Origin of the sequence: Caballeronia sp. LZ024 (genome assembly GCF_031451455.1) — a bacterium.
Taxonomy (GTDB): Bacteria; Pseudomonadota; Gammaproteobacteria; order Burkholderiales; family Burkholderiaceae; genus Caballeronia; species Caballeronia telluris.
On the sequence record NZ_JARUXL010000001.1, the window covers coordinates 2,258,802 to 2,314,240 of the forward strand.

The 55,439-nt window shown below is 64.9% G+C and carries 55 protein-coding genes and 4 tRNA genes (2 of these 59 cut by a window edge); 17 read left to right on the forward strand and 42 right to left on the reverse strand.

What is annotated here, in order from left to right:
• Positions 1–972, forward strand: partial view of an ABC transporter ATP-binding protein gene (locus tag QCE48_RS10175; protein WP_309787952.1) — the 3' portion only. It extends 849 nt beyond the left edge of the window; 972 of the gene's 1,821 nt are visible here — the last part of the coding sequence; its start codon lies off the left edge, out of view; it ends in the stop codon at positions 970–972.
• Positions 973–1,009: 37 nt separating this feature from the next.
• Here the strand turns inward: QCE48_RS10175 and otsA are convergent, their stop codons facing one another.
• Both otsA and otsB read right to left on the reverse strand, forming a co-directional pair.
• Positions 1,010–2,389, reverse strand: coding sequence for an alpha,alpha-trehalose-phosphate synthase (UDP-forming) (gene otsA / locus QCE48_RS10180; RefSeq protein WP_309787951.1), 1,380 nt, complete (start codon positions 2,387–2,389; stop codon positions 1,010–1,012).
• A complete protein-coding gene (otsB, locus tag QCE48_RS10185) occupies positions 2,386–3,150 on the reverse strand; it encodes a trehalose-phosphatase (RefSeq protein WP_309787950.1) in 765 nt (254 codons plus the stop codon). The genes otsA and otsB overlap by 4 nt, the downstream gene beginning before the upstream one ends.
• Before the next feature lie 298 nt (positions 3,151–3,448).
• On the opposite strand from otsB, the gene QCE48_RS10190 reads away from it, so the two are divergent.
• Both QCE48_RS10190 and QCE48_RS10195 read left to right on the forward strand, forming a co-directional pair.
• A complete protein-coding gene (locus QCE48_RS10190) occupies positions 3,449–4,078 on the forward strand; it encodes an SCO family protein (RefSeq protein ID WP_309787949.1) in 630 nt (209 codons plus the stop codon).
• The gene (locus QCE48_RS10195) at positions 4,075–4,932 is read left to right on the forward strand and encodes a cytochrome c oxidase assembly protein (protein WP_309787948.1); all 858 of its coding nucleotides are present in this window, start codon (positions 4,075–4,077) and stop codon (positions 4,930–4,932) included. Before QCE48_RS10190 ends, QCE48_RS10195 begins: the two co-directional genes overlap by 4 nt.
• 48 nt (positions 4,933–4,980) lie before the next feature.
• Here QCE48_RS10195 and QCE48_RS10200 read toward each other — a convergent pair whose 3' ends face one another.
• From QCE48_RS10200 to uvrC, 6 genes are all read right to left on the reverse strand, one after another.
• Positions 4,981–5,463 (reverse strand): GNAT family N-acetyltransferase, encoded by a 483-nt coding sequence (locus QCE48_RS10200; protein ID WP_309787947.1) that lies wholly within the window; start codon positions 5,461–5,463, stop codon positions 4,981–4,983.
• Between the two features lie 147 nt (positions 5,464–5,610).
• Positions 5,611–5,684 (reverse strand) — tRNA-Cys (locus QCE48_RS10205).
• Between the two features lie 92 nt (positions 5,685–5,776).
• Positions 5,777–5,852, reverse strand: a tRNA-Gly gene (locus tag QCE48_RS10210).
• Positions 5,853–5,911: 59 nt separating this feature from the next.
• Positions 5,912–5,987 (reverse strand) — tRNA-Gly (locus QCE48_RS10215).
• A 124-nt stretch (positions 5,988–6,111) separates the two neighbouring features.
• The gene (pgsA, locus tag QCE48_RS10220) at positions 6,112–6,708 is read right to left on the reverse strand and encodes a CDP-diacylglycerol--glycerol-3-phosphate 3-phosphatidyltransferase (protein WP_116567926.1); all 597 of its coding nucleotides are present in this window, start codon (positions 6,706–6,708) and stop codon (positions 6,112–6,114) included.
• A gap of 104 nt (positions 6,709–6,812) precedes the next feature.
• Complete coding sequence (gene uvrC / locus QCE48_RS10225) at positions 6,813–8,924, reverse strand: excinuclease ABC subunit UvrC (RefSeq protein WP_309787946.1); 2,112 nt, start codon at positions 8,922–8,924, stop codon at positions 6,813–6,815.
• 144 nt (positions 8,925–9,068) lie between these two features.
• Here uvrC and earP point away from each other — a divergent pair, with 144 nt between their 5' ends.
• From earP to QCE48_RS10245, 4 genes are all read left to right on the forward strand, one after another.
• A complete protein-coding gene (gene earP / locus QCE48_RS10230) occupies positions 9,069–10,271 on the forward strand; it encodes an elongation factor P maturation arginine rhamnosyltransferase EarP (protein WP_309787945.1) in 1,203 nt (400 codons plus the stop codon).
• A gap of 182 nt (positions 10,272–10,453) precedes the next feature.
• Positions 10,454–11,011, forward strand: coding sequence for an elongation factor P (gene efp / locus QCE48_RS10235; protein WP_309787944.1), 558 nt, complete (start codon positions 10,454–10,456; stop codon positions 11,009–11,011).
• Between the two features lie 260 nt (positions 11,012–11,271).
• Positions 11,272–11,607, forward strand: coding sequence for a BON domain-containing protein (locus tag QCE48_RS10240; protein WP_309787943.1), 336 nt, complete (start codon positions 11,272–11,274; stop codon positions 11,605–11,607).
• 184 nt (positions 11,608–11,791) lie between these two features.
• Positions 11,792–13,177 (forward strand): sigma-54 dependent transcriptional regulator, encoded by a 1,386-nt coding sequence (locus QCE48_RS10245; protein WP_309787942.1) that lies wholly within the window; start codon positions 11,792–11,794, stop codon positions 13,175–13,177.
• A 62-nt stretch (positions 13,178–13,239) separates the two neighbouring features.
• Here the strand turns inward: QCE48_RS10245 and nagZ are convergent, their stop codons facing one another.
• From nagZ to QCE48_RS10355, 22 genes are all read right to left on the reverse strand, one after another.
• Positions 13,240–14,268 (reverse strand): beta-N-acetylhexosaminidase, encoded by a 1,029-nt coding sequence (gene nagZ / locus QCE48_RS10250; protein WP_309787941.1) that lies wholly within the window; start codon positions 14,266–14,268, stop codon positions 13,240–13,242.
• Between the two features lie 22 nt (positions 14,269–14,290).
• Positions 14,291–14,695: a holo-ACP synthase gene (gene acpS / locus QCE48_RS10255; protein WP_309787940.1), complete on the reverse strand. Its 405-nt coding sequence runs from the start codon at positions 14,693–14,695 to the stop codon at positions 14,291–14,293.
• Between the two features lie 13 nt (positions 14,696–14,708).
• Positions 14,709–15,476: a pyridoxine 5'-phosphate synthase gene (pdxJ, locus tag QCE48_RS10260; RefSeq protein WP_309787939.1), complete on the reverse strand. Its 768-nt coding sequence runs from the start codon at positions 15,474–15,476 to the stop codon at positions 14,709–14,711.
• Positions 15,473–16,357, reverse strand: a complete 885-nt coding sequence (recO, locus tag QCE48_RS10265) for a DNA repair protein RecO (protein ID WP_309787938.1) — start codon at positions 16,355–16,357, stop codon at positions 15,473–15,475. The genes pdxJ and recO overlap by 4 nt, the downstream gene beginning before the upstream one ends.
• The gene (gene era, locus QCE48_RS10270) at positions 16,344–17,243 is read right to left on the reverse strand and encodes a GTPase Era (RefSeq protein WP_309787937.1); all 900 of its coding nucleotides are present in this window, start codon (positions 17,241–17,243) and stop codon (positions 16,344–16,346) included. The genes recO and era overlap by 14 nt, the downstream gene beginning before the upstream one ends.
• Positions 17,244–17,298: 55 nt before the next feature.
• Positions 17,299–18,381: a ribonuclease III gene (gene rnc, locus QCE48_RS10275; protein ID WP_309787936.1), complete on the reverse strand. Its 1,083-nt coding sequence runs from the start codon at positions 18,379–18,381 to the stop codon at positions 17,299–17,301.
• A gap of 166 nt (positions 18,382–18,547) precedes the next feature.
• Positions 18,548–19,441, reverse strand: a complete 894-nt coding sequence (gene lepB, locus QCE48_RS10280) for a signal peptidase I (RefSeq protein WP_309787935.1) — start codon at positions 19,439–19,441, stop codon at positions 18,548–18,550.
• A 66-nt stretch (positions 19,442–19,507) separates the two neighbouring features.
• Entirely contained in the window at positions 19,508–21,298 is a 1,791-nt protein-coding gene (gene lepA, locus QCE48_RS10285; protein WP_309787934.1) for a translation elongation factor 4, read from the reverse strand.
• A 150-nt stretch (positions 21,299–21,448) separates the two neighbouring features.
• Positions 21,449–21,706: a glutaredoxin family protein gene (locus QCE48_RS10290; protein ID WP_309787933.1), complete on the reverse strand. Its 258-nt coding sequence runs from the start codon at positions 21,704–21,706 to the stop codon at positions 21,449–21,451.
• 9 nt (positions 21,707–21,715) lie between these two features.
• A complete protein-coding gene (locus QCE48_RS10295; RefSeq protein ID WP_309787932.1) occupies positions 21,716–23,278 on the reverse strand; it encodes a DegQ family serine endoprotease in 1,563 nt (520 codons plus the stop codon).
• 16 nt (positions 23,279–23,294) lie between these two features.
• Complete coding sequence (locus QCE48_RS10300) at positions 23,295–24,347, reverse strand: MucB/RseB C-terminal domain-containing protein (RefSeq protein WP_309787931.1); 1,053 nt, start codon at positions 24,345–24,347, stop codon at positions 23,295–23,297.
• A gap of 3 nt (positions 24,348–24,350) precedes the next feature.
• Positions 24,351–24,980, reverse strand: a complete 630-nt coding sequence (locus QCE48_RS10305) for a sigma-E factor negative regulatory protein (protein WP_309787930.1) — start codon at positions 24,978–24,980, stop codon at positions 24,351–24,353.
• 83 nt (positions 24,981–25,063) lie between these two features.
• Positions 25,064–25,663 (reverse strand): RNA polymerase sigma factor RpoE, encoded by a 600-nt coding sequence (gene rpoE, locus QCE48_RS10310; protein WP_035925408.1) that lies wholly within the window; start codon positions 25,661–25,663, stop codon positions 25,064–25,066.
• Positions 25,664–25,759: 96 nt separating this feature from the next.
• Entirely contained in the window at positions 25,760–26,149 is a 390-nt protein-coding gene (locus QCE48_RS10315; protein WP_309787929.1) for a hypothetical protein, read from the reverse strand.
• 101 nt (positions 26,150–26,250) lie between these two features.
• A complete protein-coding gene (gene fabF, locus QCE48_RS10320) occupies positions 26,251–27,489 on the reverse strand; it encodes a beta-ketoacyl-ACP synthase II (protein ID WP_309787928.1) in 1,239 nt (412 codons plus the stop codon).
• 146 nt (positions 27,490–27,635) lie between these two features.
• A complete protein-coding gene (gene acpP / locus QCE48_RS10325) occupies positions 27,636–27,875 on the reverse strand; it encodes an acyl carrier protein (RefSeq protein ID WP_004197638.1) in 240 nt (79 codons plus the stop codon).
• A gap of 232 nt (positions 27,876–28,107) precedes the next feature.
• Positions 28,108–28,848 carry a 3-oxoacyl-ACP reductase FabG gene (fabG, locus tag QCE48_RS10330; protein WP_309787927.1) on the reverse strand — a complete coding sequence of 247 codons (741 nt, stop codon included), beginning with the start codon at positions 28,846–28,848 and terminating at the stop codon, positions 28,108–28,110.
• A 37-nt stretch (positions 28,849–28,885) separates the two neighbouring features.
• The gene (gene fabD, locus QCE48_RS10335) at positions 28,886–29,818 is read right to left on the reverse strand and encodes an ACP S-malonyltransferase (RefSeq protein WP_309787926.1); all 933 of its coding nucleotides are present in this window, start codon (positions 29,816–29,818) and stop codon (positions 28,886–28,888) included.
• Positions 29,819–29,895: 77 nt separating this feature from the next.
• Entirely contained in the window at positions 29,896–30,885 is a 990-nt protein-coding gene (locus QCE48_RS10340; RefSeq protein WP_309787925.1) for a beta-ketoacyl-ACP synthase III, read from the reverse strand.
• On the reverse strand, positions 30,885–32,051 hold the full coding sequence (plsX, locus tag QCE48_RS10345; protein ID WP_309787924.1) for a phosphate acyltransferase PlsX: 1,167 nt from the start codon (positions 32,049–32,051) through the stop codon (positions 30,885–30,887). Before plsX ends, QCE48_RS10340 begins: the two co-directional genes overlap by 1 nt.
• Positions 32,052–32,180: 129 nt before the next feature.
• The gene (rpmF, locus tag QCE48_RS10350) at positions 32,181–32,360 is read right to left on the reverse strand and encodes a 50S ribosomal protein L32 (protein ID WP_062633572.1); all 180 of its coding nucleotides are present in this window, start codon (positions 32,358–32,360) and stop codon (positions 32,181–32,183) included.
• 123 nt (positions 32,361–32,483) lie between these two features.
• Positions 32,484–33,128, reverse strand: coding sequence for a DUF177 domain-containing protein (locus QCE48_RS10355; protein WP_309787923.1), 645 nt, complete (start codon positions 33,126–33,128; stop codon positions 32,484–32,486).
• A gap of 285 nt (positions 33,129–33,413) precedes the next feature.
• Between QCE48_RS10355 and QCE48_RS10360 the strand changes: the two genes are divergently transcribed.
• Positions 33,414–34,022 (forward strand): Maf-like protein, encoded by a 609-nt coding sequence (locus tag QCE48_RS10360; protein WP_309787922.1) that lies wholly within the window; start codon positions 33,414–33,416, stop codon positions 34,020–34,022.
• The gene (locus tag QCE48_RS10365; RefSeq protein ID WP_309787921.1) at positions 34,019–34,738 is read left to right on the forward strand and encodes an SAM-dependent methyltransferase; all 720 of its coding nucleotides are present in this window, start codon (positions 34,019–34,021) and stop codon (positions 34,736–34,738) included. The genes QCE48_RS10360 and QCE48_RS10365 overlap by 4 nt, the downstream gene beginning before the upstream one ends.
• A gap of 51 nt (positions 34,739–34,789) precedes the next feature.
• Here QCE48_RS10365 and QCE48_RS10370 read toward each other — a convergent pair whose 3' ends face one another.
• Genes QCE48_RS10370 through QCE48_RS10385 form a run of 4 tightly spaced genes read right to left on the reverse strand, consistent with a single transcriptional unit; the run spans position 34,790 to position 37,870 of the window.
• A complete protein-coding gene (locus tag QCE48_RS10370) occupies positions 34,790–35,800 on the reverse strand; it encodes a S49 family peptidase (RefSeq protein WP_404983248.1) in 1,011 nt (336 codons plus the stop codon).
• Between the two features lie 35 nt (positions 35,801–35,835).
• Positions 35,836–36,213: a Rieske 2Fe-2S domain-containing protein gene (locus tag QCE48_RS10375; RefSeq protein WP_309787920.1), complete on the reverse strand. Its 378-nt coding sequence runs from the start codon at positions 36,211–36,213 to the stop codon at positions 35,836–35,838.
• Positions 36,210–36,869, reverse strand: a complete 660-nt coding sequence (locus QCE48_RS10380) for an HAD-IIIA family hydrolase (protein WP_309787919.1) — start codon at positions 36,867–36,869, stop codon at positions 36,210–36,212. The genes QCE48_RS10375 and QCE48_RS10380 overlap by 4 nt, the downstream gene beginning before the upstream one ends.
• On the reverse strand, positions 36,869–37,870 hold the full coding sequence (locus tag QCE48_RS10385) for an RluA family pseudouridine synthase (protein WP_309787918.1): 1,002 nt from the start codon (positions 37,868–37,870) through the stop codon (positions 36,869–36,871). The genes QCE48_RS10380 and QCE48_RS10385 overlap by 1 nt, the downstream gene beginning before the upstream one ends.
• Before the next feature lie 934 nt (positions 37,871–38,804).
• On the opposite strand from QCE48_RS10385, the gene QCE48_RS10390 reads away from it, so the two are divergent.
• The 6 genes from QCE48_RS10390 (at position 38,805) to QCE48_RS10415 (ending at position 46,370) form a co-directional block, all read left to right on the forward strand.
• Positions 38,805–42,197 carry an Rne/Rng family ribonuclease gene (locus tag QCE48_RS10390; RefSeq protein ID WP_309787917.1) on the forward strand — a complete coding sequence of 1,131 codons (3,393 nt, stop codon included), beginning with the start codon at positions 38,805–38,807 and terminating at the stop codon, positions 42,195–42,197.
• A gap of 192 nt (positions 42,198–42,389) precedes the next feature.
• Positions 42,390–43,499, forward strand: a complete 1,110-nt coding sequence (gene moaA, locus QCE48_RS10395) for a GTP 3',8-cyclase MoaA (protein WP_309787916.1) — start codon at positions 42,390–42,392, stop codon at positions 43,497–43,499.
• 70 nt (positions 43,500–43,569) lie between these two features.
• Positions 43,570–44,124: a molybdenum cofactor guanylyltransferase MobA gene (gene mobA / locus QCE48_RS10400; RefSeq protein ID WP_309788357.1), complete on the forward strand. Its 555-nt coding sequence runs from the start codon at positions 43,570–43,572 to the stop codon at positions 44,122–44,124.
• A 141-nt stretch (positions 44,125–44,265) separates the two neighbouring features.
• A complete protein-coding gene (glp, locus tag QCE48_RS10405) occupies positions 44,266–45,567 on the forward strand; it encodes a gephyrin-like molybdotransferase Glp (protein WP_309787915.1) in 1,302 nt (433 codons plus the stop codon).
• Between the two features lie 48 nt (positions 45,568–45,615).
• Positions 45,616–45,891 (forward strand): hypothetical protein, encoded by a 276-nt coding sequence (locus QCE48_RS10410; RefSeq protein ID WP_087630671.1) that lies wholly within the window; start codon positions 45,616–45,618, stop codon positions 45,889–45,891.
• Positions 45,891–46,370 (forward strand): GNAT family N-acetyltransferase, encoded by a 480-nt coding sequence (locus QCE48_RS10415; RefSeq protein WP_309787914.1) that lies wholly within the window; start codon positions 45,891–45,893, stop codon positions 46,368–46,370. The genes QCE48_RS10410 and QCE48_RS10415 overlap by 1 nt, the downstream gene beginning before the upstream one ends.
• Before the next feature lie 5 nt (positions 46,371–46,375).
• Here the strand turns inward: QCE48_RS10415 and QCE48_RS10420 are convergent, their stop codons facing one another.
• The 5 genes from QCE48_RS10420 to pncB form a co-directional block, all read right to left on the reverse strand.
• Positions 46,376–47,845 carry a DNA recombination protein RmuC gene (locus QCE48_RS10420; RefSeq protein WP_309787913.1) on the reverse strand — a complete coding sequence of 490 codons (1,470 nt, stop codon included), beginning with the start codon at positions 47,843–47,845 and terminating at the stop codon, positions 46,376–46,378.
• On the reverse strand, positions 47,842–48,822 hold the full coding sequence (locus tag QCE48_RS10425; protein WP_309787912.1) for a D-glycerate dehydrogenase: 981 nt from the start codon (positions 48,820–48,822) through the stop codon (positions 47,842–47,844). Before QCE48_RS10425 ends, QCE48_RS10420 begins: the two co-directional genes overlap by 4 nt.
• Positions 48,823–48,831: 9 nt before the next feature.
• Entirely contained in the window at positions 48,832–50,238 is a 1,407-nt protein-coding gene (locus QCE48_RS10430) for a sodium:proton antiporter (RefSeq protein ID WP_309787911.1), read from the reverse strand.
• A 5-nt stretch (positions 50,239–50,243) separates the two neighbouring features.
• Complete coding sequence (locus QCE48_RS10435; RefSeq protein ID WP_309787910.1) at positions 50,244–50,915, reverse strand: lactate utilization protein C; 672 nt, start codon at positions 50,913–50,915, stop codon at positions 50,244–50,246.
• Positions 50,916–51,034: 119 nt separating this feature from the next.
• Positions 51,035–52,225: a nicotinate phosphoribosyltransferase gene (pncB, locus tag QCE48_RS10440; RefSeq protein ID WP_309787909.1), complete on the reverse strand. Its 1,191-nt coding sequence runs from the start codon at positions 52,223–52,225 to the stop codon at positions 51,035–51,037.
• A gap of 321 nt (positions 52,226–52,546) precedes the next feature.
• Here pncB and fdxA point away from each other — a divergent pair, with 321 nt between their 5' ends.
• Together fdxA and QCE48_RS10450 are read left to right on the forward strand one after the other, a co-directional pair.
• A complete protein-coding gene (gene fdxA, locus QCE48_RS10445) occupies positions 52,547–52,870 on the forward strand; it encodes a ferredoxin FdxA (protein ID WP_062633607.1) in 324 nt (107 codons plus the stop codon).
• Between the two features lie 114 nt (positions 52,871–52,984).
• Positions 52,985–53,060 (forward strand) — tRNA-Asn (locus QCE48_RS10450).
• Positions 53,061–53,144: 84 nt separating this feature from the next.
• Here the strand turns inward: QCE48_RS10450 and QCE48_RS10455 are convergent.
• The 3 genes in view from QCE48_RS10455 to QCE48_RS10465 are tightly spaced (each overlapping or abutting the next) and all read right to left on the reverse strand, a layout consistent with a single transcriptional unit that may run on beyond the window.
• Positions 53,145–53,729: an LUD domain-containing protein gene (locus QCE48_RS10455; RefSeq protein WP_309787908.1), complete on the reverse strand. Its 585-nt coding sequence runs from the start codon at positions 53,727–53,729 to the stop codon at positions 53,145–53,147.
• The gene (locus QCE48_RS10460) at positions 53,726–55,117 is read right to left on the reverse strand and encodes an LUD domain-containing protein (protein ID WP_309787907.1); all 1,392 of its coding nucleotides are present in this window, start codon (positions 55,115–55,117) and stop codon (positions 53,726–53,728) included. The genes QCE48_RS10455 and QCE48_RS10460 overlap by 4 nt, the downstream gene beginning before the upstream one ends.
• A protein-coding gene (locus QCE48_RS10465; RefSeq protein ID WP_309787906.1) for a (Fe-S)-binding protein crosses the window boundary here: on the reverse strand, positions 55,114–55,439 show its 3' end. Its footprint extends 418 nt past the window's final position; only the last 326 of its 744 coding nucleotides appear in the window; its start codon lies off the right edge, out of view; its stop codon occupies positions 55,114–55,116. The genes QCE48_RS10460 and QCE48_RS10465 overlap by 4 nt, the downstream gene beginning before the upstream one ends.

The window sequence follows — 55,439 nt, forward strand, 5'->3', positions numbered from 1 at the left end:
TGGCTGTGGTCGCAGGGCCGCGCCACTTCCGGCGACATCGTGCTCGTCAGCTCGCTCGGCTTCACGATCCTGCACGGCACGCGCGATCTGGCCGTCGCACTTGTCGACGTGACCCAGCACGTCGCGCGTCTCGCCGAAGCCGTGCAGACGCTGCTCGAACCGCACGGCATGCCGGACCGCTCGGACGCGACCGAACTCGTGCCGCAGGGCGGACGCGTCGATTTCGAGGGCGTGACGTTCGCGTATCCGCGCCGCCGCCCGATTCTCGACAATTTCCATCTGCACATCGAGCCGGGCCAGCGCGTCGGGCTGATCGGCAAGTCGGGCGCGGGCAAGTCGACCGTGCTCGCGCTCCTGCAGCGCTTCTACGAGCCGCAGGGCGGCACGATCCGGATCGACGGCCAGGACATCCAGTCGATCACGCAAGACAGCCTGCGACAGTCGATCGCGCTCGTCCCGCAGGACATTTCGCTGTTCCACCGCACGGTGTACGAGAACATCGCCTACGGCCGCCCGGACGCGAGCCGCGAGGAAGTGCTGGCGGCGGCCCGCGAGGCGCGCTGTACGGACTTCATCGAGGCGATGCCGGAAGGCTTCGACACGATCGTCGGCGACCGTGGCGTGAAGCTGTCCGGCGGACAGCGCCAGCGGATCGCGATCGCGCGCGCCATTCTGAAAAACGCGCCGATCCTGCTGCTCGACGAGGCGACCTCCGCGCTCGACAGTTCGTCGGAAGAAGCGATCCAGCAGGCGCTCGACCGGCTGATGGTCGGCCGCACGGTGATCGCGATTGCGCACCGTCTCTCGACGCTGCAGAACTTCGACCGGATCATCGTGATGAGTTCAGGCAAGGTGATCGACGACGGCTCGCCGGACGTATTGCGCGACCGGCCGGGGCTGTATCGCGAACTGCTCTCGAAGCAGCACGGCAAGATGCCGGCCGCGCCGGTGCCGTCGCAGCAACCGGCCTGAAGCAAAACGGGGCGCTTTTCGGCGCCCCGTTGCACGATTACTGCCGCAAATCCCGCAGGAAGTTATCCCGCCACACGGAGACGTTGTTCTTCCGCAGCGAAACGAACATATCCCGATACCGCGCCCGCCGCTCGTCGAGCGGCATCGAAAGCGCGGCCGCGAGCGCGTCGGCCATGCCGTCGATGTCGAGCGGATTCACGATCAGCGCGCCGGTCAGCTCCCGCGCCGCGCCCGCGAACTGCGACAGCACGAGCACGCCGGGATCGTCCGGGTCCTGCGCCGACACGTATTCCTTCGCGACCAGGTTCATTCCGTCGCGCAACGGCGTGACGAACCCGACGTGCGATTCGCGAAAGAGCGCCGCCAGCACGGGCCGCTCGTATTGACGGTGGATATAGCGGATCGGCGTCCAGTCGAGTTCGGCGTAGCGTCCGTTGATGCGTCCGGATTCCGCTTCGAGTTGCAGCCGGATATCGCGATAGGCGTCCATGTCGGCGCGTGTCGGCGGCGCGATCTGCAGGAACGACACGTTGTTGCGCTGCTGCGGCTGGTGCTCGATCAGCCGCTCGAACGCGCGAAAACGCTCGACGAGGCCCTTCGAGTAATCCAGCCGGTCCACGCTCATCACGAGCTTGCGCTCATGCAGCGTCGCCTTGACGATCTGCACGTCGCGGCCGCTTTCGCCGTCCTTCGCGAGCGCGGCGATCTCGTCCGGATAGACACCGATCGGATACGCCGCCGCCTTCAGCGTCTTGCCGAACGCGCTGATCCGGCACGGCGCGTCGGCGTGACGCTCGACCGTACCGTTCGCTTCTGTTTCGATGTAGTCGCAGAACGCGCGCAGGTCGGGTGCCGTCTGGAAGCCGAGCAGGTCGAAGGAACAGAGCGCGTCGGCGAGTTCGCGGTGGCGCGGCACGGACAGCAGGATCTGCGACGCGGGAAACGGAATGTGCAGGAAAAAGCCGATCCGGTTCGTCACGCCGATCTCGCGCAGCGCCTCGGCGAACGGAATCAGGTGATAGTCGTGGACCCAGATGACGTCGTCGGGCTTCAGGAGCGGCGCGAGCTGCTCCGCGAGCCAGCGGTTCACGCGGCAATAGCCATCGAACTCGTGACGCTCGAACTGGATCAGGTCCGGACGATAGTGGAAAGCGGGCCAGAGCGTCGCGTTCGAGAAGCCGCGGTAGTACTGGTCGTAGTCGCGCTGCACGAGGCCGATGGTTGCGAAGGTCACGGGTCCGCGCTCTTCCAGACTGATGCCCTCGGCCGGCGCCGAGAGCACATCGCCGCTCCAGCCGAACCACATGCCGCCGGTTTCCTTGAGCGCATCGTAGACGCCGACCGCGAGTCCGCCCGCCGCCGGGCCGCCTTCGGAGATCGGCGCGACGCGGTTCGACACGATGATCAGGCGGCTCATGGGTTCGCCCCGGCGCCCTTCCCCGCCGCGTCGGCCACGCCTTGCAGCCAGTCGAGGAACGCCGGCACCGACTCGACGCGCGCATGCGCGAGGGTGTCGCCGGCACCGACCTTGATCGACAGCCCGCCGAGTTCGTTGACGACGGCGAAACCTTTCTCATCGGTCAGGTCGTCGCCGACGAACACCGGCTTCCTGCCCGTGAACGGCGGCTCGTTCATGAACGCGCGCACGGCACGGCCCTTGTCGACGTCCTTCGGCTTGATTTCGTAGACCATCTTGCCGGGTTGCAGCACGTAGGCGTCGGCGTACTGCGCGACCAGGCGCTCGGTGGCCGTGCGCGCCGCCGCTTCGCGGTCCGGCGCGTTGCGATAGTGAAGCGCGAGCGCCGCGCCCTTGATTTCGAGCAGCATGCCGGGATTGCGGCCGACCACGTCTTCGAGCACGTGCTCCATGCGCAGGAGCCGCTCATCGTTGAACCCGATGCGCGCGACGTCGCCGTTCGAATCGCGCCGCTCGGCGCCGTGCAGGCCCGCGACCGGCAGGTCGGGCATCGAGACGAACGAATCGATGCTGTCGATGCCGCGGCCCGACACCACCGCGACCGCGCCGTTGGTTTCGCGCGTAAGCGTCGCGAGGAGTTCGGGCACGACGCGCGGCACGACGATACCGTCGGGCGTTGGCGCGAGTTCGACGAGCGTGCCGTCGAAGTCGAAGAAAAAAGCCGTGTCGGCGAGAGCCAGGGTGCGAGGAAGTGCTTGCATCGATGTGGACCTTCGAACCGGAGATGACCGGAAAAGTGTGCGCATATTACCGCGAGCCGCGCCGTTTTCGAGAGAGCAGGCTTTTCGCCGGACGCCAAGCACGCGAGCCGGGTCGATCGCGCGGCGCCGTCGCGAATCGGCTTACAAGCGCGCTTCATCGCCCTTACAGCCTTATACAGCGGGGCTGCGGCAAAACGCCCCATTTTCGAGATGATGCGCCGAGCCGCCGAAGCAGGCGTCTATTTTGCGATAGAGTCGCGAAAACCGGTCTGCCCGGCCGTATCTGATCGAGTCCGAAATGCCTTTTTTGTTCCAGCTTCGGCGTGACGGACGGCTCGTCGCCGCCACGCTCGCGCTTTGCGCGCTTTGTGCCCTCCTCGCCGGCTGTTCGCGGCCCGCCGAACCCTGGCGCCTCACCGATGTCAGCGGTCATCTGCCCGACCTGTCGTTCTCGCTCGTCGACGACAGCGGCCGCGCAGTGAATGGCGAGTCGTTCGCCGGCCGCGCGACGCTCGTCTACTTCGGCTACACGCACTGCCCCGACGTGTGCCCCGAAACGATGGCGCGGCTCATGCAAGTGCTCCAGCAGATCGGCGCCGACGCGAATCGCGCGAAGATCGTCTTCATCACCGTCGATCCCTCGCGCGACACGCCTGCCGCCTTGCACACCTACGTCCGCGCGTTCGACGCGCAACACGCGGTCGGCCTGACGGGTTCGGACCGGGCGATCGAGTCGCTCGCGAAACGCTACCGCGTGGCGTACCAGATGGAAAAGCGCGACGCGAACGGCACGTATGAGGTCACGCACAGTTCGGCGGTCTACATCTTCGATGCGCAAGGCCGCGCGCGCCTGCTCGCCACCGATAACGATTCCATCGACGCCATCGCGCACGACCTGCGACGCGTCATCGAGACGGCGAAGTCATGATCGCGACGCTCTTCTACTGGCTCGAACCGTGGGAATTCTCGCCGACGGTCGTCGTCGCCGTGCTAATCGCGGCGATTCTGTTCGCGCGCGGCGCGCGGCATGCGCGGGTGTCGTTCGCGCGGCGCCTCGCGTTCTGGCTGGGTCTGGCGGGCATCTACGTCGCGTTGCACACGCGGCTCGATTACTTCTTCGAGCACGAATTCTTCATGCATCGCTTGCAGCATCTCGTGCTGCATCACCTCGGGCCGTTCCTGATCGCGCTGTCGTATCCGGGCGCGGCGCTGCGGGCGGGCATCCCGTTTCGATGGCGGCAACGCTGGCTGATTCCCGCGATGAACACGCGCAGCGCGCGCGTCACCGCCGATGTGCTGTTCCATCCGGTGATCGCGGTGACGCTCTTCGTCGGCCTGATTTATTTCTGGCTGCTTTCGCCGATCCACTTCAAGGCGATGCTCGACTGGCGCCTCTATCGCGTGATGAACTGGAGCATGGTGCTCGACGGGCTCTTGTTCTGGTGGCTCGTGCTCGATCCGCGACCCGCGCCGCCCGCACGGCTCGCGCCGGGGCGGCGCATCCTGCTCGTGATCGCCGCGATTCCGCCGCAGATCCTGCTCGGCGCATACATCTTCTTCACGCCGCACGAGCTGTATCCGATCTATTCGATCTGCGGCCGCGCATTCACCTGGATCAGCCCGATGCGCGATCAGCAGGTCGGCGGGCTGTTGCTGTGGATTCCGGGATCGATGATGAGCGTGATCGGCGCGCTGATCGCGCTGCGTCACTGGCTGCGGCTGTCGGCGCGGGCGCGTCTGCGTGAGACGCGCGCGTCGCCTCTGACACCGCTCGAAGCTTAGTGACGTGAATGAGTGACGTGAATGAGCGACGTGAACGAGCGACGTGAATTACGGACGACGCATCCAGACATGCGGAATGTCGTCTTCGTCGTGGACATCGGAGATGGGCTCGAAGCCGAACGCCCCGTAAAACTTCTGCAGATGCGCCTGCGCGTGCAGCCGGATCGGCTGTTGCGGCCACTGCGTCAGGATATGGTCGAGCGCGCGTTCGAGCATGGCGTTGCCGAGTTTCATGCCGCGAAAGCCGGCGGTCGTCAGCACGCGGCCGATGCGGACGTCGGTCTCCGATGCGTCCGGATGCCCCGGCAGAAGCACGCGCAGATAGCCGGCGAGCGCCGCGCGCTTTTCTCCTTCGCCGTACGCGAAGAGATGCCACGCGTCGAGGTCGAGGCCATCGACATCGCCATAGACACAGTTCTGCTCGACGACGAACACGGCACTGCGCGCGCCGAGCATGTCGTAGACCTCGGTGGCCGAGAGTTCGCTGAATGGCTTCCAGCGCCAGTCGAATCGGGAAAGGGAGTCGGTCATGATCGGCTGAGGGACGGGCGTGCGGCACGTGGCCGTGGGTGGAAAATCCTGCGATTATGCCGCGCGATGCAGTCGCACGGGCACCCATGCAAAACGGGACACGCAAAACAAAAAGCCCCGACCGCGAGGTCAGGGCTTTTTCTTACTTGGAGGCGCGAACCGGAGTCGAACCGGTCTAAACGGCTTTGCAGGCCGCTGCATAACCGCTTTGCTATCGCGCCGTAAGCGGTGTTGGTGCCGGTTGCGCTTCGACGTGTTCTGAAGCATCAGGCCGGGCCACCAAACAAAAAGGGAAGCTCGGCTTCCCCTTGATTGGAGCGGGAGACGAGTCTCGAACTCGCGACCTCAACCTTGGCAAGGTTGCGCTCTACCAACTGAGCTACTCCCGCATTGTCCTGCACTTTGCTGCTGCATCGCCGCTGCGCCAGACAGCGACGACTTCAAAACCTGGAGCGGGAGACGAGTCTCGAACTCGCGACCTCAACCTTGGCAAGGTTGCGCTCTACCAACTGAGCTACTCCCGCATGCTGCTTCTTTGTCTTCGTTTTGCGCTTTGTTTCAGCGCTCACTCGACAGAAACGAGATTATGTAGAACCCTCGAAGCGGTGTCAATAGTTTTGTATGCACCCTTTTACGCTTCGACGCAATTTATAACGTGCCGCCACGCTCGCGGATCTGCGGCCACGCGAGTTTCATGTAGTAGAGCATGGACCAGACAGTGAGGAACGCCGCGACATAGATGAGCCACAAGCCCCAGACGCGCGTATCGACGACGAACTGCGTCCCGTAGATGCGCAGCGGCCCGTAGAAAAGCAGCATCGGAATCGCGACCATCTGGCACACGGTCTTGAACTTGCCGAGCTGGTTCACGGCGACGCTCTTCGATGCCCCGATCTGCGCCATCCATTCGCGCAGCGCCGAAATGGTGATCTCGCGCCCGACGATCACGAGCGCGATCACCGCGTTCAGGCGCATCAGCTGCACGAGCACGAGGAGCGCGGCGGTGACCATCAGCTTGTCGGCGACGGGATCGAGAAACGCCCCGAACGACGATGTCTGGTTGAGCTTGCGCGCGAGAAAGCCGTCGAACCAGTCGGTGAGCGCGGCGAGCACGAAGATGACCATCGCAAGCAGGTTGCGGTGCTCCGGGCTCATCATCACGTCCGGCAGGTAGAAGATGCCCACGACCAGCGGAATCAGCACGATTCGCAGCCACGTCAGAAAGATCGGTAGGTTGAACGGCATCGGCTCAGGCGCAGCAACGTGTAAGGGAGGTGCCATTGTGCCGCTTGACACCTCATGTCACAAGGCAAGCGCCACGGCCGCCCTTGGGGCGGCCTGGCGCGGCTTCAGTGCAACTGCTTGTAGATCTGCTCGGCGAGCGCGTGCGAAATGCCTTCGACGCTCGCCAGGTCCTCGACGCTCGCCGCCTGCACGCCGCGCAAACCGCCAAAGCGCGACAGAAGCCGCTGGCGCCGTTTCGCGCCGACGCCTTCCAATTCCTCCAGCCGCGACGTCTGACGCGCCTTCGCGCGCTTCGCGCGCATGCCGGTGATCGCGAAGCGGTGCGCTTCGTCGCGAATCTGCGCGACGAGCATCAGCGCCGCGCTTTCCTTGCCGAGTTCGAGCGGCGCGCGGTGATCGGCGAAAGCCAGCGTTTCCAACCCGACCTTGCGCCCTTCGCCCTTCGCGACGCCCACCAGCATCCCGCGATCGAGCCCGAGTTCCGCGAACACCTGCCGCGCGATTTCGACCTGACCCTTGCCGCCGTCGATCAGCACGATGTTCGGCAGAAGACCGCCCGCAGCTACCGGTTCGGCCGCATCGGGCGTGACGTTGGGATCGGCGGCGTCTTGGGGTTGCAGCGTCGTGGCTTCGTCGGCGGCGTTGGCCGCGGCCTGCGCGACCATCTTCTCGTAGCGGCGCGTGAGGACCTGGCGCATCGCGGCGTAATCGTCGCCGGGCGTGATGCCGGTGATGTTGTAGCGCCGGTATTCGCCCGACTGCATCTTGTGATGGTGATACACGACGCACGACGCCTGCGTCGCCTCGCCCATCGTATGGCTGATGTCGAAGCACTCGATGCGCAGGTGCGCGAGGTCGTCCATTTCGAGGCTGAGCGTGTCGGCGAGCGCGCGCGTGCGGGCCTGTTGCGAGCCTTGTTCGGAGAGCAGGCGCGCGAGCGCAAGCTTCGCGTTCTGTTCGGCCATCGAAAGCCAGACGCGCTTTTGTCCCTGCGGCTGGCGCAGAAGTGTGACCTTGTGCCCGGCCTGCTCGATCAGCAGATCGACCAGTTCGCGGCTCGCCGGCGCGTGGCTCACGACCAGCACGGGCGGCACGCGGTTGCCGATGTAATGCTGCGCGATGAACGCTTCGAGCACTTCCGATTCGAGCGCTCCTTCGCGGCTCGGTGCTGCTTCGGGCTCTGGCATCGCGTCCGGCTCGGGCTCGTCCGCCGCGACGCCAGGGAGCAACGCGGACTCCTCGACCCCAACTTCCTCGACGACGATCGGCGCTACGCCCTCGATCAGTTCGAGGTCGTCCGGGTTCGCGGCGTCCGCGGCGGCTTCGTCGCCGATATCGAGCGCCGCTTCGACGTGCGCCGGGAAATACGCCTTGTCGCCGAGATGGCGGCCGCCGCGCACCATCGCGAGATTCACGCACACCTTCCCGCCCAGCGCGACGACCGCGAGGATATCGACGTCGTTGTCGCCGCCGACTTCGATCGCCTGCTGATGCAGCACGGTCGACAGCGAACTCATCTGGTTGCGCACGGCCGCGGCCTGCTCGAATTTCAGCTCGGCGGCAAAACCGTGCATCTTCTGTTCGAGCTCCTTCATCACTTCGCCCTGGCGCCCGAGCAGAAAGCGCGATGCATTGGCGACGTCGCGCGCGTAGTCCTCCTCGCCGATCGCCCCGACGCATGGCGCGGTGCAGCGCGCGATCTGATGCAGGAGGCACGGCCGCGTGCGGTTGGTGAACACGGAATCCTCGCAGGTGCGCAACTGGAATACGCGCTGGAGAATCTGGATGCTCTCGCGCACCGCCCACGCGCTCGGGAACGGACCGAAATACTGGTTTTTTTTGTCGACGGCGCCGCGGTAGTACGCCATGCGCGGAAACTGATGGCCGGTCAGCTTCAGATACGGATAAGACTTGTCGTCACGAAAAAGGATGTTGTAGCGCGGCGTCAGCGCTTTGATGAGATTGTTCTCAAGCAACAGCGCCTCGGCTTCGGAACGCGTGACCGTCGTTTCGATCTTGCGGATGCGCGTGACCATCATCGCGATGCGCGGCGAATGCAGCGTCTTCGTGAAATAGCTCGACACGCGCTTTTTCAGGTTGCGCGCCTTGCCGACGTACAGCACGGCGCCGTCGGCGTCGTAGTAGCGGTACACGCCGGGCAGGTTCGGCAACTGGGCGAGAATCTTCTTGGGGTCGAATGCGTCGGTGTCTGTCATGCAGCTAAACGAAGCGGAAAGTGCGCGGCGAGCGGGCCATGCCTGCCTTGAAACGGCGGTGGATCGGCTGTCAAGCGATCGGCGCTGTCTTAGAATCGCCAGTTTAGATCATTACGCGGCTCGTTCGCCGCGCGAGGCGCGTCCATGGTCACAGCCGCTCACTCCCCGGAAATCGCCTGCGACATTTTCTGCGCGGTCATCGACAACTTCGGCGACATCGGCGTCTGCTGGCGCCTCGCGCGCCAGCTCGCCGACGAGCATGGCTGGCAGGTGCGCCTCTTCGTCGACGATCTGCGGGCCTTTCACGCGCTCTGCCACGCCGTCGATCCGGCCCTCGCGCGGCAGGAGGCGGCCGGCGTCGTGATCGAGCACTGGCACGAGCCGTCGCACGCGGGCGAAGTCCTGCAGATCGCCGATGTCGTGATCGAGGCGTTCGGCTGCGAACTGCCGCCCGTGTACGTCGCGGCCATGGCGCGGCGCGAACGCAAGCCGGTGTGGATCAACCTCGACTATCTGAGCGCGGAGGACTGGGTCGCGGATTTCCATCTGCGGCCGTCGCCACATCCGCGCTTCGCGCTCGTGAAGACATTCTTCTTTCCGGGCCTCGGTCACGGCACCGGCGGCGTGCTGAAGGAGCGCGCGCTCGACGCCGGGCGCGCCACGTTCGACCGCAATGCCTGGTGGCGCGAGCGCGCCGGCATCGCGCCGCCGGGCCCCGAACGCACGGTCGTATCGCTCTTCGCCTACGAGAATCCCGCGATCGACCCGCTGCTCGCCCAATGGCGCGACGGCCCGTCCCCGGTCGTGCTGCTGGTGCCGCAAGGGCGCATTTCGGGCGCGGTCGCGCGATTTTTCGGCCTGCCGCAGTTCGCGGCGGGCGACGCCGCCGCGCTCGGCTCGCTGACCGCGCATGCCATCGGTTTCGTCGAACAGCCGCACTTCGATGCGCTCCTGTGGGCCGCCGATGTCAATTTCGTGCGCGGCGAGGATTCGTTCGTGCGGGCGCAATGGGCGCAAAAGCCGTTCGTCTGGCACATCTATCCGCAATCCGACGACGCCCATCTGCCAAAGCTCGACGCCGCCCTCGCCCACTACGCGAGCGGCCTGCCCGACGCAGCCCGCGAATCGGTCGCGCGCTTCTGGCATGCTTGGAACGGGGCCGGAACGCCGGACTGGGCGGATTTCTGGGGACATCGTGCGCTGCTCGAAGCGCGCGCGGCGCAATGGGCGGCGGAACTCGCCGCCGTCGGCGATCTGGCCGGCAACCTTGTCGCGCACGTGGCCTCGCATCTCGATGCCAATCTGCCCGCCGAACTGGCCGAAACCGCAAAAACTCAGTTAAAATAAGCGGTTATCCAACGGCTCGTGTCTTGCGAACTCCGTTAGCGTCGCCGGGCGATGCACGGAAAGCGCAGTTCGGCATCGTATGAGCCGTCCAGATTTCCAGGCTCCCGCTAATTTGTCAGCGTCCGCAGCGAGGCTTCGCCAGGCGCTGAAGTATTGAAAGAAACCACAGGACAGTTTTACTTATGAAGACCGCACAAGAACTCCGCGTTGGCAACGTCGTCATGATCGGCAGCGATGCCATGGTCGTGCAGAAGGCCGAGTACAACAAGTCGGGCCGCAACTCGGCTGTCGTGAAGATGAAGTTCCGCAATCTGCTGTCGGCGGGCAACATGGAGTCGGTGTACAAGGCCGACGACAAGTTCGACGTCGTGATGCTCGACCGCAAGGAAGTGAGCTACTCGTACTTCGCGGACCCGATGTACGTGTTCATGGACGCCGACTACAACCAGTACGAAGTCGAAGCCGAAATGATGGGCGACGCGCTCAACTACCTCGAAGACGGCATGCCGTGCGAGGTCGTGTTCTACAACGAGAAGGCGATTTCGGTCGAACTGCCGACCACGGTCGTCCGCGAGATCATCTATACGGAACCGGCCGTCAAGGGCGACACGTCGTCGGGCAAGGTGCTCAAGGTCGCGAAGATCAACACCGGCATGGAACTGCAAGTGCCGCTCTTCTGCAGTATCGGCGACAAGATCGAAATCGACACGCGTACCAACGAGTACCGCAGCCGCGCCTAAAGACGCACGATCCGGCGGCGCTGACATCGTCCGCGCCGCGCGATGTCGCCGCAGTCCGCGAAGCAAAAGAAAAGCGCCCGCCCGGGCGCTTTTTCTTTTGCGTGAAGTTTTGGGCGTGTTCAGGCAAACTTTACCGGGATCATCTTGAAATTATGGCGCGGTCGTCCGTCTTAACCACGACCCGAGCGCTGTTTTTCCAGACGTTTCGGAATTGGCACGATTTCTGCTATATCCATGAATCTCCTACTCGACGACGAACCATGCGAAAACAAAACAACGTCGCCGCCCGGCTTTTGATCGCCGCCGCGCTGTCCGCGCCTGCGATTCTGCTCACCGCCGGGTGCTCATCGACATCGACGAGCGAATCCGCCGGCGAGTATTCCTCGGACGCCGCGATCACCGCGCGCGTCAAGGCGGCGCTGCTTGCCGACCCCGGCCTGAAATCACTAGCGGTCAGTGTCGAAACGTATCGCGGCGTCGTGCAGTTGTCGGGATTCGTGAACTCGGAGGTGCAGATCGAGAAGGCAGTCGCCGTTACCCGCAGCGTGTCGGGCGTTCAGTCCGTGAAGAACGACCTTCATGTGAAGCCGCAGTAGCGGGCCGCACTGAACGACGCGTAAAGATACGCGCAGGACGCAGGAGACCGAAGCGGCACTCGCGTGCTCGCAGCCGGATCGGACGTCGCGCCAATGGGCGAGGACGCCCCGGCTGTCAGCCCGAGCGTCGCGCTGAAGTCCGGTTTCGAGCGATTACAGACCATTTTGATACGTTGTGTCCGCCATGCCACACGCACTGATTGTCGAAGACGATCCCAATAGCCTGTCCGGCCTGTCCGCGATCCTGGCGGCCGACGGCTTTTCCGTCGATACCGCGACGACGCTCGCCGAAGCGCGGGCCGCGCTCACCCGTTTCATCCCCGATGTCGTGCTGATCGACCTGAACCTGCCTGACGGCAGCGGTCTCGATCTGCTGCCGAGCCTGCCCGCGCAGCCGCCGGACGGCGCGCTGCCCGTGATCGTGATGACGGGTAACGCGACCGTGGAAAGCGCGATCGAAGGGCTGCGGCACGGTATCTGGGATTATCTGCTGAAGCCCGTCAACATTCCGCGGCTGCGCAGCCTCCTTGCGCGCATCCCGCGGCCGTACGAGCTGACGGAGGAAGTCCAGGTGCTGCGCACCCGACTGCGCGAACTCGGCCATTTCGGCGCGATGCTCGGGCGCAGCAGCACGATCCAGCACGTCTACGACCTGATCGAGCAGACAGCGCCGACCGAAGCCGCCGTGCTGATCTGCGGCGAGCCGGGCACCGGCAAGAAGCTAGCCGCGCGCACGCTGCACGAGTTGAGCCGCCGACGCAAGGGTCCGTTCATCGCGTTCGATTGCGCCATGTCGCGCGATTCCACCCTGCGCTCGATGGACAGCCTGCTGTTCGGCCACGAACGCGGCGCGTTCGCCGGCGCGGAGAATCGCGAGCCGGGTTTGCTCGAACAGTCGGGCGGCGGGACGCTCTTTCTCGAACAGATCGACGCGCTGCCCCACGCGCAGCAGGAAGCGCTCTTACGCGCGCTCGACTCGCAGACGTTCATGCGCGTCGGCGGCAGCAACCGCATCATGACCGACTTCCGCCTGATCGCCGCGACGCGCACGCCGGTACGGCAAGCCATCGACGACGGCGCCTTGCGCGAAGACCTTTACCTGCGGCTGAACGCTTCGTCGATTGCGCTGCCGCCGCTGCGCGACCGCGACGACGACATCGCCCTCTTCGCGGAGCATTTCGTCGAAGAACTGAACCGCGAAAACCATATCGTCGGCGTGACGAGCGGCTCGCCGAAGCGCATCAGCCCGTCGTTCATCCGCGAATGTCTGGCGCAGGAATGGCCCGGCAACGTGCGCGAACTGCGCGAGCGGGTGCGGCGCGCGTATCACGCGTCGGGCGATGTGATCGAAACGCTTCACGCCGACGAGCACGGCGGTGCGGGCGGACGCGGCCTGAACGGCAGCAGCGTGCAGGTGACGGTCGGTACGGCGCTCGCGGATGTCGAGGACATGCTGATCCGCGCGACGCTCGACGCGGTCGGCGGCACGCGCCATCGCGCGGCGACGCTGCTCGGCATCAGCCCGAAGACGCTCTACAACAAGCTGCAGCGGATGAAGCTCGAACCCTGAGTGCCGCGTCAGCCAGGAAAAAGCCACGGCATCGCTGCCGTGGCTTTTTTATCGCGCTCGGTTCAGCCCAATGCGCTTTGCAACAGCGCCTTCGCCTGCTGATAGTCGACCTGCTTGTGCAGCTTGTCCCAGTGCGGCGCCTTGCCGCGCGCACGCATCTTCTTCAATCGCTGCACCGACGCCTTCGACGGCTCGAAGCGCAACTGGTCGAGCACCTTCTCCGCTTCCTCGGGCTGGTTGCAGACCAGAACCATGTCGCACCCCGCGGTGAGCGCGGCGTGCGCCGCTTCGGTCAGCGTGCCGCCCGCGCGCGCGGCTTCCATCGAGAGATCGTCGCTGAAGATCGCGCCGTTGAAGCCGAGCTTGCCGCGCAGAATGTCCTGCAGCCACACGCGCGAAAACCCGGCGGGCTTCTCGTCGACCTGCGTGTAGATCACATGCGCCGGAATCACCGAGGCGAGCGCCATCCCGAGCCAGTCGTAAGGCTTCACGTCGGCGGCGAGAATCTCGTCGAGCGGGCGGTCGTCGGTCGGCAGCGCGACGTGCGAATCCGCCGATGCAAAGCCGTGTCCCGGAAAATGCTTTCCGCAGTTCGCCATGCCCGCGAGCGCGAGCCCGTGATTCAGGCTTTTTGCGAGCATCGCGACGACGCGCGGATCGCTGTGCAACGCGCGGTCGCCGATCACCTTCGACTGGCCGTAGTTCAGGTCCAGCACCGGCGTAAAACTCATGTCGATACCGTATGCGCGCAACTCCGCCGCGAGCACGTAGCCGAACGCGGTCGCGGTCTTGGTCGCGAGCAGGACGTCGCGGTCCCACAGTTCGCCGAGCTTGCCCGGCGCGGGCAGCACGGTGAAGCCGTCGGTGCGGAAACGCTGCACGCGGCCGCCTTCGTGATCGACGGCGATCAGGATGTCCTCGCGAATGTGGCGGATCGCTTCAGTCAGCGCGACGAGCTGCGCGCGGTCCGTGAAGTGGCGCGCGAACAGGATGATGCCGCCTGTCATCGGATGGGCGATGCGGCGGATGTCCGCGTCGGTCAGCGTGGTGCCGACCACGTCGAGCATGACGGGTCCAGGAGTGCGTTTCATCGAGTCCAAAGGGATTATTTTTTCAGGAGGGATCGGAAGTTTCGGCGATCACGAACGACACCGCGTAGTCGCGCTCGTCGCTCACGGTGACTTGTGCCGTGATGCCGCGCGCATCGAGCCACGCGGCCAGTTCGCCCGAGGCGACGATCTTCGGCTTGCCGCTCGGCTCGTTAAGCGTCTGCAGCGCGCGCCAGGTCATCGGCCAGCGCATGCCGAGGCCGATCGCCTTCGAGAACGCTTCTTTCGCGGAAAAACGCGTCGCGAGGAACGCGAGGCCGCGCACTTCGGAGCGCGCCTTTCGCGCGTGATAGACGCGCAGTTCGTCGGCGCCGAGCACTTTTTCGGCGAAGCGCCCTTTCGTGCGCTCCATCACCGCCGCGACGCGGCTCACCTGCACGACGTCGGTGCCGATTCCGTAGATCGCCATCGCGCGGCTCCGTTCAGCGCGCGGCCGCGAGGCGCGACGCGACCATGATCGCCTTCATCTCGCGCACGGCGTTTTCCCAGCCGGCGAAAATCGCATGCGCGACGATCGCATGGCCGATGTTCAGCTCGACGATGCCTTCGAGCGCCGCGATCGGCTGCACGTTCGTGTAGTGCAGGCCGTGTCCTGCGTTCACCTTGAGCCCGAGCGAATTGCCGAAGTCGACGCCGCGCGCGACGCGCTCGAACTCGCGCTGCTGCTCGGCTTCTTCGTGCGCTTCGGCGTAGCGGCCCGTGTGCAGTTCGATGACCGGCGCGCCCGCTTCGTGCGCGGCGCGGATCTGCGTTTCGTTGGCGTCGATGAAGAGCGAGACGCGCGCGCCCGCATCCGCGAGTTGACGGCAGGCGGCCTTCACGGCTTCGAACTGGCCCGCGACGTCGAGACCGCCTTCGGTCGTCAGTTCCTGGCGCTTTTCCGGCACGAGGCAGACGTCGTGGGGCTTGATCGCGCACGCGATGTCGAGCATTTCCTTCGTCACCGCGCATTCGAGGTTCATGCGCGTCTTGAGGAGCGGGCGCAGCGTCTTCACGTCCGCGTCGACGATATGGCGGCGGTCTTCGCGCAGATGCAGCGTGATGGCGTCGGCGCCGGCTTCCTCGGCCTGCAGCGCGGCGCGGATCGGATCGGGATAGTTCGTGCCGCGCGCGTTGCGCAGCGTGGCGACGTGGTCGATGTTCACACCGAGATCGATCACGTTCGACGATGACGACAGAAAGAAGCTCATAGATTTTGCAGGTCGATCAGGATCTGACGGGTGGCGAGCGGCGTACCGCCCAGATAGACGTTGAGCAAAAAGCGCATCAGCGTCTTGCTTTGCGCCGCCGTTTGCGGGCGGCTGTAGTCGTCCTCTTCCATGTCGAGGAGCGTCTGGCCGGCGATCACCGGCCATTGCGGCGGCACTTCGTCCGACGCCTCGCGCACGCCGCGCTCGGGATCGAAGACGTATTTGCGGTCGGCCGCGACCGGCTGACGCGTGATCGTGCGATCGAGCGCCATCGCATAGCCGGTTTCGCGCAACAACACGCGCTCGAACGAACGCAGCACCTGCACGGGCGGTTCGTCGTGCGCGAGGCGCGAAAGCGTCAGCACATAGTGGTTGAAGAGCGCGGGATGCGCGTCTTCGCGCGCGCAGAACTTGACCAGCAGTTCGTTGACATAGAAACCGCACAGCAGCGCATCGCCCGCGAGCGGCAGCATGCCGCCGACCCATTCGGCCGTCGTCAACGTGCGGACTTCGCCTCGGCCGGTCCACGAAAGCCCGAGCGGCTGGAACGTCTGCAGCACGCCGCGCAGCGCGGAGTGCGGGCGCTTCGCGCCCTTCGCCACAAGCGCGACACGGCCGTGATCGCGCGAAAACACGTCGATGACGAGGCTCGTCTCGCGATACGGATAGCTGTGCAGCACGAAGCCGGGCTGCTCGGCGATGCGGAAATCGGAACGCGGCGCGGCGCGCGGCCGTTTGGGCGCGGACGGCGCGGCGGCGGACGAAGACGGCGAACGTCGTTTTTTAGACGCCGCAGGCTTGGGCTCGGCGTCGAACGTGTCTTCTTCGAGCCGGTCGGAAGAGTCGGGGTTGCGGGTCACCCACGCCTCATTCGTACCCATAGGCGCGCAATCCTGCCTCGTTGTCCGCCCAGCCGCTCTTCACCTTGATGAAGGTTTCGAGATACACCGGGCCGTCGAAGAGCTTTTCCATGTCGAGCCGCGCCTCGGTGCTGATCTGCTTCAGCTTCGCGCCCTTCTGGCCGATGATCATCGCCTTGTGGGTGTCGCGTTCGACCATGATCGTCGCGAAGATACGGCGCAGGCGGCCTTCGGTCTCGAACTTGTCGATGAGCACCGTGCTCGTGTACGGCAATTCGTCGCCGGTCCAGCGGAACACCTTCTCGCGCAGGATTTCGGCGGCGAGAAAACGTTCGCTGCGATCGGTCAGATCGTCCTCGCCGTAGATCGGCTCGCCTTCGGGCAAGTACGGCTTCACGACGTCCATGAGGCGCTTGATGTCGTCCGGATTCTTCGCCGACATCGGCACGATCTCGCGGAAGTCGAATAGCGCGCCCATCTTCTGCATGAACGGGAACAGCGTGTTCTTGTCGCTCACGTGGTCGAGCTTGTTCGCGATCAGGAGCGTAGGCGTGCCCTTCGGAATCAGATCGAGCACCTTCTGGTCGTCCGGGCCGAAACGGCCGGCTTCGATCACGAAGAGGATCGCATCGACGGACGTGAGCGTCGACGTCACCGCGCGGTTCAGCGAGCGGTTCAGCGCGCCGCTGTGGCGCGTCTGGAAACCGGGCGTATCGACGAAGATGTACTGCGCGTCGTCGAGCGTGTTGATGCCGGTGATGCGGTGACGCGTCGTCTGCGCCTTGCGCGACGTGATGCTGACCTTCTGGCCGACGAGCGCATTCATCAGCGTCGATTTGCCGACATTCGGCCTGCCGACGATCGCGACCATGCCGCAGCGAAAACCAGTGGGAGTGGAAGCGTTCATATGTGTGTGCGGCAAATTCGTGAGGCGCATGCGTGCGCCGGGGCTCGGGGCGGCGTCAATGGCCGGTGTCGGCGGCGCGCGCGACCTGATGCGTCTCGTGGTTGTCTTGCGTTTCGTGATTCGATTGCGCTTCGGCGGATTCGGCCGCCTGCTGATTTGCGGACGCAGGAGCGGCCTGCGGCTCGGCAGGCTTGTCTGCGGCTTTCTCGCTGACCTTTTCCGATCGATGGATCACGGCGCGCTCGGGCCGCTCCGCCGTGGCGTAAGCGTTCGCCGACGGCTCGACGTGCGCCGCGCGAATCACGGCGAGCGGCGCGGATTCGGCTGCGCGCAACCGCTCGCGTTCCTTCCTGTCGGGCGAACGCAGATCGAGCGCCGTCTGCACGCCGGTCACGCCCGGCACGACTTCCTCCGCCAGCTTCGCTGCCCGCGCGCCCTTGCGCTTCGGCTTGACGGCGAGCGCGGGTGCGGCGGCCATCACTCCGTCGAGCGCCATCTTCGCCGCCGCCTGCTCGGCCGCACGGCGGCTCGCGCCCGAACCCGACACCTTCACGTCGAGCTTCGGCACGGTGCATTCCACTTCGAATTGCTGGTTGTGCGCGGCGCCGTGCGTCGCGACCACGGTGTAAGTCGGCAATGCGATCTTGTGGCCTTGCAGATATTCTTGGAGAAGCGTCTTGGCATCCTTGCCGATGGTGCGCGGATCGATGTGATCGAGAATCGGCGCGTAGAGACGCTTGATGACCGTATGCGCCGCGTCGAATCCGCCGTCGAGGAAGACCGCACCGAAGATCGCTTCGAGCGTATCCGCCAGAATCGACGGACGACGGAAGCCGCCGCTGCGCAGTTCGCCTTCGCCCAGGCGCAGCGCCTCGGAGACGTTCAGCGCCTGCGCAATTTCATACAGCGACTGCTGTTTGACGAGATTGGCGCGAACGCGGGAAAGATCGCCTTCGTCGAGTTTTCCGAATCGTTGGAACAAAAGCGCCGCTACCACGCAATTTAGAACGGAATCGCCAAGAAATTCGAGCCGTTCGTTGTGCGTGGCACTGTGACTGCGGTGGGTCATCGCCTGGCGCAGCAATTCCGCATTGCGAAATTCGTATTGCAGCCGGCTTTCCAACGGAGATGAGGGCATGGACAGAGTATAACGCGGCGCCGGGAGCGGGGATTCCGGCCGGAAAACGGGGGAAAGCGCGTGAAGATGCGACCTTAGCCGCGCTTCTTCACGCCGTTTCGAAGCAACGCGCGTCGAGTGGAACACGCGGCCGGGCGCGCTGCGTGTTCACTCGATCGAATGCATATCACTGAAACGAACCGATGCGCTTCAGGTTGCTGAAGTTCATCCAGATGAAGAACGCGCGGCCGACGATGTTCTTGTCCGGCACAAAGCCCCAGTAGCGGCTGTCCGCGCTGTTGTCGCGATTGTCGCCCATCATGAAGTAGTGGCCCGACGGCACTTTGCACGTCACGCCCTGCGCGTTATAGACGCAGTTGTCGCGAAACGGGAAATCGTCGGCGCCGATCACGAACGGCGGCACCTGCGGATTGTTCAGAATGGCGTTCCTGCGCCCACCGAGGTCTTCGACGAACTGCTTCGCATAGCCGATGCGTTCGTCGTCGAAGTAGTCCTGCTGCGCGGTTTCGGGAACCGGCTTGCCGTTGATGGTCAGCTTCTTGTCTTCGTATGCCACGGTGTCGCCCGGCAGGCCGATCACGCGCTTGATGTAGTCGACCGATTCGTCTTTCGGATAGCGGAACACGACCACGTCGCCGCGCGTGAGCGGCTTGCCATCGGTCAGCTTCGTGTTGCTGATCGGCAGGCGCAGACCGTATTCGTACTTGTTCACGAGGATGAAGTCACCGACGAGCAGCGTCGGCACCATCGAACCCGACGGAATCTTGAATGGCTCGACCACGAACGAACGCACGACGAACACCACCAGGATCACCGGAAAAAAGCTCGCCGTGTATTCGAGCCACCACGGCTGACGCAGCTTGTCGTCGCGCAGGCGGACGCGCGTCTCGGCCGCGTTTTCATCGGCGAAACGCTCGCCGATGCGTTCCTGCTGCCGGTCGAATTCGGAGACTGCGGCATCGGCGGCGCGGCGCCGCTGCGGCAGGAAAACGAGCTTGTCCAGCACCCACGCAATACCCGTCAAGATAACGAGAATCAAAAGAATCAACGCAAAATTCATCAATCGTATCCGGTTGTTATCGCCGTTTTTTCGTTATGGACTGCGCGCGGCGCAATGGCGCGGCGCTCAGTCGTCGACGCGCAGGATGGCGAGGAACGCCTCCTGCGGAATCTCGACGGAGCCGACCTGCTTCATCCGCTTCTTGCCCGCCTTCTGTTTCTCGAGCAGTTTCTTCTTGCGCGAGATGTCGCCGCCGTAGCACTTCGCTAGCACGTTCTTGCGCAGCGCCTTGATGTTCTCGCGCGCGATGATGTTCGCGCCGATGGTCGCCTGAATCGCGACGTCGTACATTTGACGCGGAATGAGTTCGCGCATCTTCGACGCCACTTCGCGCCCGCGATGCTGGCTCTGCGAACGGTGCACGATGACCGACAGCGCGTCGACCTTGTCGCCGTTTATCAGCATGTCGACCTTCACGACGTCCGCCGCGCGGTATTCCTTGAACTCGTAGTCCATCGACGCATAACCGCGCGAGGTCGACTTCAGGCGGTCGAAGAAGTCGAGCACGATTTCCGCCATCGGGATTTCATACGTGAGCTGCACCTGGCGACCGTGGTATTGCATGTTGATCTGCTGACCGCGCTTGGTCGTGCACAGCGTGATGACCGAGCCGACATACTCCTGCGGCATGTACAGGTTGACGGTCACGATCGGCTCGCGCACTTCCTCGATCTTCGGCGGGTCCGGCATCTTCGCGGGATTTTCCACCTGGATCACGCTGCCGTCGCGCTGCACGACCTCGTAGACGACCGTCGGCGCGGTCGTGATGAGATCCATGTCGAATTCGCGTTCCAGCCGCTCCTGCACGATCTCCATGTGCAGCAAGCCGAGAAAGCCGCAGCGAAAGCCAAAGCCGAGCGCTTGCGACACTTCCGGCTCGTATTGCAGCGACGCGTCGTTCAGCTTCAGCTTTTCGAGCGATTCGCGCAGCGCGTCGTACTGGTTCGCTTCGACCGGATAAAGGCCCGCGAACACCTGCGGCTTCACTTCCTTGAAGCCCGGCAGCGGTTCGGGCGCGGGCCTGGCCGCGAGCGTGACCGTGTCGCCGACCTTCGCCGCCGTCAGTTCCTTGATGCCCGCGATGATGAAACCGACCTGCCCCGCCGACAGCGACGCCAGACTGGTCGATTTCGGCGCGAACACGCCGAGGCTTTCGACCGGAAACTGCGCGCCGGTCGCCATCAGCTTGATCTTGTCCTTCGGACGCAGCGTGCCGTTCACGATGCGCACGAGCATCACGACGCCGACGTAGTTGTCGAACCACGAGTCGATGATGAGCGCCTGCAGCGGCGCTTCCGGGTCGCCCTTCGGCGGCGGCACCTTGGCGATCAGCGCTTCGAGCACGTCCTGCACGCCGAGACCCGTCTTCGCGCTGCAATGCACGGCGTCGGTCGCGTCGATGCCGATCACGTCCTCGATTTCCTCGATCGCGTTCTCGGGGTTCGCCGCCGGCAGGTCGATCTTGTTCAGCACCGGCACGACTTCCACGCCGAGTTCGATCGCCGTGTAGCAGTTGGCGACGGTCTGCGCCTCGACGCCCTGGCTCGCATCAACGACGAGCAGCGCGCCTTCGCACGCCGACAGCGAGCGGCTGACTTCGTAGGAGAAGTCGACGTGGCCCGGGGTATCGATGAGATTCAGGTTGTAGACCTGGCCGTCGCGCGCCTTGTAGCTGAGCGCAGCGGTCTGCGCCTTGATCGTGATGCCGCGCTCGCGTTCGAGATCCATCGAGTCGAGAACCTGCGCTTCCATTTCACGGTCGGACAGGCCGCCGCACAACTGGATGATGCGGTCGGCGAGCGTCGATTTGCCGTGGTCGATGTGCGCAATGATCGAAAAGTTGCGAATATGATTCATTCAGTGCCGATCAAGCGAAAAAGGCGCGCCCTGACTAAACGCGGGACACGCCTTGAGAATGGGGGGAAACCTCAGCATTTTAGCCGAAACGGGGGTCGGCCGGCGCTTTTTGCGGCGCCCGCCTCGGTTGCCCGGCCGCGCCGGCCGATTTCAGGAGGCCGCGAGGCGCGCTTTCAGCGCCGCGCGCACGCGGGGCGCATCCAGCCGGTAGTGGCAAAGCTCGACGCCATCGAGCACCAAAACCGGCACGCGCTCGTCGTAACGCGCCGCCAGGACCGGATCGACGTCCATGTCGATGTCGATCCATTCGATCGCGGCGCCGAATTGCGCCGCGACCGGTTCGAGTTCGGCGCGCATCTCGTCGCACAGATGGCACCACGCGCGCCCGTAGAGCGTGAACGATGCCACCTGCCTTCCTTACTTCTGCGGCTGCGCGCGCGGGCGCAACGGCACGAACTGCGTGTTGTCGCCGCGCCGCACGAGCACCGCGACCATCTTGCCCGGATCGGCGTTTTGCGCGACCGCCTCGAACTGCTTCGCGCTCGTGATGTCGGTGTCGCCAATGCGCAGAATGATGTCGCCCTTCTGGAAGCCCGCGCGCGCCGCCGGCCCTTCGACCGCATCGACCAGCACGCCGTTCGTCAGCTTCAGTACCTTCTTCTGCTCGGCGGAAATGTCGCTGACGGCCATGCCGAGCGAATTGCTCGCGCGTTCCTTCGGCGCGGGCGGCTTCTTCTGCTCGGTCTTGGCGACCTTGTCCGGCTGCATCTCCGCGATCGTGATCGGCAGATCGCGCGTCTGGCCCTTGCGCCACACGGTGACGGTGGCTTTCGAACCCGGCTTGCTGTCGCCGACCATGCGCGGTAGATCGGTCGCGGTCTCCACGTTGTGGCCGTTGAACTTCAGGATGATGTCGCCCGGCTGGATGCCCGCCTTGTCGGCCGGGCCGTTCGGCTCGACGCTGGAGACCAGCGCGCCCTGCGCCTTCGGCAGCCCGAGCGATTCGGCGACATCCTTCGTCACTTCGCCGATCGCGACCGCGATCCGGCCGCGCACGACCTTGCCGACCGTCTTCAGCTGATCGGCGACGCGCATCGCCTCGTCGATCGGAATCGCGAACGAGATGCCCATGAAGCCGCCCGTGCGGCTGTAGATCTGCGAGTTGATGCCAATGACTTCGCCCGCCATGTTGATGAGCGGGCCGCCCGAATTGCCCGGGTTCACGGCGACATCGGTCTGGATGAACGGCAGGTAGTCGCCCGTATCGCGCCCTTTCGCGCTGACGATGCCGGCTGTCACCGTGTTGTCGAGCCCGAACGGCGAGCCGATCGCGAGCACCCATTCGCCGACGCGCACCTTGTTCGAATCGCCGATGGTGATCGCCGGCAGGTTCGACGCGCTGATCTTCACGACCGCGACGTCCGTGCGCTCGTCCACGCCGACAAGGCGCGCCTTGAACTCGCGCTTGTCGGTGAGCGTGACGTAGATGGTGTCGGCGTCGTCGACGACGTGGGCGTTCGTCATCACGTAGCCGTCGGTCGAGAGAATGAAGCCGGAGCCGACGCCGCTGCTCTGCTCGGCGTTGTCCTGGCTGTCGTCGGGGAGCGCGCCGCGGCCGCCGCCGCCCTTGCCGCCGTCGCTTCCGCCACCCTGGCCGCCCCCTCCTCCTCCGCCGCCACCGCCACCGCCGCCACGCGGTGCGCCCGGCTGGCCCGGCATCGGAATCCCGAAGAAGCGCCGGAAGAACTCGGACATGTCGCCTTCGTCGAGGCCGGGCGGAAGTCCGCGCAGATCGCTGCTCGTGCCGACGCGCGATGTCGTGCGGATATTCACGACCGACGGTCCCACGCGGTCGACGAGGGTCGCGAAATCGGGCAAGGTCACTGTCGGCGTCGGCGCGGCGACCGCGTTCGAAACGAACGGCAGGCAGACCGCGAACGCCGCGGCCGCGAGAAACCTGCGCAGCGAGGAGTTGCTCATATCGGAGGCCGAGGGATTACTTGGAAGGCTTGTATTCTATGGCAGAAGCAAATTGCTGCAACGTGGCTTGCGGCACTTCCCCGAGCAAAGTGATCCAGAAATCGCCGCGGCGCTTGACCAGAACGTGCGTCGCGCCGGTATTGCCCGCGCCTTCCTTGCGTGAATTCTTTTCCACGGGCTCGACGAAGATCGAGATGGCAGCGAGGCCGTCGGAGAACACAGCCTGATCGACCGGGATCGGCGGCTGGCCCTCTTCGCGCGACGCCATCGGACGGCGCAGTTCGCGAATCTTCCTGAAACCGGCAATGTTCGGCGCTAGCTGCCAGCCTTGCGCTTCCATGTCGACCGGCTGAACCGGCGGACGCACGAGCGTCCAGCCCGACGTATTGCGGATGCCGTTCGCGATCGCGGTCTTGTCGACCGGTCCGCCGATGCGCACTTGCGAAAACGAAAGCTGCTCGAGCACCTGACCGTCAGGATCGAGCGTCTGCGCGCGCAGCAGCAGGCCCGTCTTGGCGTCGGCCCAGAGCTTGTAGGCGAAACGATAGGAATCTTTCGGATCGAGTTCGATGACCTGGCTGTCGATGCCCGCGACGCGGTCCGCGCCGAGCATTTTTGGCTCGTACACCGACAGCACCTGATCGCCGCTCGTGGCGAGCAGCGCGGGGAACGAATCCTTGTTCTGCCGCTTCTCGACGACGCACAAATGCCGCTCGGGGACGAACGTGTACATGTCGTCGTCGTGGCGAAGCATGCGGCGCGGCTTGCCATCCAGGCTTTCGAGCGACTCGTATTCGCCGTCGCCGCGCGCGGCCACATGCGTGATGCGCGACGACTGCACTGTCGCGCCGCGCTGATAGACGAACGTGCCCTCGTAATTCTGCTGCTGCGCCGCTTCGTGGATGCGGTTGAGCAGTTCCGCGGCGGCGCGGCGCGTGGCGACCGGGTCGTCGCCCTGCGCAAAAGCACCCGATGCTGCGGTCAACAACGCGGCTGCACAGAACATCAATGCCGGCAACCGCCCCCAATATCCCCGATAGGTCCTCTTGTTCAACCGCAATCTTTGCATCGATTATTGGCCTTGCGTGGTGGCGGCTGCGCGAATCAGAGGCATCGAGCCGGGCACGACGGGCTGCTGCGAGAATTGTTGATGCGCTTCGAGATACTGATCGAGACTGGCGTCGCGGATGATGTTCGCCTCGACGACCGCCGGACGCGCCGTGGCCGCCGGAATCGACGCCATCGCCACGCGCTGCATGGAGTCCGGCGCGACGCTCGCGACCTGCGCGCCGCCGTGGCTGTCGACGCCCTGCAACTGCGGCACGACGATCCACGTCAGCGTGGCCGCTGCGGCGGCCACCGCGAACGCCGGCACGACGCGACGGCGCAGCATGCGTGCGCGCGACTTCGCGGAACTCAGCGCAGACAGCGCGGCGGGCGCGAGCACATGCACTTCCGCCTCGAAGCGTTGCGAGAACGACGCCATGAATGCGCTGCTGGCGGCAGGCCGGACCGCCAGATCGTCGGAACGCAGCGCGTCGCCGATCAGGTGGTACGCGGACCACGCGGCGCGGTCCTCGTTCTTCAAATCCGCCAGAAACTGACTGATGTTCCCAAGCTCGTCGAGCGATTCCCCGTCAACGAACGCCGACATACGCTCGCCACGCGAGCCCGCTTGCGATTGCATCGAGACCGACCCCATGATGCTCCCCATCCTTTGACTACACCCCGTAGTGACACCAACTAACCCAGATATTGCGTCCTTGTCCCGAGCAAATTCGCCGCTTACCAGCGCTTGCCTTCGGGAGTGTCCAACAACGGACGCAATTTTGCCGCAATGGCTTCGCGAGCACGGAAAATTCTCGATCTGACGGTGCCGATCGGGCATCCCATCATTTCGGCGATTTCCTCGTAGCTCAGTCCTTCGATTTCCCGAAGGGTGATGGCGGTGCGCAACTCTTCCGGTAAAACCGCCATCGCAGCATTGACCGTCTGTGCGATCTGCTTGCTCATCAACATCGACTCCGGCGTGTTGATATCCCTTAGTTGGTCCGCGTCGGAGAAAGTTTCCGCTTCTTCTGCGTCTGCCTCGGTAGAAGTTGGAGCGCGACGGCCCTGGGTGGCAAGGTAGTTCTTTGCGGTGTTCACCGCAATCCGGTAAAGCCACGTATAAAACGCCGATTCGCCGCGAAATTGCGGCAACGCCCGGTAAGCCTTGATAAAGGCGTCCTGGGCGACGTCCTCGACCTCGGCGGGATCCCGCACGAGGCGCGAGATCAGTCGAATGATCTTGCGGTGGTATTTGGCGACCAGTAGCTCGAACGCTGCCTTGTCGCCTTTCTGCACGCGTTCGACCAGAACCTGGTCGATTTCTTTTTCGCTCACCTGGGAAATCCGTTAACTTTTGGGGTGCTTCGCGGACGGCTATTGTAGCGTTCCCGCCGATGCGCCACGGTGGGTGCTCATGAGCCGTTACAGTCGTTACAGAACGGCGTGGGCACCGCGGCGCGAGCGCACGGAAAGCTCGCGGAAGACGTCGCGCGCGACGGCATCGGCGGCGATCAGGACGCACGACTCGCATCCGTCGGCCGACAGCAGCGTCAGCGCGAGCAGGCGGTCGCTCCATTGCGCGCAGCCGATGATCTGCGCATATTGTGCCGTTCCGGCCCGATTCCAAGTGGTGAGGCCGCCGGACGCGAACCGGAACGCGACCGGCTGGCGCCACGCCCAGGCGCGCGCGGCCAGACTCAGAATGGAGAGAGAAACGAGCGCGGCCACGACGCCATCGAAATTACCCGACCGCGCCGCGACGCATTGAAATACCGACGCCACCGCGACGCCGACAAACCCGGCCGTCGCGCCGCGCAGCATGCGTGAAGCGTGCAGAACGTGACGGCCCGACGCGTGGCCGCCGTGATGAGGTTCGAAAGCGCCCGGCACCGACTTTCCCCGACGATGCCGAGCGCAGTCGCTCAGTGACGCTTGAAGACGAGTGAACCGTTCGTTCCGCCGAAGCCGAACGAATTCTTCACCGCCACGTCGATCTTCATCTCCCGCGCGGTGTTCGCGCAGTAGTCCAGGTCGCATTGCGGGTCCTGGTTGAAGATGTTGATGGTCGGCGGCGACACCTGATGGTGGATCGCGAGCACGGTGAACACCGACTCCAGGCCGCCCGCGCCGCCGAGCAGGTGCCCGGTCATCGACTTGGTGGAATTCACCACGACCTTCTTCGCGTGATCGCCGAGCGCGCGCTTGATGCCGGTGGTTTCGGCGATATCGCCGAGCGGCGTGGACGTGCCGTGCGCGTTCACGTAGTTCACTTCGTCCGGATTGATCTTCGCGTTCTTCATCGCGTTGACCATTGCGCGGCGACCGCCGTCGCCGTCTTCGGGCGGTGCGGTCATGTGGTACGCGTCGCCGCTCATGCCGTAACCCGACACTTCCGCGTAGATTTTCGCGCCGCGCGCCTTCGCGTGCTCGTACTCTTCGAGCACCATCACGCCCGCGCCTTCGCCGAGCACGAAGCCATCGCGATCCTTGTCCCACGGACGGCTCGCCGTCGCCGGATCGTCGTTGCGCTGCGACAGCGCGCGCGCCGCCGCAAAGCCGCCGATGCCGAGCGGCGAAACCGTCGCTTCCGCGCCGCCCGCGATCATCACGTCGGCATCGCCGTATTCGATCAGGCGCGACGCCTCGCCGATGCAGTGCAACCCGGTCGTGCAGGCGGTGACGATCGCGAGATTCGGGCCTTTCAGGCCGAAGCGGATCGACAGATGGCCGGAGATCATGTTGATGATCGACGCCGGCACGAAGAACGGCGAGATGCGGCGCGGGCCGCGGTTGAGCAGTTCGGTCTGCGTGATTTCGATCATCGGCAGGCCGCCGATGCCCGAGCCTACGATCACGCCCACGCGCTCTGAGTTCTCCTCGTTGATTTCGAGGCCGCTGTCCTGCATGGCCTGTACACCGGCGGCGATGCCGTAATGGATGAAGGTATCCATATGGCGCGCTTCCTTGCCGGGCATGTAGTCCTCGACATTGAAGCCTTTCACCTCGCCCGCGAAGCGCGTGGAGAAGTTCGACGCGTCGAACTTCGTGATCTCGGCGATGCCGGACTTGCCCGCCACCAGATTGGCCCAGCCGTCGGCAACGGTATTGCCGACAGGCGAAATCAGCCCAAGGCCTGTAACAACAACACGACGACGGCTCACGGTAACCCCTTATCCATAGATGACAATAAAGCAAAAGCCACAGCGGCCACAGGAACTTGCCCTGTTAGCCCTGTGGCTGTTATATCGGTCTCGGTCGCGACAGAGCGTCAAGCCCGCGTGCGATGAGGTGCTGGCGCGCCTGGCCCTTAGGCCTTGACGTTCGCGCGAGCGTAGTCGATCGCCTGCTGGACGGTCGTGATCTTCTCGGCTTCTTCATCGGGAATTTCCATGCCGAATTCGTCTTCCAGAGCCATCACCAGTTCGACGGTGTCGAGCGAGTCAGCGCCCAGATCGTTGACGAACGACGCTTCGTTCTTGATTTCAGCTTCGGCGACGCCCAGTTGTTCCGCGACGATCTTTTTCACGCGCTGTTCGATATTGTCCATGCAGCCCTCCGAGGGAAAATAAGTTCAAAAATGCGAGTGCGCGCATTTTATCAGGTTTGTACCTGCAAAAAGCGGCGCTTCGGTTTCATGCTTTCGACGCGTGACCCTTGCTCGGGGCCGGTCACGCGCGATCCATCGACTTCGTTCATTACAGCGCATTTTGCGGGCGCGCGCGATGCTCGCTCAAGCATTTCGCGTTCCGCCCGCGGCGCGGATATTAAACGAACGCCTATTACATGTACATGCCGCCATTCACGTGCAGCGTCGTTCCGGTAATGTAGCCCGCGAACGGCGAGGCCAGGAAAGCCACAGCATGCGCGATATCGTCCGGGCTGCCCAGTCGGCCGAGTGGTATCTGGGCGGTGAGCGCGGTGCGCTGCTCTTCGGGCAGGACCTTGGTCATGTCGGTGTCGATGAAGCCCGGCGCGATGCAGTTCACCGTGATGCCGCGGCTGCCGATCTCGCGCGCGAGCGCGCGCGTCATGCCCGCGACGCCGGCCTTCGCGGCCGCGTAGTTCGCCTGTCCCGGATTGCCCGACGATCCCACCACCGACGTGATGTTGATGATCCGGCCGCCGCGCGCCTTCATCATCGGACGCAGCACGGCGCGCGAGAGGCGGAACACGGCGCGCAGGTTGGTATCGATGACGGCGTCGAATTCGTCGTCCTTCATGCGCATCGCGAGTTGGTCCTTCGTGATGCCCGCGTTGTTCACCAGCACGCCGAGGCCGCCGAATTCCTTCACGGTGGCGTCGATGAACGCGTCGGCCGCGGCTGCGTCGTTCACGTTCAGCACCGCGCCGCGGCCCTTCAGACCGGCCTGTTCGAACGCTTCCGTGATGCCGGCCGCGCCGCTTTCGCTCGTCGCCGTGCCGATGACGGTCGCGCCCTGGCGCGCGAGTTCCAGCGCGATCGCGCGCCCGATGCCGCGCGATGCGCCCGTGACGATGGCTACCTGCTTGTCCAAGTTCATGTCGTTGTCCTTGCTCTTCGTTTTTATCCGGCGTGCTTTAGCCGGCGATCAGCTTGCGCGCTTCCTCCAGCGACGCCGGATCGAACACCGACGCGCCGACGAGCGTGCCGTCGATGCGCTTCGTCAGCCCCGCGAGCACCTTGCCCGGGCCGCATTCGATCACGTGCGTCACGCCGTCGCGCGCCATCGCCTGCACGCATTCGACCCAGCGCACGGGGCCGGCCGCCTGGCGCACGAGCGCGTCCTTGATCGCGGCGGGATCGTCGGTGATCGCGACGTCGATGTTATTGATCAGCGGAATCCGCGGCGCCTTCACGTCGACTTGGGCGAGATAGTCGCGCAGTTGATCCGACGCGGGCTTGAGCAGCGACGAATGGAACGGCGCCGACACCGGCAGCGGCAGCGCGCGCTTTGCGCCCTTCGCCTTCGCGATTTCGCACGCCTTCTCGACGCCCGCCTTCGCACCCGCGATCACGACCTGCGACGGCGCGTTGAAATTCACCGCCTCGACCACGCCCGCTTCCGACGCTTCCGCGCAGACGGCGCGCACGGTGTCGTCGTCGAGACCGAGGATCGCGGCCATGCCGCCGACGCCGACCGGCACCGCGTTTTGCATCGCCTGAGCGCGAAAACGCACGAGCGGCACGGCGTCCGCGAACGCGAGCGCGCCGGCCGCGACGAGCGCCGTGTATTCGCCGAGGCTATGCCCCGCGACGATCGCGGGCTTTACGCCGGCTTCCTGTTCCCACACGCGGTAGATCGCGTAGGCGGCCGTCAGCATGACGGGCTGCGTGTTGGTCGTGAGATTGAGTTCTTCCGCCGGACCTTCGGCGATCAGCTTCGCGATGTCCTGGTTGAGCGCGTCGGACGCCTGCTGCAACGTCTCGCGCACCACGGCGTGATCGGCGAATGCGTTCAGCATGCCGACCGATTGCGAACCCTGTCCGGGAAAAACGAACGCAAATTTCATATCGTCCTCGATGAATTGGGATGGCCGACGCGCTCGGCGCGGGCGATCGGGGCGCGGTGCCGCGCGCCCCTCGACGGTCAGTAGCGAAAGACCGACGCGCCCCAGGTGAAGCCGCCGCCGACGCCTTCGATCAGCACGTTCTGGCCGCGCTTGATGCGGCCGTCGCGCACGGCGACGTCGAGCGCGAGCGGAATCGACGCCGCCGACGTGTTGCCATGCTCGCCAACGGTCACGACCATGCGCTCCTGCGGCAGCCGCAGCTTGCGGCAGGTGCTCTGCATGATGCGGATGTTGGCCTGATGGGGAATCAGCCAGTCGACGTCTTCGGGCGAAAGCTGCGCTTTGTCGAGCGCTTCGACCGCGACCTTTTCCAGCACGTTGACGGCGAGCTTGAACACGGCCTGGCCGTCCATGTGCAGGAACGCGCTGCCCGCGACCACGCCGCCGTTCACATTGCCCGGCGTGCAGAGGATGTCGGAATAGCTGCCGTCCGCGTGCAGCGCGCTCGCGAGCACGCCCGGTTCGTCGGATGCCTGAAGGATGATCGCGCCCGCGCCGTCGCCGAACAGCACGCAGGTCGTGCGGTCGTTGAAGTCGAGAATGCGCGAGAAGGTTTCCGCGCCGACGATCAGCGCCGTGCGATGCGCGCCGCTGCGGATCAGGCTGTCGGCGACCGCCACCGCGTAAGCGAAACCCGAGCAGACGGCCTGGACGTCGAACGCCGCGCCGTTATTCTTGATGCCGAGCTTGTTTTGCAGCAGACACGCCGTGCTCGGGAACACGAAGTCCGGCGTGGAGGTCGCGACGATGATCAGGTCGATCGACTGCGGATCGACGCCGGCCGCTTCGATCGCCTTATTCGACGCGTGAAACGCGAGATCGCTCGTGGTTTCGTCGGGCGCGGCGAAATGGCGCGCGTGAATGCCGGTGCGCGCCACGATCCATTCGTCGCTCGTCTCGACGCCCTGCTTCGCGAGACGGTCTGCCAGATCCTGATTCGTGACGCGGTCGGCCGGCAGATAGCTGCCCGTGCCGAGCACGCGTGAGTAGAGATTGGATTGAGCCATTATGCCTTCGAGGGTAGCGCGGCACCGGGTTCGTCCGGCGCGCTCGGGGGTGGCGGATTAGACCGACCGGCCGCGACGCCGTTCTCGAATGCTCCGGCCGCATTGGGTTCGGCGGCCGTGCCGTTTGCGAGACCGGCGCCCTGGACCGCCTGCTGCATGGGCGCGGCGTTTTCTTCCATCGCGCGCACGAGGCGTTCGAGCACGCCATTTTTGACGGCATCATACCCGCGTTTGATGGCCCACTCAAACCCGTAGGCCTCGGCCGATCCGTGGCTCTTGATGACGAGCCCGCGCAGGCCGAGCAAGGCGGCGCCGTTGTACTGGGCGGGGTCGACGCGTCGCTTGAAACGCTTGAGCACCGGCATCGCGACGACCGCCATCAGCTTCGTGGCGAGCGAGCGGCCGAACTCTTCCTTGATCATGTCGGTGAGCATTTTCGCGAGACCTTCGGAGGTCTTCAGCGCGACATTGCCGACAAAACCATCGCAGACGACGACATCCGTCGTGCCTTTATAGATGTCGTTGCCTTCCACGTTGCCGTAGAAGTTGAGCGTGCTCGCGCGCAGCAGCTCGCCCGCGCGCTTGATGGTTTCGTTGCCCTTGATGACTTCTTCGCCGATGTTGAGCAAGCCGATGGTCGGCCGCTCGCGCCCTTCGATCGCGGAGACGAGCGCGTGGCCCATCTCGGCGAACTGCAAGAGATGCTGCGGCTCGCAGTCGACGTTCGCGCCGAGATCGAGCACGGTGGTATAGCCGCGCTGGCTCGGCATCGCGAAGGCGATCGCCGGCCGCTCGATGCCGGCGAGCGTCTTGAGAACATAGCGGGAAACGGCCATCAGCGCGCCGGTGTTGCCGGCGGAGATGCAGGTCTGAGCCTCGCCTTCCTTGACGAGATTCAGCGCGACGCGCATCGACGAATCTTTTTTCTTGCGCAGCGCGACTTCGACGGGATCGTCCATCGCGACGACTTCCGTCGCGGAAACGACGGTCAGGCGCGCCTCGTCGGCGGCCTTGCACTTCTTGAGTTGCGCGCGGATCGCGGGCTCGATGCCCACGAGCAGCAGATGTGCGTCCGGATGCGAACGCACGAAATTGACGGCAGCGGGAACCGTCACGGCCGGGCCGTGGTCGCCTCCCATGCAGTCGATGGTGATCTTTACAGTCATGGAGTGCGACGAATTTCAGGCACAAAAAAGCGGCAGTGAAATGCCGCCTTCTTGTCGTACCGAGGAAATGTCAAGCGCGAGCGACCGTAATTCAAAACGGTGACGCGAGACGCAGCAAGCGTCGTACGCTTAGTCGTTCTTCGTCTTGATGACTTTCTTGCCACGGTAGTAGCCGTTCGGGCTCACGTGGTGACGCAGGTGCACTTCACCCGTGCTCGGCTCAACGGCCAGCGGCGCTGCGTTGAGGAAATCGTGCGAACGGTGCATGCCGCGCTTCGACGGCGACTTCTTGTTTTGCTGAACTGCCATGATAACTCCAGAAAAATTTTGCGAATTCTAACACAGCCCGACGTGCCGGCGACCGCTGGCCGAAAGGCCAGTCAAGGTGCGGAAAACGTAAACTCACGTAAACTCGGCTTATCGCGCTACCAGTTAATGCTTCTTGTCGTCGCCGGGGCCGCCCTGCTTGAGCTTTTCGAGCGCGGCGAACGGGTTGGGCCGCGCGGGTTCGTCACCCGATGCGCCTTCACCCCCGTCGATCTCGCCTTCGGACCCTTCCGCGCCCTCGCCCGAAACCAGGCTTTCGTGCACTTCCGGACACACTTCGTGCTTGGGCACGAGCGGCAAGGCCAACAACAACTCCTCTTCGATCAAGTCGACGAGATCGAACTGGCGCGAACCCACGATCACATCGACTTCATCGTCGTCGAGCGGAAACTCGTCTGCTTCTTCCTCCGTGTCCACGATGCGATAGGTTGCATCGACATCGAGATGCTGCGAATACGGCGAAAGACAGCGCTGACACTCGATCCACACCGACCCGTGCACCGCAAGCCGCAGATAGGGCTGCGGCGCCTCGGCGCCGTCGTCCTGCAATTCGGGCTGGGTCGAGCCTTCGGCTTGCCAGGTGAACACGGTATCGCGATCTGGCGCATCCGCCGGCACTTCGTTTAACATGCGCGGCAGTTGCGAGACGCGCACGGCGCCAGCGGCTTGCCGGCCGCTCTGCGCGAATTCGTAGATGTCGAGCGCGCGCAGATCGGCGGGGCTCGCAGGTTTGCCAGGATTCTGAGTCATGTGCGCTCCTGCATGTGCCGCGTTAGGACGGTTGTTGTTCCGGTGCTTCTTTCATCTCGCCAGTATGCACCGCGCCGCCTGCTCCGACTGGTGTGGTTTGCCCGAATTCTGCAACCGCCATTCGGACCCGTTGACCAGAAGCCGTGACGCCGATCCGCCGCGCCCACGGCAAGGACATACCGATGAAAAGCCCAAAATCATATCGGTTTTGTCTTTACGCGTCAAATACTTAAGGGGCGATGTGTCACCGCCCTTCTTTCCAACGCTTATCCGCCGATTTCAATCATGTCCGACGTCCTCCATCCGCCGCCGCGCCTCGTTCTCGCTTCGAGTTCGCGCTATCGCCGCGCGTTGCTCGACCGCCTGCGCATTCCCTTCGACGTGATCGTGCCCGATATCGACGAAACGCCGCTCGATGGCGAAACGCCCGAAGCGACCGCCCTGCGCCTCTCGCTCGCGAAGGCGCGCGCGGCCGCCGCGAAAGCGCCCGGCGCGTTCGTGATCGGCTCCGATCAGGTGGCGACCTTCGACGGCCGTCAGATCGGCAAGCCCGGCACGCACGAGAACGCGGTCGCGCAACTGCGGGCGATGCGCGGCAAGAGCGTCGCGTTCCACAGCGCGCTGTGCCTCTTCGACAGCCGTTCGGGCGAGGCGCAATCGGCGGACGTCGTCACGCGAGTGCAGTTCCGCGACCTGTCGGACGCCGAAATCGAAGCCTATCTGCTGGCCGAAACGCCCTACGACTGCGCCGGCAGCGCGAAATCCGAGGGGCTCGGCATTGCGCTGCTCGACGCAATCGATTCGAACGATCCCACCGCGCTCGTCGGCCTGCCGCTGATCGAGCTGTCGCGGATGCTGCGCGCGGCCGGCTTTCCGTTGCTGGAGGCGCGATGAGCGGCGTCCTGTACCTGATCCCCAACACCCTCGGCGAAGGCGACGCCGACGCGCTCGCCCAAGTCCTGCCTGCGCCCGTTCGCGCGCAGGCCGCCGCGCTCTCCTATTACATAGGCGAAAACGCGAAAACGACGCGCGCGTTCCTGAAAAAGGTCGGCACCGAGCGGCCGATCCAGGAAATCGACGTGCGCGAATTAAACGTGAACACGCCGCCGGGCGAAGTCGAAAAGCTGCTGGCGCCGATTCTCGCGGGCACCGACGCCGGACTCGTCTCGGAAGCAGGCTGCCCCGCCGTCGCCGATCCGGGCGCGCTGCTCGTGCGGCGCGCGCACGAACGCGGCGTGAAAGTCGTGCCGTTCGTCGGACCGAGTTCGATCCTGCTCGCGCTAATGGCCTCGGGCATGAACGGCCAGAGTTTCGCGTTCAACGGCTATCTGCCCGTCGACGCCAGCGAGCGCGCGAAACGTCTGCGCGAACTGGAGCAACTGTCGCGCAAGGCGAGCCAGACGCAAATTTTCATCGAGACGCCATATCGCAACCGCGCGCTCCTCGACACGCTGATCGCGACCTGCGCGCCGTCGACGCTCGTGTGCGTTGCCGTCGACCTGACGCTGCCCGCCGAAACGATCGTCACGCGCACGGTCGCCGACTGGAAGAAGAAATCCGCGCCCGACCTGCACAAGCGGCCGGCGATCTTTCTGCTCCTCGGCGCCTGAAAGCAAAACGCCACGGTGATCCGTGGCGTTTTGCATTGAACGCAGTCGAATTCAGCGCAACTGCATCTTTCCGCCGACAATCAGCGTATGCATCGCGGCATTGCCGACCGCCGCGCCGAACTTGCGCGCGACACGCTCGCTGATGCTCTCCTTCTGCGTGTAATCGACGATATCCGGCTGCTTGATGACCTCGCGGGCGACGTAATCGGCATCGCCGAAACCGTCGGCGAGACCGAGCGCCACGCCCTTTTCGCCCGTCCAGAACATGCCGGAAAAGAGCTCCGGGTCGTTCTTCAGACGCGCGCCGCGGCCCTGTTTGACGGCATCGATGAATTGCGCGTGGATCTGGTCGAGCATCTCCTGGGCGTGCGCCGTCATTTGCGGCGTTTCCGGCGAAAACGGGTCGAAGGCGCCCTTGTTTTCGCCCGAGGTATGCATCCGGCGCTGGACGCCGAGCTTGTCCATCAGGCCCGTGAAGCCGAAACCGTCCATCAGCACGCCGATCGAGCCGACGATGCTGGCTTTATCGACGTAGATCTTGTCGGCGGCGGCGGCGACGTAATAACCGCCCGACGCGCACATGTCGTCGACGACGACATAAAGCGGCTTCGACGGATACTTCGCGCGCAAGCGCTTGATTTCGCGGTAAATGATTCCCGCCTGCACCGGCGAGCCGCCCGGGCTGTTGATCCGCAGGATCACGCCGGCGGTGCCGTCGTCCTCGAAGGCGCTTTGCAGCGCCGCGTTGATGTTGTCGGCGCTCGCATTGCCGTTCGCGGCAATTTCGCCTTCCAGTTCGACGAGCGCGGTGTGGCGCGCGGTTTTCGACACCTTCTCGCCCGTGAAATCGAACGCGCCCCAGACGATGAGCGCGAGCACGCCGAGCGCGACGAAGCGAAAGAAGATTTTCCAGCGCCGGGCGGCGCGCTGCTCGTTGATCGCTGCCATTGCGATGCGTTCGAGCGCGGCACGTTCCCAGTTTTCACCGCCGGGCGGCGGCGAGCGTTTCGAATTCTCGGGGTGATCGGGACTGGCGGGATCGTTCGGAAATTGGTCGGACATGCGGCGTCTGTTTGGGAAATCGATAGAAGGGGAAATCAGGCGGGGCGAAGCGTCTCGTCCGGAACCCAGAAGACGGCGCGGCCTTCGGGCGTGTCGCGCTCCTCGACCTGAAGCTGGCGCAAGCGCGCGCCGCGGCACGGCCCGCCGACGCACTTGCCGCTATCCGGCTCGTAGATGGCGCCGTGCGTGGCGCACATCAAGTATAGGCCCGAGCTTTCGAAGAACTGACCCTCGTTCCAGTCGAGTTCCATCGCAACGTGCGCACAGCGGTTCAGATAACCATACGGCTTGCCGTCGAAACGCACGAAAAACACGACCGATTCGCCGCCCGCTTTCTCGACCGCGTTGCGTCGAACGCCCATGCCGCCGTCGACGAGTTCTTCCGCCGCGCAAATCCGAACCGGCTCACTCATGCGTGCTCCCGCAGCCAGCCGACGAGCGATGCGACGCTGTCCGCGCAGAATTTCGGTTCCAGCGCCACGAGCGAATCGGCCGGATGCGCGCCGTAACCCACGCCGACGCCCGCCGCCCCCGCGTTGATCGCCATTTGCAGGTCGTGCGTCGTGTCGCCGATCATCACCGTGCGCGACAAATCCTGCCCGAGTTCGCGCGTCAGTTCGTGCAGCATCGCCGGATGCGGCTTCGAGAAGGTTTCATCGGCGCAGCGCGTGCCGTCGAAAAGGCTCGTGAGCCGCGACTGGTCGAGCGCGCGATTCAGCCCGACACGGCTCTTGCCCGTCGCCACGCCGAGCAGATAACCCTCGTCGCGCAGTTCCTGGAGCATGTCGCGCACACCATCGAAGAGTTCGGTGTGCTGGTCCTTCACCAGATAGTGAAAGCGATAGCGCTCGGCGAGCCGCGGATAATCCGCCGGATCGAGCGTGGGCGCGGCGATCTGGAGCGCGTCGCGCAAACCGAGGCCGATCACGTAGCTCGCGGCTTCGGTCGACGGAACCGGCAGGCCCAGATCGCGGCAGGCCGCCTGGATGCTGCGCGTGATGTGCGCCGTGGAATCCATCAGCGTGCCGTCCCAGTCGAAGACGATCAGATCGAATTGCTGCCGCGCCATTATTGGGTCTCGCTTAAATGCTTCAATTGATCGATGAAACGCCGGCATTCGGCGGGCAGCGGCGCTTCGAGCTGAAGCGGCGCGCCCGTTGCCGGATGCGTGATTTTCAGGCGGTAAGCGTGCAAAAACATCCGTTTGAGCGACGGTTTAGCGTTCGGCCGCGCCAGATTCTTGTTCAGGGCGAAGTCGCCGTACTTGGCGTCGCCCGCGATCGGCAGGCCGAGGCTCGCCATGTGAACCCGGATCTGATGCGTGCGCCCCGTCTTCAGTTCCGCCTCGACCCACACGTAATCCGACCAGCGCTCGATCAGGTTGAACACCGTGTGCGACGGCAAACCGTCTTCCTGAATCCGCACGCGCCGTTCGCCGTCGCCCGCGACGTACTTGTGCAGCGGCGCCTTCACGATGCGCCGGCGGCCCCAGTCGCTCGCCCAGTCGCCGTGACCGACCGCGTAATAGCGCTTGTCGACGCGGTTTTCGCGAATCTGCTCATGCAGATGGACGAGCGCCGAGCGCTTTTTCGCGAGCATCAACACGCCGGACGTCTCGCGGTCGAGCCGGTGGACGAGTTCCAGGAACTTCGCGTGCGGCCGCGCGTTGCGCAATTGTTCGATCACGCCGAACGCCACGCCGCTGCCGCCATGCACCGCGACGCCCGACGGCTTGTCGATGACGATCAGGTGGTCGTCTTCGAACAGGATCGGGAATTCGGCGGCGGGCGCGTTCGACGAAACCGGCGTTTCGTCGGGTTGCGCGACGCGAATGGGCGGCACGCGCACGAGATCGCCGAGTTCGAGCCGATAGGCCGCGTCGATCCGGCCTTTATTCACGCGCACTTCGCCGCTGCGAAGAATGCGATAAATATGGCTTTTCGGCACGCCTTTGCAGACGCGCAGCAGGAAATTGTCGATGCGCTGCCCGGCGGCTCCCTCGTCGATCTCGATCATCGAGACCTGCTCGCTTGCGACCTTTTTCTGGGATGTTTTGCCTAACTCATTCATTATGAATATAATTTGCGAGCAATCTGAAAAAAGGCGAAAAATCTCGCCACGTTTCGTCAGACTGTACAGGTGCAAGCGACAAACCATCATTTTACTTGCGCCCAGGGACGGTTGCTCGCCCGGAAAATCGAGCAACGAGTTGCACGCACGGCGATATCGCACGGCAAGGACGGCGCCCACAGGCGCGTTCGGTCGGGTCGATCGCTGATCGGTAACGGAAGTTTGGTAAAAAAGAATTTTTTCGGCGAGATGCGAAGGCGTCCGGTTTGATGATCGGAGGCCACCGCGCCCGGCTCGGGTATCAAGAGTATCGAGCGGGACGGAAAAAACGCAGCTCGCCGATTGCGAATAACGTCGACGTGAAACGCTGCTGCGCTGAAATCTGCGAAGCGCGCCGAACGTCGCACATGAGGCGAGACACCCAAAGGCAGGTCGCCGGGAGCTTTCGACGCCCACGATCTGCCGCCGCGGCCTGGCCGCAGCTTCGACGTCGTCGGTCATCCGTGATTCGCGCGCGGTACGCGCGGGCCGCCTTCGCAGAAGCCGCATCAGGAGGAACACGGCTCGGTCGGGCACGGCTGCCGGTACATCGGGGCGCGCGTCCGGTCGCAACGGACGTGAAGCCGGATGATCCCGGAATGGCGTGCCGTCCGGGCCGCGAGCCGCGTCGGATGCAATGGCGTGTCGAAGCCGCGTGTGCAAGCCGTTTTCGCATGTGCCCCGGAGCTTGGCCGCCGCGACGCCGTTCGTCGTTTCGACGCGAACACGGCCGATGTCTCGTCTCAGGCAATTCTCCCCGCCAGACTTCCCGCTCCCGCGTGCTTTGTGACAACACACAAAGAAGCGCGGCGTGCCCGCCCTCTTCGCTTTGCGCGCCTGACAACCGCGCGAATTCGCCAGACGAGGGACGGCATAGCCGCTCTGGAGCCGTTCAATGAAACGCATGCTGTTTAATGCGACGCAGCAGGAAGAACTGCGCGTCGCCATCGTCGATGGGCAAAAACTCATCGACATCGACATCGAAACCGCCGGGCGCGAACAGCGCAAAGGCAATATCTACAAGGGAGTCGTGACCCGCATCGAGCCGTCGCTCGAAGCCTGTTTCGTCAACTACGGCGAAGACCGCCACGGTTTTCTCCCGTTCAAGGAAGTGGCCCGCCAGTATTTCCGCGACGGCGCCGACATGCGCTCCGCGCGCATCCAGGACGCGCTGCGCGAAGGCCAGGAACTCATCGTTCAGGTCGAAAAGGAAGAGCGCGGCAACAAGGGCGCGGCGCTCACCACATTTATCTCGCTCGCCGGACGCTATCTCGTCCTGATGCCGAACAACCCGCGCGGCGGCGGCGTGTCGCGCCGGATCGAAGGCGACGAGCGGCAGGAACTGCGCGAAACCATGGCGCAGCTCGAACTGCCGGAAGGCATGAGCATCATCGCGCGCACGGCCGGCATCGGCCGCTCCGCCGAAGAACTCCAGTGGGACCTGAACTACCTGATGCAACTGTGGCGCGCGATCGAAGCGGCGTCGCAGAGCGGCGTCGCCGGCACGCCGATGCTGATCTATCTCGAATCGAGCCTCGTGATCCGCGCGATTCGCGACTATTTCCAGCCGGACATCGGCGAAATTCTCATCGACACGACCGAAATCCATGACCAGGCGCGCGCCTTCATGGACATCGTGATGCCTGACAACCTCTCGAAGGTGAAGCGCTATCACGACGACGTGCCGCTCTTCTCGCGCTTCCAGATCGAGCATCAGATCGAAACCGCGTACTCGCGCACGGTGCCGCTGCCCTCGGGCGGCGCGATCGTGATCGACCACACGGAAGCGCTCGTCGCCATCGACGTGAACTCGGCGCGCTCGACCAAGGGCGCGGACATCGAGGAAACGGCCACGCGCACGAACCTCGAAGCCGCCGACGAAGTCGCGCGCCAGTTGCGTCTGCGCGACCTGGGCGGGCTGATCGTGATCGACTTCATCGACATGGAGTCGGCGAAGAGCCAGCGCGAAGTCGAGCAGCGTCTGAAGGATGCGTTGAAGCACGACCGCGCGCGCGTCCAGATGGGCAAGATCTCGCGCTTCGGGCTGATGGAACTGTCGCGTCAGCGGCTGCGTCCGGCGCTCTCCGAAGGCAGCCACGTGACGTGCCCGCGCTGTAATGGCACGGGCCATATCCGCGATACCGAATCGTCCGCGCTGCAAGTGCTGCGGATCATTCAGGAAGAAGCGATGAAGGAAAACACCGCGGCGATCCATTGCCAGGTGCCGGTCGAGGTGACCGCCTTCCTGCTGAACGAAAAGCGTAGCGAAATCAACAAGATCGAGTCGCGCTTCAAGGTCAATGTCGTCCTGATTCCGAACAAGCATCTGGAGACGCCGCACTACAAGCTGGAGCGCCTGCGTCACGACGACGCGCGTCTGGACGAACCGCGCGCCTCGTGGAAGATGGCCGTGGAAGCGGCGACCGAGCTGGAATCGGAAACCGGCTACAGCAAGCGCACCGAAGAAGTGAAGCCGAAGCAGGAAGCGGCGGTGAAGGGCATCACGCCGGCATCCCCGGCGCCTAGCGCGCCCGTCAAGCCGGCGCCCGTCGAAGCAGCCGCGCCGGCGGCGCTGGCTCCGCTGCCGGCTGGCGGCGGCTTCATCGGCTGGCTGAAGAACCTGTTCGGCATGCAGCCGCAAGCGCAGCCCGCACCGGCTCCGGTCGAAACGACGCCGCCCGCGCGCCCGACGCGCGAGCGCGGCGAACGCACGGAACGCGGTGAGCGTCCGGGCGGCGATCGCAATCGCAACCGACGCAGCGGCGCAGCAGCACGCGACGGCGCAACCGCAGGTGCGACGGGTACCAACGGCGCTACGGGCGGTCGTCAAGGCGGCCGTCGCGAGGAACGGGAGCCGCGCGAAGCACGCGCCGGTCGTGAAGGTCGTGAAACGCGCGAGCCGCGTGAAGGCCGTGAGCCGCGCGAGGCCCGCGAACCGCGTGAAGCACGCGAACCGCGCGAGGCTCGCGAAGGCCGCGAACCGCGTGAGGGCCGCGAGCGCGGTGATCGCGCCCAGGAACGCGGTGCCGAGCGCGCGGAGCGTCCGGAAGCGGGTGAGCGCCAGGAGCGTCGCGAACGTCCGGATCGTCCGGATCGTCCGGAGCGCGCCGAACGTGGCGAGCGCAAGAAGCCGCAGCCCGAAGCCGCCGCCGAAGCACTGACGCAAGGCGAAACCGTGGCATCGGAGATCGTCGAGAAACCGGAAGCGCAATTCGTTGGCGCCGATGCCGCGCAAGGCGATCAGTCGGCTGCGGCGCGTGAAGGCGAAGAGCGCCGCCGCCGTCGTCGCGGCCGCCGTGGTGGACGTCGCGAGCGTGACGAAGAGGGCGTGACGGTCAATCACGCAGCCGACGTCGCGGAAAGCGAAGGTGCCGCCGAAAGCATGACCGCGCAAGCCGGCGTGTTCGACACCAGCTCGTCGCAGGAACCGGGCGAGCGTCGCGAAACGCGTCCGGCCGCACCGGTGGCCGCAGTCGCGGTGCCGGTCGCGGCAGCCGCCATCGGCGTGACCGAACTGCGCGAAGAAGTGCGCGAAGAAGTGCGTGAAGAGGCGCGCGAGCAAGCTGCTGAAACGCCGCAGCCGGCGACCGCCGAACGCGTCGAAGCGCCGGTGGAGAGCAAGCAGGAGGAGCCCGCTCCGACGCCCGATCTGTTCGCGAAGCCGGCAGCGCCTGAGCCGGTCGAGAACCCGTTCGGCGCGGAACCCATGCTCGCGAAAACGGAGCCGGTCGACCCGTTCGCCCCTGCGTCGACGCCTGCCGCACAAGCGCCGACGGCACCCGAGCCCGTGCAAGTCGCCGAAGCGGTCGAGACGACGCAAGCCGCCAAGCCCGTCGAAGCGCCGGAACCGGTGAAGGCCGAAGAAGCGCCGCAGGCGGTCGTGGCCGAGCCGGTCAAGCCGGCGCCCGTCGCGGCAACGCCGGCGTCGGACATCGTCGAAACGAACGCGGTGGCGGAGCCGGTCGCGGCGCCCGCTCCCGTCGAATCGGAACCGGTCAAGGCGTTCGAACCGGCGGCGGCCGAACCGGTTGCCTCGGCAGCCACGCCCGAAGCCACGCCGGTCAAAAGCGGTACGCTGAAGGAAGAAGCGCTCAAGCCGATGCTGGAAACGGCTGGCCTCGTCTGGGTGAACACCGACGCCGACAAGCTGCGTGCAGCAAGCGCCGCGGCCGAGCAAGCGGAAGCCCCGAAACGGGTGGCGCGCGAGCGCAAGCCGCTTCCGCCGGTCGATTCCGCGCCGATGGAGCAAGTCGAAACGGACGGGCACGCTCATTCGGGCACTCACTGAGCCGGATGAACCGCCTGTGCCGCAACCGCGGCGCAGGCGGCGAAGAACGTGACGATGCACCGAGCGCCACCGGCGAAAGCCGCGTGGCGCTTTTGCCATGTGCCCAAAGGGTCTACGGGTTTCACGTGCTTACATCCGTTAAACTATTTCGATAGCCTCAAAAAACCGAGCGCAGTCCCCGATAGAGCCGCCATGTCCCGACGCATCATTCCTGTAGCCGATGTCAGCGCGATTCCAGATTTCTCCGGCGTCGCGACGCCGCCGTCGGGGCTCCTGACCGATACGCTGTCGCGGCCGCTGCGCGATCTGCGCATTTCGGTCACGGATCGTTGCAATTTCCGCTGCGTTTACTGCATGCCGCGCGAAGTCTTCGACAAGAACTACCAGTTCCTGCCGCACGCCGCGTTGCTGTCGTTCGAGGAAATCGAGCGGCTCGCGCGCATTTTCGTCGCGCACGGCGTCGAGAAAATCCGGCTGACGGGCGGCGAGCCGCTTTTGCGCAAGAACATCGAATTCCTGATCGAGCGGCTCGCGCGTCTCATGACGCCCGACGGCCGCCCGCTCGACATCACGCTTACGACGAACGGCTCGATCCTCGCGAAGAAAGCGCGTTCGCTCGCAGACGCCGGTTTGTCGCGCGTGACGGTCAGCCTCGACGCCCTCGACGACGCCCTCTTCCGCCAGATGAACGACGCGGATTTCGCGGTCGCCGATGTGCTCGAAGGCATCGATGCCGCCCACGCCGCCGGACTCGCGCCGCTCAAGGTGAACATGGTCGTCAAGCGCGGCACGAACGACCAGGAAATCGTCCCGATGGCGCGCCACTTCAAGGGCAGCGGCACCGTGCTGCGGTTCATCGAATACATGGACGTGGGCGCGTCGAACGGCTGGAACATGACCGAAGTGCTGCCTTCCGCCGACGTGGTCGCGCGCATCGCCGAACAATTTCCGCTGCGCCCGCTCGAAGCGCACACAGCCGCCGAGACCGCCCAGCGCTGGGGGTATGTCGACGGCAGCGGCGAGATCGGCGTGATTTCCAGCGTGACGCGCGCCTTTTGCGGCACGTGCACGCGCGCGCGGCTTTCGACCGAAGGCAAGCTGTACCTGTGCCTGTTCGCGAACCACGGTCACGACCTGCGCGGCCTCGTGCGCAGCGGCGCGAGCGACGACACCATCGCCACCGCGATCGCCCGCGTCTGGGAGCGACGCGCCGACCGCTACTCGCAACTGCGCGGCAGCAACGCGCTGCCGGTTCCCGATCCCGACGCGCCGCGCGTCGAGATGTCGTATATCGGCGGCTGACTTGTCCCAGTCCGGCATCGCGCAACCCGACATCACCGGCGTCGTGCTCGCGGGCGGACGCGGTTCGCGCATGGGCGGCATCGACAAGGGCTTGCAGCCGTTTCTCGGCGAGCCGCTCGCGCTCCACGTGCTGCGGCGTCTCGCGCCGCAGGTCGGCGCGATGCTGATCAGCGCGAATCGCAGCATCGGCGACTACACGCGACTCGGCGAGCCGTTCGGCGCGAAGATCGTCGCGGATACGCTTCCCGATTATCCCGGTCCGCTCGCCGGCATTGCGTCCGCGATGCGCGCGGCCCAAACGCGGTACGTGCTTACCGCGCCCTGCGATGCCCCCTACGCCGACGAGCATCTCGCCCGCACGCTCGCCGACGCGCTCGCGGCGGAGCAAGCCGACATCGCGACCGCGGTCGTCGTGGACGCAAACGGCCAGCGCGACCTGCATCCGGTGTTCGCGCTCTTGCGCGCGTCGCTTGCCGACGACCTCGAAGCCAGCCTGCGCGCGGGCGAGCGCAAGGTACGCGCGTGGTACGCGCGCCACAAGACGGTGGAAGTGACATTCCCCGATGTACACGCGTTTTACAATGTCAACGATTTGCAGCAGCTAGCCGAGCTGGAGCGCCGATAGCGAACCGGCGAACCCAAGGGTTTCCGGCGACATCGAAACCGTTCGGACGCCGCCTTTTCCCGACGCGAGCGCGAGGCGCATCCGGCGTCGCGAGACATCCCGTTCAATCGTCCGACTCCGGTCGCGACCCGCCCCGATTCAATGACCACGTCCAAGCCCTTTCCCGGTTGCATCGCCCAGTACGATCCGAACGCCCTGCCCGTCGGCGCAGTGCAGGAGATCGTGCGCCAGTGGGCCACGCCGTGCGGACACGATGCGTCGGTCGAACGCGTGGGCCTCTTCAACGCACTGGATCGCGTGCTGGCCGAGGACGTCGTCTCGCCGATCGACGTACCGTCGCACGACAACTCCGCGATGGACGGCTACGCGTTCGCCGGCGCTTGTCTCGATGGCCCGCGCGAGGTCGATCTGAGCGTGATCGGCACGGCGCTCGCGGGACAGCCGTTTCTCGATACACCGGGCGCCGCGCAGTGCGTGCGCATCATGACGGGCGCGCTGATTCCGCCCGGTTGCGACACCGTCGTGCCGCAGGAACTCGTCGCGCGCGAAGGCGACGCGATCCGCTTCGCAGCCAGCGCCGTGCAGCCGGGCCAGAACCGGCGCCTCGCGGGTGAGGACCTCGCGAAGGACCGGCCGGCGCTCGCCGCGGGCCGCATCGTGCGCGCATCCGACCTCGGCTTGCTGGCGTCGCTCGGCATCGCGCAAGTCGCGGTGCGGCGGCGTCTGCGGGTCGCGTTCTTTTCGACCGGCGACGAACTGCGTTCGGTCGGCGAAACGCTGAACGCGGGCAGCATCTACGACAGCAACCGCTACACGCTCTACGCGATGCTGCGCCGGCTCAATGTCGAACCGATCGATCTGGGCGTGGTCCGCGACGACCGCGCCTCGCTCGACCAGGCGCTGCGACGCGCGACCGAAGCCGCCGACGTCGTCATCAGTTCGGGCGGCGTCTCGGTAGGCGACGCGGACTTCACGCGCGAGTTGATGAATTCGCTCGGCGACGTGGCGTTCTGGAAGATCGCGATGCGCCCGGGCCGCCCGCTCGCATTCGGCCGCCTGTGGTCCGGTGCGCGCGCGGGCGAAGGCGAATCCGCGCTCTTTTTCGGCTTGCCGGGCAATCCGGTCGCGGTGATGGCGACGTTCTATTTCATCGTGCGCGAAGCGTTGCTCGCGATGTCCGGCGCGACGCGCGAAGCGCTGCCGCTGATCCAGGCGGTCAGTTCGCAACCCATCCGGAAACGCGCGGGCCGCACGGAGTTCCAGCGCGGCATCGCGCGACGCGACGACGAAGGACGCTTCGTCGTCGTGACGACGGGGCCGCAAGGCTCGGGCGTGCTCAGTTCGATGAGCGAAGCAAACTGCTTCATCGTGCTTGCGCATGAACGCGGCGACGTCGACGCAGGCGAAACGGTCGACATCCTGCCCTTCGCCGGACTCATCTGAAACGCGCAACAGGCTTTTGATATACCGACAGACGGGGATTTTCCTTCAATGAAAAAGCAGATTTCCTTCATCGCACCGGGACAAACGGCAAAGGCGCTGATCCTCGTGTACCTGACGTTCAGCGTGCCGATCGTGCTGCTGGGCGTGCTGGTCGCGTTCTTCCGCTTCGGCTCGGTCGAACTCAGCACGGTGACGAGCGCGCTCCTGCTCAACGCGATCCTCGGCTTCGTCCTTCTGTGGATCGCGTGTCACGCGTACAACTGGGTGGCGTCGCGCTTCGGCGGCATCGAGATCACCTTGTCCGACGCACCGGAAGAAGCCTGATGAGCGCGCTGATCCGCACGGCCACGCCCGCCGACGTCAGCGCGATCTTCGCGCTGATGCTCGAACTCGCCGAATTCGAGAAGCTCACGCATCTCTTTATCGCCACCGAAGACGGCGTGCGCGACGCGCTGTTCGGCGCGCGGCCCGCCGCCGAAGCGCTCGTCGCGCAAGAGAGCGGCGCGGTGGTCGGCTATGCGCTCTTCTTCCACAACTTCTCGACGTTCCTCGGCAAGCGCGGCCTTTATCTCGAAGACCTGTACGTGCGTCCTCATCTGCGCGGCAGCGGTCTCGGCACGAAGATGCTGTGCGCGCTCGCGGCGCTCGCCGTCGAGCGCCAATGCGGCCGCTTCGAATGGTCGGTGCTCGACTGGAACCAGCAGGCCATCGACTTCTACGAAAAGATGGGCGCGACCGTGCTGCCCGACTGGCGCATCGTGCGCATCACGGGCGACTCGCTCGACAAGCTGGCCCACGGCTGACTGACTTATCCGGCGTCGTCGGGGTCTTCGCCTGGAGAGGCCCCGAGCATCCCCGCCGCCTGCTCTCCCGGCAACGCCTCGACATCGCGCAGCTTCTTGTTCATCTGACGCGTGCGCGTCTCCGCCGCTTCGATCGACCGCGTCACGGTTTCCAGCTGACGTTTGGTCGTTGCGAGCACATCGCCGAACCGGCGGAATTCCGTCTTCACTGCACCGAGCACCTGCCACACCTCGCTCGAGCGTTTCTCGATGGCGAGCGTCCGGAAGCCCATCTGCAGGCTGTTGAGCAGCGCGGTCAGCGTAGTCGGCCCCGCGACGCTCACGCGGTACTCGCGCTGCAACAGGTCCGTGAGCCCCGGACGCCGCAGGATCTCCGCGTACAAGCCTTCGGTCGGCAGGAAAAGCAGCGCGAAGTCGGTGGTGTGCGGCGGCGCGACGTACTTCTCCGCGATCGTCTTCGCCTCCGCGCGCACGCGCCCCTCGAGCGCCCGCGACGCTTCTTCCACTGCGACGGAATCGGCGCGTTCCTGCGCGTCGATCAGACGCTCGTAGTCCTCGCGCGGAAACTTCGCGTCGATGGGCAGCCACACAGGCGTCGCGATGCTGCCCGCCGTGCCGGGCGTGTCGTGCCGCCCGGGCAGCCTGATCGCGAATTCGACGCGCTCGTTGCTCTTCGGAATCGTCGCGACGTTCTTGGCGTATTGCTCGGGCGTGAGCACCTGTTCGAGCAGCGACTCGAGCTGCACTTCGCCCCACGTTCCGCGTGTCTTGACGTTGGTCAACACCTTCTTGAGATCGCCGACGCCCGCGGCGAGCGTCTGCATTTCGCCGAGTCCGCGATGCACCTGCTCCAGCCGGTCGGAGACGAGCTTGAACGATTCGCCGAGCCGCTGTTCGAGCGTCGCGTGCAGCTTTTCGTCGACGGTACGGCGCATTTCTTCGAGCTTCGCCGCGTTGTTCGCCTCGATGTCCTTCAGCCGCGCTTCGAGCGTCGCGCGCACTTCGGTGAGGCGCCGGTCGTTCGTCTCCGAGAGATTCGCGAGTTGTAGCGTGAGCGCGTCGCCGAAGCGCTTTAACGCATTGCCCTGCTCGTCGCGCGCGTGCTGAAGTTGCAGCGCGTTGCTCTCCGTGAGCTTCACGAGTTGCTGCGCGAAACCTTCGATCTGCGCGTTCTGCACCGTCGCCATGCTCGCAAGCTGCGTGGCGAGCGTCTGCTGGAACTGCGCGAAACCGCTGCTCGCCTCGGCGCGCGACGCGCGCGAACTCTCGGTGATGTCGCTGCGCAGGCCGCGTTCGAGCCGCTCTTGCGCGCGCGCATGCGCCTCGCCCATGTCGTTGACGCGATCGGTCAGCGCGGCGAATTCCTCGTCGATATCACCGTGCGCGTTGCGGCGCGCGAGCACGAAAAGCGCGATCGAGACAATGACGAGCGCGATCGCCAGGAAAGCGACCGCGCCGGGCAACAGCATGTTCATTTCTTCAGCACGTCGGGGTTGATCGGGTTGGGCGGATTGCCGGCGCGCGGCCCTTCGCCCAGGCCGGCGATGAGATTGTCGGCGGCGAGATTCGCCATCGCGCGGCGCGTCGCTTCGCTCGCGCTCGCGATGTGCGGCGTCAGCACGACATTCGAGAGCGTCAGGAAATCGCGGTTGAAATTCGGCTCGCCTTCGAACACGTCGATACCCGCGCCCGCAATCTGGCCGCGCCGCAATGCGTCGATCAGCGCCGCGTCGTCGACGATGCCGCCGCGTGCGATGTTGGTCAGCGTCGCCGTCGACTTCATCAGCGCGAGTTCGGCGTGGCCGATCGTGTGATGGCTCGCGCTGCTGTACGGCACGACAAGCACGACGTGATCGGCGCGCTTGAGCAAGTCCTCTTTCGACGCGTATTGCGCGTTCAGCTCGGTTTCGATCTCGGGCGCGACGCGCGAGCGGTTGTGATAGATCACGCGCATGCCGAAGCCTTTCGCGCGCCGCGCGAGCGCCTGGCCGATGCGTCCCATGCCGATCACGCCAAGCGTCGAGCCGTAGATGTCCGAGCCGGTGAACGCGTCATACGACCATTCCTTCCATTTGCCGGCGCGCAGATAGTGCTCGGATTCCGTGATGCGGCGCGCCGTCGCCATCATCAACGCCCAGCCGAAGTCAGCGGTGGTTTCGTTCAGCACGTCGGGCGTATTGGTGCCGAGCACGCCGTGCGCGTTGAACGCCTGCATGTCGAAATTGTTGTAGCCGACCGCCATGTTCGACACCACTTTCAGGTTCGGCGCGCCTTCGATCGCCTTCGCGCCGACCGGATCGCCCGCGATGAACGCGCCGTCCTTGTCGGCGAGACGCGCGGCGATCTGATCGGCGGGCAGCGCCGGGCCGTCGTGGGCATCGACTTCGAAATACTGCCTCAGGCGCTCGATCACGTCGGGGAAGATGGGACGCGAGACAAAAACCTTCTTCATCGGTTGCTCCTAGAAAAATAGCCAGCCAGTGATGATGAAAATGGGCAGCAGCACGATCGCGGACCAGCCGAGATAGCCGAAGAAACTCGGCATGCGCACACCGCGCGACTCGGCGATCGCCTTGACCATGAAGTTCGGCGCATTGCCGATGTAGCTGTTCGCGCCCATGAAGACGGCGCCCGCGGAGATCGCGGCGAGCGTCGATGCGCCGGTGGTCATGAGCGCTTGCGCGTCGCCGCCCGCGAGGTTGAAGAACACGAGGTAGGTCGGCGCGTTGTCGAGGAACGACGAGAGGATGCCCGTCGCCCAGAAGTAGGCGATGTCGACCGGCTGGCCGCGAGAGTCCGTGACGAGATGCACGATGCTCGCGAACGCGCCCGACTCGCCCGCGCGCAGGATCGTGATGACCGGCACGATCGTGATGAAGATCGCGGCGAAGAGCTTCGCGACTTCCTCGATCGGCGCCCAGTTGAACGCGTTGCCGCGACGCGCGCTTTTCGGCGTCAGCACGAGCGAAGCCAGCGCGACGACGACGAGCAGCACGTCGCGCACGACGTTCTGCAACGCCACATGCGTGCCGAACACATCGAATTCGATGCCCGGCTTCCAGATTCCGCTCATCAGCACGAGCGCGATCACCGCGCCGAGCAGCAGGAAGTTGATCTTGCCCTCGATGCCGAGCGGCGGCGAATCGGGCGTCGGATCGAGAAACGCGCTACGCGCCTCTTCCTTCATGCGGAAATAGTAGGTGTCCAACGCGTAGAACAGCGCAAGCAGCACGACGCAGATGAACAGCATCGGCAGCGCGAGATGGATCGTCGTCCAGAAAAAGCTGACGCCGTTCAGGAAGCCGAGGAACAGAGGCGGATCGCCGAGCGGCGAGAGCGACCCGCCCGCGTTCGCGACCAGAAAGATGAAGAACACGACCACGTGCACGACGTGCTTGCGGTTGTCGTTCGCGCGCAGGAGCGGCCGGATCAGCAGCATCGCGGCGCCGGTCGTGCCCATGATGCTCGCGAGCACGGTGCCGAGCGCGAGCAGCGCCGTGTTCAGGCGCGGCGAGCCGTGCAGATTGCCGCGCACGCAGATGCCGCCCGCGACCGTATAAAGCGCCGCCAGAAGAATGATGAACGGCAGGTACTCTTCGAGCATCGCGTGCACGAAGGCGCCGAACGCGACGCTCGCGCCGAAGGAAAACGCGAACGGCACGAGAAAGGCGACCGCCCAGGCGGCCGAAATCTTGCCGAAATGGTGATGCCAGAACGTCGGCGCGATCAGCGGAAAGACGGCGATGGACAGCAGGATGCCGATGAACGGAACGCCCCAGAGCGCGGACAGCGTGGCGCCGTCCAGTGTGGCCGCGGACGCGCCCAGCGGCAGCGCGGCGAGCGCGCCGCCGATGATGAGACGCCGCATCGTGCTCAGGCCTCCCGCACGACGATCACATGCACGCGATACGGACCGTGCGCGCCGAGCACGATGGTCTGCTCGATGTCGCCGGTACGCGACGGCCCCGACACGAAGTTCACCGCGCGCGGCAACTCGCCCCGCTCCGCGCGCATCAGCACGAAGGCGTCCTCGTGAGCCGCAACGATGCGCGACGCCGGCACGATCGCGATGTGGGTCTGCGGCAGTAGCGCGCCCGAAGCGGGCGTGTCAGGACCGGCGAGCAGCACGAGCGAGCCCGTTTCGGCCGTCGCGCAGAAGCATCCCGTGATGCCGACGAGATCCGCGTCCACGGGTTTGCGCATCTGCACCTGCATGCCGGCCGCCGCCCACGGCAAGTCCGCGAGCGAAGGCCACGCGACCGCTTCGGTGCCGAGGTTCAGCGACTGAAGATAACGAAGGGCTTCGGCGGGCGCGTCGCCGGGTGACTGCACTTGCGCGACGGTGGTGGAAAGGCGTTCGGCTTCGAGCGTGAAGCGCGCAATCAGATCGGCTCGCGTCGAGGGCAACTCGGGGCGCGGACCCGCGGGATGGCGAGCGAGATACTCTTCGGCGGCGGCGCGTTCGGCGTCCGTCGGCGCGACCGGTCTGCCCTGCGCGCTGCGAATCCGCGCAAGAATGTTGCGGCGAGCAGCCGATGTGTCCATGTCGATGTCCTCGTGAGCCTTTCGATGTCGAAGCGATTATAGCGAGCGGTCCGCGAGGCCCGCCCCTCGGCCGAATGGCTAACGCGGCGTTTGCTCGCTCCCGAAACGCGCGCGGGCGGTTACGCTTCTTCCTGCGGCTGATCGATGCCGAACACCTGACGCAGATACGCGAGATAAGCCTTGTCGTCGCACATGTTCTTGCCCGGCGAATCGGAGAGTTTGGCGACGGGCTGGCCGTTGCAGCGAACCATCTTGATGACGATCTGAAGCGGCTGGTAGCCGAGATCGTTCGTCAGGTTCGTGCCGACGCCGAAGGCGAGCTGGCAGCGTCCGCGAAAACGTTCGTAGAGTTGCAGGACCTTGGGAATGTCGAGCGCGTCGGAGAACACGAGCACCTTCGTGCGCGGGTCGCAGCGGTTATCTTCATAGTGCTTGATGAGCCGCTCGCCCCAGTCGAACGGGTCGCCGGAATCGTGGCGGGCGCCGTCGAAGAGCTTGCAGAAGTACATGTCGAAGTCGCGCAGGAACGCCTTCATGCCGTAGACATCCGAGAGCGCGATGCCGAGGTCGCCGCGATATTCCTTCGCCCACATCTCGAAGCCGAAGGTCTGCGAGTCGCGCAGGCGCGGCCCGAGCGCCTGGCATGCCTGCAGGTATTCGTGCGCCATCGTGCCGAGCGGGCGCAGGCCGTGCTTCATCGCGTAGAAGACATTGCTCGTGCCCGCGAACTGTTCGCCGAGCCCTTCTTTCAGCGTGAGCGCGACTTCCTCGTGCCACTGCTTCGAGAAGCGGCGCCGGGTGCCGTAGTCGGCGATCTTGCAGTCGGAGAATTCGGGCGGCGCGGCGAGCAGCTTGATCTTGTCGCGCAGACGCTCGCGGCCGATCGCGTAGTCAGGCTTGCCCTGCGTGTTGCGGAAGTAGACCTCGTTGACGATCGCCAGTACCGGAATCTCGAACAGGATGGTATGCAGCCACGGACCGTCGATCACGATCTCGATCTCGCCGTTTTTCTTCGGCGAAGGCGCAATGACGATCGACTTTTCGTTCAGATGAAAGAGCGCGAGGAAATCGATGAAGTCGCTCTTGATGAAGCGCATGCGCCGCAGGTAGTCGAGTTCTTCTTCCCTGAAGCGCAGGTTGCAGAGCTGGCGCACTTCGTCGCGGATTTCGTCGATGTAGGGCACGAGGTCGACGTTCGGCGTGCGGCAGCGAAAGCGGTACTCGACATGCGCCGCCGGAAAGTGATGCAGGACCACCTGCATCATCGTGAACTTGTAGAGGTCGGTATCGAGCAGCGAATTGATGATCATGATTGTCGGTCGAACATCGATGAAAGGCGTGCACATCCCGGGCACATTCGCGGGCGCGGCAGGAGCCGCGCCGCGTGGCCTTCTGCGCCCCATGTTACCCGAATGCGCGCGCCGTCACGGGAAGCGCAGACCCCTCGCGCCATCCCATAAACACATCACGAAACGATATAAAGGCCGCCCCGCGGGGCTCGCGCTGAAATTTACGGGTACGCTACAATATTGGTTTTGGCAGGCCCGCTGCACACATCAGTGAAGACTCGAGTGCACGGCCCAAGTAGCCGCCGGCCGCCGCCCCCACGAATTCCGCATGCAGGAGCCTGAATGACTCACGTTGTGACCGAAAGCTGCATCAAGTGCCGCTATACCGATTGCGTCGACGTGTGCCCGGTGGATTGCTTCCGTGAAGGTCCCAACTTTCTCGCGATCGATCCGGACGAGTGCATCGACTGCGCCGTGTGCGTGGCCGAATGTCCGGTGAACGCAATTTACGCCGAAGAAGACGTGCCGGGCGACCAGCAGCATTTCACCGAACTGAACGCCGAACTCGCGCGCAACTGGCCGAGCATCACGAAGACCAAAGCGCCGCTTCCCGAAGCCGACGAGTTCAAGGACGTAAAAGAAAAGCTCGACCTGCTCGAGCGCTGATGCGCTTGGTCGGCGCCTCCCGTCACTCGGATAAAAAATTTTTATCGAGATGAACGCAGGGTGTTGACAGGGTACGAAACGCTTCATATAATTTCATCTCTCTGCTGTTGATGTTCCCCGATAGCTCAGTCGGTAGAGCGCCGGACTGTTAATCCGTAGGTCCCTGGTTCGAGCCCAGGTCGGGGAGCCAAAAAGTTTCAAAGCAAAAAGCCCAATCGAACGATTGGGCTTTTTGCTTTTCGGCGTCTGGCTTTTTGCGCGTGCGCGCTCAAGCCTACGCGCCGAGCCAAACCACAGTCAGCGAGCGCACGCCCTGCGCGCCCCGAATCAGCACGCCTTCGATATCCGCCGTCGCGGACGGCCCGGTCACGAGCACCGCATAGCGCGCCGACTGGAAGTCGTCCCGCCGATACACTTCCTGCAAGCCATCGACGAGTTGCGCCGGATCGAGCAGCACGACGAGATGCTGCACGAGATAGCCAATCGAATTCACGATGTACTCGGCTTCGCTGAACCACACCGAGCCGGTTTCCGCAACGCCGAAGCGCCCTCGCACCACGCCGACATCGACATCCTGCAGCGAAGCCGGCGGCGTGTCGGCTGTGAGCGGACGATTGCCCTCGATCCCGTCCACCGCGGAGGCCACCACCGCATTCGATCCGAACCGCTCGGCGAGCATCGCGCGCACGTCGTCGAGGTTCTGCGCTTCGATGCATGTACCGCCCATCATCGCGAGCGCGGCCGTGAAGCGCGCGCGCCGGTCGCCTTCGGGTACGTCGAACAGCGGCACGTCGGGACGCGGACGCGGCGCCGGCTGGGCTGCGCGAATTCGGTCGAGAAAGGCGTCGCGAGTCGTCATTTCGGGTGCTTCCGGTTTTTTCGATACCACTCGTGGAAAGTTTCGGCGGGCGCGTCGGGCAGGTCGCGCTGACGTCCCCAGATGTTCAACGGGTTGTAGAGCACGAAGTTCGGCAGACGCTTGAGCGCGCCGCCGAGCGAGGCGACCGTCGCGCGATACAGCGTCGGACTTGCGAGCAGCCGGCCCGCCATCTTCAGCACTTCCTTCTTCACGAACGGCACTTCATGGCGCTCGGCGATCACCTCGCGCCACTTGTAGATCTGCTCGTGGATATTCACGCGCACGGGACACACGCTCGTGCAACTGCCGTTCATCGTCGATGCGAACGGCAGGCTGCTGTAGCGCTTCAGGTCGAAGGTCGGATTGATGATCGCGCCGATCGGCCCCGAGTACGTCCCGCCATACGACAGCCCGCCGCTTCGCCGGTACACCGGGCACGTATTCATGCACGCGCCGCAGCGGATGCACTTGAGCGAATACCAGAAGTCGTCCATCGCAAGGCGCTCGGAGCGGCCGTGATCGACGAGGATGTAGTGCATCTCCGTGCCGGGACGCGGCGCGCGAAAGTGCGACGTGTACTGGGTGATCGGCGAGCCGAGCGCGCTGCGTGACAGCATTCGCACGAAGACGCCGAGATCGGAGACCTTCGGGATCAGCTTCTCGATGCCGATCGACGCGATGTGCAGCGGCGGCACGTTCGCGGAAAGGTCGGCGTTGCCCTCGTTCGTGCAGACGACCACCGTCCCCGTTTCCGCCACCGCGAAGTTGCAGCCCGTCATGCCGGCCGTCTTCTCGCGAACGAAGTACGGCCGCGTGTGCATGCGCTGGCTTTCGGCGAGATAGTGAATGTCGCTGTTCGCGGGATCGGTGCCGATCGTGCGGCCGAAGAGTTCGGCGACATCCGCGCGCAGCTTGTGCACGGCCGGCACGACCATGTGGCTCGGGTCCTGATGATCGAGCTGCTGGATGCGCTCGCCGAGATCGGTTTCCATCACCGTGATGCCGCGCGGCTCCAGGAATTCACGCATCTTGCATTCGTCGGTGAGCATCGACTTGCTCTTGACGAGCGTCGTCATGCCGCGCTCGCTCATCAGCCGATGCACGATCGCGTTGTGCTCTTCGGCGTCCGCCGCGAAATGCACGACGACGCCGTTCTGCTGCGCCTGCGCGACGAACTGCTCGATGTAGTCGGCGAGATGCGAGAGCGTGTGCTCCTTGATCCCCGACGCGAGATCGCGCAGCGTCTCCCATTCCGCGATGCCATGCGCCTGCGCGTCGCGCTTCGTGCGCAGGTCCCACAGGCGCTTGTCGTGAAACGCGACGTGATCCGTCTTCTGCAAGAACGCGCCGGCGGCCTTCGCGTGGTCGATACGGACGGTCTTCGTCATCCGCGTGCTCCGTTCAGAATCTGCGCGATGTGGATGAAACGCGCATCGAGCTTCATGCGCTCGGCGCATCCTTGCTGATGCATGAGACACGACATGTCGCCGGACACGATGTACTGCGCGCCCGCGCCGACGTGATCGCGCACCTTGTCCTGACCCATCCGCACCGACACGGCTTCCTCGGTCACGGAAAACGTGCCGCCGAAGCCGCAGCATTCGTCGGGCCGCGCGGGCGCGACGAATTCGATGCCCTTCACGCGTTCGAGCAGCGCGCGCGGCTTGGAGAACGCCGGCTCGGCGATCTCCGACGCCGAGCTTTCCCGCA

Excerpts from the sequence above, each read along its gene's own strand:
- otsA (WP_309787951.1), bottom strand. The coding sequence starts at position 2,389 with ATGAGCCGCCTGATCATCGTGTCGAACCGCGTCGCGCCGATCTCCGAA.
- otsB (WP_309787950.1), bottom strand. The coding sequence starts at position 3,150 with ATGCAAGCACTTCCTCGCACCCTGGCTCTCGCCGACACGGCTTTTTTC.
- QCE48_RS10190 (WP_309787949.1), top strand. The coding sequence starts at position 3,449 with ATGCCTTTTTTGTTCCAGCTTCGGCGTGACGGACGGCTCGTCGCCGCC.
- QCE48_RS10195 (WP_309787948.1), top strand. The coding sequence starts at position 4,075 with ATGATCGCGACGCTCTTCTACTGGCTCGAACCGTGGGAATTCTCGCCG.
- QCE48_RS10200 (WP_309787947.1), bottom strand. The coding sequence starts at position 5,463 with ATGACCGACTCCCTTTCCCGATTCGACTGGCGCTGGAAGCCATTCAGC.
- pgsA (WP_116567926.1), bottom strand. The coding sequence starts at position 6,708 with ATGCCGTTCAACCTACCGATCTTTCTGACGTGGCTGCGAATCGTGCTG.
- uvrC (WP_309787946.1), bottom strand. The coding sequence starts at position 8,924 with ATGACAGACACCGACGCATTCGACCCCAAGAAGATTCTCGCCCAGTTG.
- earP (WP_309787945.1), top strand. The coding sequence starts at position 9,069 with ATGGTCACAGCCGCTCACTCCCCGGAAATCGCCTGCGACATTTTCTGC.
- efp (WP_309787944.1), top strand. The coding sequence starts at position 10,454 with ATGAAGACCGCACAAGAACTCCGCGTTGGCAACGTCGTCATGATCGGC.
- QCE48_RS10240 (WP_309787943.1), top strand. The coding sequence starts at position 11,272 with ATGCGAAAACAAAACAACGTCGCCGCCCGGCTTTTGATCGCCGCCGCG.
- QCE48_RS10245 (WP_309787942.1), top strand. The coding sequence starts at position 11,792 with ATGCCACACGCACTGATTGTCGAAGACGATCCCAATAGCCTGTCCGGC.
- nagZ (WP_309787941.1), bottom strand. The coding sequence starts at position 14,268 with ATGAAACGCACTCCTGGACCCGTCATGCTCGACGTGGTCGGCACCACG.
- acpS (WP_309787940.1), bottom strand. The coding sequence starts at position 14,695 with ATGGCGATCTACGGAATCGGCACCGACGTCGTGCAGGTGAGCCGCGTC.
- pdxJ (WP_309787939.1), bottom strand. The coding sequence starts at position 15,476 with ATGAGCTTCTTTCTGTCGTCATCGTCGAACGTGATCGATCTCGGTGTG.
- recO (WP_309787938.1), bottom strand. The coding sequence starts at position 16,357 with ATGGGTACGAATGAGGCGTGGGTGACCCGCAACCCCGACTCTTCCGAC.
- era (WP_309787937.1), bottom strand. The coding sequence starts at position 17,243 with ATGAACGCTTCCACTCCCACTGGTTTTCGCTGCGGCATGGTCGCGATC.
- rnc (WP_309787936.1), bottom strand. The coding sequence starts at position 18,381 with ATGCCCTCATCTCCGTTGGAAAGCCGGCTGCAATACGAATTTCGCAAT.
- lepB (WP_309787935.1), bottom strand. The coding sequence starts at position 19,441 with ATGAATTTTGCGTTGATTCTTTTGATTCTCGTTATCTTGACGGGTATT.
- lepA (WP_309787934.1), bottom strand. The coding sequence starts at position 21,298 with ATGAATCATATTCGCAACTTTTCGATCATTGCGCACATCGACCACGGC.
- QCE48_RS10295 (WP_309787932.1), bottom strand. The coding sequence starts at position 23,278 with ATGAGCAACTCCTCGCTGCGCAGGTTTCTCGCGGCCGCGGCGTTCGCG.
- QCE48_RS10300 (WP_309787931.1), bottom strand. The coding sequence starts at position 24,347 with ATGCAAAGATTGCGGTTGAACAAGAGGACCTATCGGGGATATTGGGGG.
- QCE48_RS10305 (WP_309787930.1), bottom strand. The coding sequence starts at position 24,980 with ATGGGGTCGGTCTCGATGCAATCGCAAGCGGGCTCGCGTGGCGAGCGT.
- QCE48_RS10315 (WP_309787929.1), bottom strand. The coding sequence starts at position 26,149 with ATGCTGCGCGGCGCGACGGCCGGGTTTGTCGGCGTCGCGGTGGCGTCG.
- acpP (WP_004197638.1), bottom strand. The coding sequence starts at position 27,875 with ATGGACAATATCGAACAGCGCGTGAAAAAGATCGTCGCGGAACAACTG.
- fabG (WP_309787927.1), bottom strand. The coding sequence starts at position 28,848 with ATGAACTTGGACAAGCAGGTAGCCATCGTCACGGGCGCATCGCGCGGC.
- fabD (WP_309787926.1), bottom strand. The coding sequence starts at position 29,818 with ATGAAATTTGCGTTCGTTTTTCCCGGACAGGGTTCGCAATCGGTCGGC.
- QCE48_RS10340 (WP_309787925.1), bottom strand. The coding sequence starts at position 30,885 with ATGGCTCAATCCAATCTCTACTCACGCGTGCTCGGCACGGGCAGCTAT.
- plsX (WP_309787924.1), bottom strand. The coding sequence starts at position 32,051 with ATGACTGTAAAGATCACCATCGACTGCATGGGAGGCGACCACGGCCCG.
- rpmF (WP_062633572.1), bottom strand. The coding sequence starts at position 32,360 with ATGGCAGTTCAGCAAAACAAGAAGTCGCCGTCGAAGCGCGGCATGCAC.
- QCE48_RS10355 (WP_309787923.1), bottom strand. The coding sequence starts at position 33,128 with ATGACTCAGAATCCTGGCAAACCTGCGAGCCCCGCCGATCTGCGCGCG.
- QCE48_RS10360 (WP_309787922.1), top strand. The coding sequence starts at position 33,414 with ATGTCCGACGTCCTCCATCCGCCGCCGCGCCTCGTTCTCGCTTCGAGT.
- QCE48_RS10365 (WP_309787921.1), top strand. The coding sequence starts at position 34,019 with ATGAGCGGCGTCCTGTACCTGATCCCCAACACCCTCGGCGAAGGCGAC.
- QCE48_RS10370 (WP_404983248.1), bottom strand. The coding sequence starts at position 35,800 with ATGTCCGACCAATTTCCGAACGATCCCGCCAGTCCCGATCACCCCGAG.
- QCE48_RS10375 (WP_309787920.1), bottom strand. The coding sequence starts at position 36,213 with ATGAGTGAGCCGGTTCGGATTTGCGCGGCGGAAGAACTCGTCGACGGC.
- QCE48_RS10380 (WP_309787919.1), bottom strand. The coding sequence starts at position 36,869 with ATGGCGCGGCAGCAATTCGATCTGATCGTCTTCGACTGGGACGGCACG.
- QCE48_RS10385 (WP_309787918.1), bottom strand. The coding sequence starts at position 37,870 with ATGAATGAGTTAGGCAAAACATCCCAGAAAAAGGTCGCAAGCGAGCAG.
- QCE48_RS10390 (WP_309787917.1), top strand. The coding sequence starts at position 38,805 with ATGAAACGCATGCTGTTTAATGCGACGCAGCAGGAAGAACTGCGCGTC.
- moaA (WP_309787916.1), top strand. The coding sequence starts at position 42,390 with ATGTCCCGACGCATCATTCCTGTAGCCGATGTCAGCGCGATTCCAGAT.
- mobA (WP_309788357.1), top strand. The coding sequence starts at position 43,570 with ATGGGCGGCATCGACAAGGGCTTGCAGCCGTTTCTCGGCGAGCCGCTC.
- glp (WP_309787915.1), top strand. The coding sequence starts at position 44,266 with ATGACCACGTCCAAGCCCTTTCCCGGTTGCATCGCCCAGTACGATCCG.
- QCE48_RS10410 (WP_087630671.1), top strand. The coding sequence starts at position 45,616 with ATGAAAAAGCAGATTTCCTTCATCGCACCGGGACAAACGGCAAAGGCG.
- QCE48_RS10415 (WP_309787914.1), top strand. The coding sequence starts at position 45,891 with ATGAGCGCGCTGATCCGCACGGCCACGCCCGCCGACGTCAGCGCGATC.
- QCE48_RS10420 (WP_309787913.1), bottom strand. The coding sequence starts at position 47,845 with ATGAACATGCTGTTGCCCGGCGCGGTCGCTTTCCTGGCGATCGCGCTC.
- QCE48_RS10425 (WP_309787912.1), bottom strand. The coding sequence starts at position 48,822 with ATGAAGAAGGTTTTTGTCTCGCGTCCCATCTTCCCCGACGTGATCGAG.
- QCE48_RS10430 (WP_309787911.1), bottom strand. The coding sequence starts at position 50,238 with ATGCGGCGTCTCATCATCGGCGGCGCGCTCGCCGCGCTGCCGCTGGGC.
- QCE48_RS10435 (WP_309787910.1), bottom strand. The coding sequence starts at position 50,915 with ATGGACACATCGGCTGCTCGCCGCAACATTCTTGCGCGGATTCGCAGC.
- pncB (WP_309787909.1), bottom strand. The coding sequence starts at position 52,225 with ATGATCATCAATTCGCTGCTCGATACCGACCTCTACAAGTTCACGATG.
- fdxA (WP_062633607.1), top strand. The coding sequence starts at position 52,547 with ATGACTCACGTTGTGACCGAAAGCTGCATCAAGTGCCGCTATACCGAT.
- QCE48_RS10455 (WP_309787908.1), bottom strand. The coding sequence starts at position 53,729 with ATGACGACTCGCGACGCCTTTCTCGACCGAATTCGCGCAGCCCAGCCG.
- QCE48_RS10460 (WP_309787907.1), bottom strand. The coding sequence starts at position 55,117 with ATGACGAAGACCGTCCGTATCGACCACGCGAAGGCCGCCGGCGCGTTC.